This is a genomic window from Cupriavidus mimosae (genome assembly GCF_023952485.1).
Classification (GTDB): Bacteria; Pseudomonadota; Gammaproteobacteria; order Burkholderiales; family Burkholderiaceae; genus Cupriavidus; species Cupriavidus taiwanensis_C.
This window is the reverse complement of sequence record NZ_JALHRY010000005.1, coordinates 166,429-223,915: the sequence shown is the minus strand read 5'-3', so window position 1 is coordinate 223,915 and position 57,487 is coordinate 166,429. Positions and strand designations below refer to the sequence as shown.

The 57,487-nt window shown below is 67.5% G+C and carries 50 protein-coding genes (2 of these 50 running past the window's edge); 15 read left to right on the top strand and 35 right to left on the bottom strand.

The genetic code is table 11. The features are described 5' to 3' along the window. The 8 genes from MKD50_RS11675 to MKD50_RS11640 form a co-directional block, all read right to left on the bottom strand. A protein-coding gene (locus tag MKD50_RS11675) for an amino acid ABC transporter permease (protein ID WP_115705886.1) crosses the window boundary here: on the bottom strand, positions 1-34 show its 5' portion. 695 nt of this gene lie to the left of the window's left edge; only the first 34 of its 729 coding nucleotides appear in the window; it begins with the start codon at positions 32-34; the stop codon falls past the left edge of the window. Positions 35-97: 63 nt separating this feature from the next. Continuing rightward, positions 98-997, bottom strand: a complete 900-nt coding sequence (locus tag MKD50_RS11670; protein WP_111518361.1) for a glutamate/aspartate ABC transporter substrate-binding protein — start codon at positions 995-997, stop codon at positions 98-100. Positions 998-1,263: 266 nt separating this feature from the next. Further along, complete coding sequence (locus tag MKD50_RS11665; protein WP_115705882.1) at positions 1,264-2,571, bottom strand: Glu/Leu/Phe/Val family dehydrogenase; 1,308 nt, start codon at positions 2,569-2,571, stop codon at positions 1,264-1,266. A 118-nt stretch (positions 2,572-2,689) separates the two neighbouring features. Then, a complete protein-coding gene (locus MKD50_RS11660; protein WP_115705880.1) occupies positions 2,690-3,634 on the bottom strand; it encodes a LysR family transcriptional regulator in 945 nt (314 codons plus the stop codon). 44 nt (positions 3,635-3,678) lie between these two features. Then, the gene (locus MKD50_RS11655) at positions 3,679-4,452 is read right to left on the bottom strand and encodes an ABC transporter permease (protein WP_252667257.1); all 774 of its coding nucleotides are present in this window, start codon (positions 4,450-4,452) and stop codon (positions 3,679-3,681) included. A gap of 12 nt (positions 4,453-4,464) precedes the next feature. Further along, on the bottom strand, positions 4,465-5,325 hold the full coding sequence (locus MKD50_RS11650; RefSeq protein ID WP_252667183.1) for an ABC transporter ATP-binding protein: 861 nt from the start codon (positions 5,323-5,325) through the stop codon (positions 4,465-4,467). Further along, complete coding sequence (locus tag MKD50_RS11645) at positions 5,322-6,464, bottom strand: ABC transporter substrate-binding protein (protein WP_172582606.1); 1,143 nt, start codon at positions 6,462-6,464, stop codon at positions 5,322-5,324. Before MKD50_RS11645 ends, MKD50_RS11650 begins: the two co-directional genes overlap by 4 nt. Positions 6,465-6,664: 200 nt before the next feature. Then, positions 6,665-8,563 (bottom strand): ABCB family ABC transporter ATP-binding protein/permease, encoded by a 1,899-nt coding sequence (locus MKD50_RS11640; protein WP_115705874.1) that lies wholly within the window; start codon positions 8,561-8,563, stop codon positions 6,665-6,667. A 113-nt stretch (positions 8,564-8,676) separates the two neighbouring features. Here MKD50_RS11640 and MKD50_RS11635 point away from each other — a divergent pair, with 113 nt between their 5' ends. Continuing rightward, entirely contained in the window at positions 8,677-9,081 is a 405-nt protein-coding gene (locus tag MKD50_RS11635) for an acyl-CoA thioesterase (protein WP_115705872.1), read from the top strand. 223 nt (positions 9,082-9,304) lie between these two features. On the opposite strand, the gene MKD50_RS11630 is transcribed toward MKD50_RS11635, so the two are convergent. From MKD50_RS11630 to clsB, 6 genes are all read right to left on the bottom strand, one after another. After that, positions 9,305-10,081, bottom strand: a complete 777-nt coding sequence (locus MKD50_RS11630; RefSeq protein ID WP_115705870.1) for an enoyl-CoA hydratase — start codon at positions 10,079-10,081, stop codon at positions 9,305-9,307. Between the two features lie 133 nt (positions 10,082-10,214). Continuing rightward, a complete protein-coding gene (locus MKD50_RS11625) occupies positions 10,215-11,414 on the bottom strand; it encodes an acetyl-CoA C-acyltransferase (RefSeq protein ID WP_252667256.1) in 1,200 nt (399 codons plus the stop codon). 21 nt (positions 11,415-11,435) lie between these two features. Beyond that, the gene (locus tag MKD50_RS11620) at positions 11,436-13,892 is read right to left on the bottom strand and encodes a 3-hydroxyacyl-CoA dehydrogenase/enoyl-CoA hydratase family protein (protein WP_252667182.1); all 2,457 of its coding nucleotides are present in this window, start codon (positions 13,890-13,892) and stop codon (positions 11,436-11,438) included. A gap of 226 nt (positions 13,893-14,118) precedes the next feature. After that, positions 14,119-15,906 carry an acyl-CoA dehydrogenase C-terminal domain-containing protein gene (locus MKD50_RS11615; protein ID WP_252667181.1) on the bottom strand — a complete coding sequence of 596 codons (1,788 nt, stop codon included), beginning with the start codon at positions 15,904-15,906 and terminating at the stop codon, positions 14,119-14,121. Positions 15,907-15,982: 76 nt separating this feature from the next. Then, positions 15,983-16,573, bottom strand: coding sequence for a TetR/AcrR family transcriptional regulator (locus MKD50_RS11610; protein WP_115705862.1), 591 nt, complete (start codon positions 16,571-16,573; stop codon positions 15,983-15,985). A 346-nt stretch (positions 16,574-16,919) separates the two neighbouring features. After that, entirely contained in the window at positions 16,920-18,266 is a 1,347-nt protein-coding gene (gene clsB / locus MKD50_RS11605; RefSeq protein WP_252667180.1) for a cardiolipin synthase ClsB, read from the bottom strand. 97 nt (positions 18,267-18,363) lie between these two features. Between clsB and mobB the strand changes: the two genes are divergently transcribed. After that, entirely contained in the window at positions 18,364-18,894 is a 531-nt protein-coding gene (gene mobB, locus MKD50_RS11600) for a molybdopterin-guanine dinucleotide biosynthesis protein B (RefSeq protein WP_115706206.1), read from the top strand. Positions 18,895-18,907: 13 nt separating this feature from the next. Here mobB and MKD50_RS11595 read toward each other — a convergent pair whose 3' ends face one another. The 15 genes from MKD50_RS11595 to MKD50_RS11525 form a co-directional block, all read right to left on the bottom strand. Next, positions 18,908-19,690 carry an endonuclease/exonuclease/phosphatase family protein gene (locus tag MKD50_RS11595; RefSeq protein WP_062796766.1) on the bottom strand — a complete coding sequence of 261 codons (783 nt, stop codon included), beginning with the start codon at positions 19,688-19,690 and terminating at the stop codon, positions 18,908-18,910. Beyond that, positions 19,687-20,205, bottom strand: a complete 519-nt coding sequence (gene nudB / locus MKD50_RS11590) for a dihydroneopterin triphosphate diphosphatase (RefSeq protein WP_252667179.1) — start codon at positions 20,203-20,205, stop codon at positions 19,687-19,689. Before nudB ends, MKD50_RS11595 begins: the two co-directional genes overlap by 4 nt. A gap of 103 nt (positions 20,206-20,308) precedes the next feature. Continuing rightward, positions 20,309-21,220, bottom strand: coding sequence for a hypothetical protein (locus MKD50_RS11585; protein WP_115706205.1), 912 nt, complete (start codon positions 21,218-21,220; stop codon positions 20,309-20,311). 207 nt (positions 21,221-21,427) lie between these two features. Continuing rightward, complete coding sequence (aspS, locus tag MKD50_RS11580) at positions 21,428-23,236, bottom strand: aspartate--tRNA ligase (protein WP_252667178.1); 1,809 nt, start codon at positions 23,234-23,236, stop codon at positions 21,428-21,430. A 65-nt stretch (positions 23,237-23,301) separates the two neighbouring features. After that, entirely contained in the window at positions 23,302-24,024 is a 723-nt protein-coding gene (locus MKD50_RS11575) for a DUF502 domain-containing protein (protein ID WP_240073719.1), read from the bottom strand. Positions 24,025-24,038: 14 nt separating this feature from the next. Continuing rightward, complete coding sequence (locus MKD50_RS11570) at positions 24,039-24,383, bottom strand: FmdB family zinc ribbon protein (RefSeq protein ID WP_115705854.1); 345 nt, start codon at positions 24,381-24,383, stop codon at positions 24,039-24,041. A 164-nt stretch (positions 24,384-24,547) separates the two neighbouring features. After that, positions 24,548-25,984, bottom strand: a complete 1,437-nt coding sequence (locus tag MKD50_RS11565) for a high affinity choline transporter 1 (protein ID WP_115705852.1) — start codon at positions 25,982-25,984, stop codon at positions 24,548-24,550. 290 nt (positions 25,985-26,274) lie between these two features. Next, positions 26,275-26,895: a methyltransferase domain-containing protein gene (locus MKD50_RS11560; protein WP_115705850.1), complete on the bottom strand. Its 621-nt coding sequence runs from the start codon at positions 26,893-26,895 to the stop codon at positions 26,275-26,277. Positions 26,896-26,930: 35 nt separating this feature from the next. Then, on the bottom strand, positions 26,931-28,508 hold the full coding sequence (gene ubiB / locus MKD50_RS11555; RefSeq protein WP_115705849.1) for a ubiquinone biosynthesis regulatory protein kinase UbiB: 1,578 nt from the start codon (positions 28,506-28,508) through the stop codon (positions 26,931-26,933). A gap of 67 nt (positions 28,509-28,575) precedes the next feature. Beyond that, positions 28,576-29,274 (bottom strand): ubiquinone biosynthesis accessory factor UbiJ, encoded by a 699-nt coding sequence (locus MKD50_RS11550; RefSeq protein ID WP_252667177.1) that lies wholly within the window; start codon positions 29,272-29,274, stop codon positions 28,576-28,578. A gap of 127 nt (positions 29,275-29,401) precedes the next feature. Further along, positions 29,402-30,376, bottom strand: coding sequence for a Tim44 domain-containing protein (locus MKD50_RS11545; protein ID WP_252667176.1), 975 nt, complete (start codon positions 30,374-30,376; stop codon positions 29,402-29,404). Between the two features lie 73 nt (positions 30,377-30,449). Next, a complete protein-coding gene (ubiE, locus tag MKD50_RS11540) occupies positions 30,450-31,181 on the bottom strand; it encodes a bifunctional demethylmenaquinone methyltransferase/2-methoxy-6-polyprenyl-1,4-benzoquinol methylase UbiE (RefSeq protein WP_115705845.1) in 732 nt (243 codons plus the stop codon). 31 nt (positions 31,182-31,212) lie between these two features. Beyond that, complete coding sequence (locus MKD50_RS11535; protein ID WP_012351720.1) at positions 31,213-31,629, bottom strand: gamma-butyrobetaine hydroxylase family protein; 417 nt, start codon at positions 31,627-31,629, stop codon at positions 31,213-31,215. A gap of 88 nt (positions 31,630-31,717) precedes the next feature. Next, positions 31,718-33,583 carry an ABC transporter ATP-binding protein/permease gene (locus MKD50_RS11530; protein ID WP_115705843.1) on the bottom strand — a complete coding sequence of 622 codons (1,866 nt, stop codon included), beginning with the start codon at positions 33,581-33,583 and terminating at the stop codon, positions 31,718-31,720. Positions 33,584-33,713: 130 nt separating this feature from the next. Further along, positions 33,714-34,151, bottom strand: a complete 438-nt coding sequence (locus MKD50_RS11525) for an HIT family protein (protein ID WP_115705841.1) — start codon at positions 34,149-34,151, stop codon at positions 33,714-33,716. A gap of 242 nt (positions 34,152-34,393) precedes the next feature. Here MKD50_RS11525 and MKD50_RS11520 point away from each other — a divergent pair, with 242 nt between their 5' ends. Continuing rightward, complete coding sequence (locus MKD50_RS11520) at positions 34,394-35,344, top strand: fimbrial protein (protein ID WP_252667175.1); 951 nt, start codon at positions 34,394-34,396, stop codon at positions 35,342-35,344. Positions 35,345-35,602: 258 nt separating this feature from the next. Here the strand turns inward: MKD50_RS11520 and MKD50_RS11515 are convergent, their stop codons facing one another. Together MKD50_RS11515 and MKD50_RS11510 are read right to left on the bottom strand one after the other, a co-directional pair. Continuing rightward, positions 35,603-39,577 carry a DUF3683 domain-containing protein gene (locus MKD50_RS11515; protein WP_252667174.1) on the bottom strand — a complete coding sequence of 1,325 codons (3,975 nt, stop codon included), beginning with the start codon at positions 39,575-39,577 and terminating at the stop codon, positions 35,603-35,605. Between the two features lie 181 nt (positions 39,578-39,758). Further along, the gene (locus MKD50_RS11510; RefSeq protein WP_240073712.1) at positions 39,759-40,337 is read right to left on the bottom strand and encodes a YqaA family protein; all 579 of its coding nucleotides are present in this window, start codon (positions 40,335-40,337) and stop codon (positions 39,759-39,761) included. Positions 40,338-40,656: 319 nt separating this feature from the next. Here MKD50_RS11510 and MKD50_RS11505 point away from each other — a divergent pair, with 319 nt between their 5' ends. From MKD50_RS11505 to MKD50_RS11470, 8 genes are all read left to right on the top strand, one after another. After that, positions 40,657-41,145, top strand: a complete 489-nt coding sequence (locus MKD50_RS11505; protein WP_252667173.1) for a (2Fe-2S)-binding protein — start codon at positions 40,657-40,659, stop codon at positions 41,143-41,145. 11 nt (positions 41,146-41,156) lie between these two features. Next, positions 41,157-43,538, top strand: a complete 2,382-nt coding sequence (locus tag MKD50_RS11500) for a xanthine dehydrogenase family protein molybdopterin-binding subunit (RefSeq protein ID WP_252667172.1) — start codon at positions 41,157-41,159, stop codon at positions 43,536-43,538. A 26-nt stretch (positions 43,539-43,564) separates the two neighbouring features. Beyond that, positions 43,565-44,365, top strand: a complete 801-nt coding sequence (locus MKD50_RS11495; RefSeq protein ID WP_240073710.1) for an FAD binding domain-containing protein — start codon at positions 43,565-43,567, stop codon at positions 44,363-44,365. A 190-nt stretch (positions 44,366-44,555) separates the two neighbouring features. Continuing rightward, a complete protein-coding gene (locus MKD50_RS11490) occupies positions 44,556-45,452 on the top strand; it encodes an AAA family ATPase (protein ID WP_116378108.1) in 897 nt (298 codons plus the stop codon). A 9-nt stretch (positions 45,453-45,461) separates the two neighbouring features. Beyond that, positions 45,462-46,712 carry a vWA domain-containing protein gene (locus MKD50_RS11485; RefSeq protein ID WP_252667255.1) on the top strand — a complete coding sequence of 417 codons (1,251 nt, stop codon included), beginning with the start codon at positions 45,462-45,464 and terminating at the stop codon, positions 46,710-46,712. Beyond that, positions 46,703-47,269, top strand: coding sequence for an SRPBCC family protein (locus MKD50_RS11480; protein ID WP_115705823.1), 567 nt, complete (start codon positions 46,703-46,705; stop codon positions 47,267-47,269). The genes MKD50_RS11485 and MKD50_RS11480 overlap by 10 nt, the downstream gene beginning before the upstream one ends. Next, positions 47,242-48,279 carry an XdhC family protein gene (locus tag MKD50_RS11475; RefSeq protein WP_115705821.1) on the top strand — a complete coding sequence of 346 codons (1,038 nt, stop codon included), beginning with the start codon at positions 47,242-47,244 and terminating at the stop codon, positions 48,277-48,279. The genes MKD50_RS11480 and MKD50_RS11475 overlap by 28 nt, the downstream gene beginning before the upstream one ends. A 19-nt stretch (positions 48,280-48,298) precedes the next feature. Then, a complete protein-coding gene (locus MKD50_RS11470; RefSeq protein ID WP_252667171.1) occupies positions 48,299-48,904 on the top strand; it encodes a nucleotidyltransferase family protein in 606 nt (201 codons plus the stop codon). A gap of 241 nt (positions 48,905-49,145) precedes the next feature. On the opposite strand, the gene MKD50_RS11465 is transcribed toward MKD50_RS11470, so the two are convergent. The 4 genes from MKD50_RS11465 to otsB form a co-directional block, all read right to left on the bottom strand. Further along, complete coding sequence (locus MKD50_RS11465) at positions 49,146-49,499, bottom strand: 4a-hydroxytetrahydrobiopterin dehydratase (protein ID WP_240073707.1); 354 nt, start codon at positions 49,497-49,499, stop codon at positions 49,146-49,148. 32 nt (positions 49,500-49,531) lie between these two features. Next, a complete protein-coding gene (gene otsA, locus MKD50_RS11460) occupies positions 49,532-50,923 on the bottom strand; it encodes an alpha,alpha-trehalose-phosphate synthase (UDP-forming) (RefSeq protein ID WP_115705815.1) in 1,392 nt (463 codons plus the stop codon). Positions 50,924-51,006: 83 nt separating this feature from the next. Then, entirely contained in the window at positions 51,007-52,872 is a 1,866-nt protein-coding gene (locus MKD50_RS11455) for a glycoside hydrolase family 15 protein (protein WP_240073706.1), read from the bottom strand. Positions 52,873-52,885: 13 nt separating this feature from the next. Continuing rightward, positions 52,886-53,692, bottom strand: coding sequence for a trehalose-phosphatase (gene otsB / locus MKD50_RS11450; protein ID WP_115705811.1), 807 nt, complete (start codon positions 53,690-53,692; stop codon positions 52,886-52,888). 298 nt (positions 53,693-53,990) lie between these two features. Between otsB and ilvA the strand changes: the two genes are divergently transcribed. The 4 genes from ilvA to MKD50_RS11430 all read left to right on the top strand — a co-directional run. Continuing rightward, the gene (gene ilvA / locus MKD50_RS11445; protein ID WP_115706203.1) at positions 53,991-55,529 is read left to right on the top strand and encodes a threonine ammonia-lyase, biosynthetic; all 1,539 of its coding nucleotides are present in this window, start codon (positions 53,991-53,993) and stop codon (positions 55,527-55,529) included. A gap of 16 nt (positions 55,530-55,545) precedes the next feature. Then, positions 55,546-56,379, top strand: a complete 834-nt coding sequence (queF, locus tag MKD50_RS11440; protein WP_111518284.1) for an NADPH-dependent 7-cyano-7-deazaguanine reductase QueF — start codon at positions 55,546-55,548, stop codon at positions 56,377-56,379. Between the two features lie 257 nt (positions 56,380-56,636). Then, on the top strand, positions 56,637-57,374 hold the full coding sequence (locus MKD50_RS11435; RefSeq protein ID WP_252667170.1) for a TetR/AcrR family transcriptional regulator: 738 nt from the start codon (positions 56,637-56,639) through the stop codon (positions 57,372-57,374). Next, positions 57,371-57,487: the 5' portion of an HlyD family secretion protein gene (locus MKD50_RS11430; protein WP_252667169.1), read on the top strand. It continues 873 nt past the right edge of the window; the window shows 117 of its 990 coding nt (coding positions 1-117); its start codon is at positions 57,371-57,373; its stop codon lies off the right edge, out of view. Before MKD50_RS11435 ends, MKD50_RS11430 begins: the two co-directional genes overlap by 4 nt.

Here is a 57,487-nt window from a genome sequence, read left to right as displayed (position 1 = left end):
CGAGGAAAACTCCCCAATGCCAGTTGTAGTTCATGTTGCGTCCTCAAAAAGAAACGGAAGGACGAGCCTTCCGTTTCGCAGTGCTGTCAACGGCAGGTCAGTCCAGCGCCTTGTCGTTAGGCGCCTTGATCAGCGTCTTCATGTCTTCGGACAGCGGGAAGTCCAGGTTCAGGCCCTTGGGCGGAACCGGTTGCATGAACCACTTGGTGTACAGGGTGTTGATCGAGCCGTCCTTCATCATGCCGGAGATGACGTTGTCGGACAGCTTCTTGAACTGCGGGTCGTCCTTGCGGATCATGCAGCCGTAGGACTCGCGCGATTGCGGCTTGCCCACCACGATCCAGTCGGCCGGGTTCTTGGCCTTGGCGCGTTCGCCGTACAGCAGCGCGTCGTCCATCATGAAGGCGACCGCGCGGCCCGACTCCAGCGTCAGGAACGACTGGCCGTGGTCCTTGGTGCTGATGATGTTGACGCCCAGCTTCTGGTCATCGTTCATCTTGCGCAGCAGGCGCTCCGACGTGGTGCCGGCGGTGGTGACGACGTTCTTGCCCTTCAGGTCAGCCCAGTCCTTGATGCCGGCATCCTTCTTCACCATGATGCGCGTGCCGATGATGAAGATGGAGTTGGTGAAGGCAACCTGCTTCTGGCGTTCCAGGTTATTGGTGGTCGAGCCGCACTCGATATCGATGGTGCCGTTCTGCAGCAGCGTGATGCGGTTCTGCGAGGTGATCGGGATTTCCTTGACCTGCAGATTCGGCAGCTTCAGCTGGTCCTTGATGGCTTCCACGATCTTCATGTTGATATCGTAGGAATAGCCGACCTGGCGCACGCCGCCAAGGTTGTAGTTGAACGGAATCGACGATTCACGCACGCCGAGCGTGATGACGCCGGTGTCCTTGATCTTCTTCAGCGTGCCCGTCAGTTGTTCGGCTGCCTGTGCCGTCCCGCACATTACGCCCCCGGCAATCATCAGGGCAGCCAACTTGGCGAAATTCATAACATCTCCTTGACCATGAAGAGAAAGCGGGATTCAAAGAATAAAACCCCCACTGGTGAAACAGTATTGCGCAGCATCCGGCGCAATACAACTGGGTTTTCTCCTAGAACCTCACTTCGGGGCAATCCGTGCGCACCGCGTCCGGATACGACAACGCGGCCTCCGGCGCTTGCCGGAGACCGCGTCGGACGGTCATGAAGCCGGGGTCCGGGGCGATTATCGCGCTGCACCATACGAGTGCCTCGCCCCGGGCCTGCCTGCCCCGATCAGGGGTACAGGCCGCGCATCTCGCGCGCCTGCAGGATCCGCGTACAGGCCACGATGAACGCCGCCGTGCGCAGCGTCACCTTGTTTTCCTGTGCCACTTGCCAGATTGCCCGGAAGGCTTCTTGCATGATCCGTACCAGGCGCTGGTTGATCTCTTCCTCGGTCCAGAAGAAGCTGGAGAAATCCTGCACCCACTCGAAGTAGGACACGGTCACGCCGCCGGCATTGGCGATAACGTCCGGGCAGACCAGGATATTGCGCTCGCGCAGGATGTCATCGGCCTGCGGCGTGGTCGGGCCGTTGGCGCCCTCGATCACCAGCTTTGCCGTGATCTTCGGCGCGTTTTCGGCGGTAATCTGGCCTTCCAGCGCGGCCGGGATCAGGATGTCGCAGTCGACTTCCCAGAACTGCTCGCTACGCAGGACTTCGCCGCGGAAGCCGTCGATGGTGCCGCTGTGCGAGGCGTATTCCATCATCGCCGGCACGTCCAGGCCAGCCGGGTCGAACAGCGTGGTGCGGTGGTCCTGCACCGCCACCACCTTGGCACCGGCCTCATGGAACAGCTTGGCGGCGACGGCGCCGACATTGCCGAAGCCCTGCACCGCCACGCGCGCGCCCTTGACCTCGAGGCCGATATTGCGCGCGGCCTCGGAGCCGACCACGAACACGCCGCGGCCGGTGGCCTCGTGGCGGCCCAGCGAGCCGCCCAGCGAGATCGGCTTGCCGGTCACGACGCCGGTCGCGGTGCTGCCCGAGTTCATCGAATAGGTGTCCATCATCCACGCCATCACCTGTGCGTTGGTGTTGACGTCCGGCGCCGGGATGTCCTTGCTCGGCCCGATGATGATGTTGATTTCGCTGGTGTAGCGGCGCGTCAGGCGTTCCAGCTCGGCCTGCGACAGCGTGCGCGGGTCGACGCGGATGCCGCCCTTGGCACCGCCGTACGGCACGTTGACCGCTGCGTTCTTCACCGACATCCAGGCCGACAGCGCCATCACTTCGGACAGCGTCACGTCCTGGTGGAAGCGCACGCCGCCCTTGCCCGGGCCACGCGACAGGTTGTGCTGCACCCGGTAGCCCTCGAAATGGGCGATGGTGCCGTTGTCGAGCTCGATCGGAACATCGACGATCATCGCGCGCTTGGGGCGCTTCAGGGTCTCGACCCAGCGCGCCAGCGAGCCCAGGTAGGGCGTGACGCGGTCGACTTGCTGCAGGTAGATGCCCCAGGGGCCGAGATTGTCGGCGTTGAGGTAGGACGGAAGTGCGTGCTTTTGGCCAGCAGTGTTGGTCGGTGCTGCGGAAGACATCGGGGTAGGTTCCGGGGTGGAAGATGGGCGCAAGCTTAGGCTTGGCGGCCGCTCGGAATCCAATGCCGTTTGTTCATCGGGTTATGCAAGACACGCATAACGTTGGGAAAAACCATCGCTACGCTGAGGTCAGCGTCCCCCACACCTGGTCCACCAGTTGCCGCTTGCGCCGCGCCCCGGCGCGCCGTTCTCCGCCGTTCTCGCCCGGCTTCTCCCGATACAAGCGGATTTCCATATCGATCGACAGCGGCAGGCCGCGCGCCGACTCGGCCCGCACCAATCGCCCGGCCGCGACGTCGTCGCGTACCGCGCTTTCGGGCAGGAAGGCCATGCCGTGGCCGGACAGCGCCATCACCTTGAGCGCTTCGGCCATATCGGTCTCGTAGCATTTGTCGAGCTTGAGCGCCTCGGCGGTTTCGGCCAGCAGCAGCTCGACCATGCGGCCGAGGAAGGCGTTGGGCGTATAGCTGAGGAACGGCACCGGTTTCTTGTCGGTGCCCGGCAATCGGAACAGGGGCTTGCCGGCGGCATCCGGCACGCTGTAGGGCGAGAGCCGTTCGGTACCAAGCACCAGCATGTCGTACCGGGCCGGATCCAGCTGGATGGCCTGGCGCGCGTGGTGGTAGACCATCACCAGGTCGCAGCCGCCTTCGACCAGCATCAGCACCGCGTCATGGACATTGAGCGCGCGCAGCCGGCACGGCAGCGTGCCGAGCTTGCGCTCCAGCGCCTTGAGCCATTCCGGGAAGAAGGTCAGCGACAGCGTGTGCGGCACCGCGAATTCCAGCACCTGCGCGTTGGCCGAGCGCTGGCCGCGCATCAGTGCGCGGGTCTCGCTGACTTGCGCCAGCATCGCCAGCGCCTGCTCGTAGAAGACCTTGCCGGCCGGGGTAAGGCTGGTGGGATAGCTCGAGCGGTCGATCAGCTCGGTGCCGACCCACGCCTCCAGCGACTGGATCCGGCGCGAGAACGCCGGCTGCGTGACGTGGCGCAGTTCGGCCGAGCGCGAGAAGCTGTGCGTCTCGGCGAGGCTGACGAAGTCTTCAAGCCATTTGATTTCCATGACGCGGATTATCCACCGGCGCGCGGCGCTTCGCCAGCCGCCGCCTAGCTCCGGTGGGCCCAGCCGGTCATGCGCTTCTCGACCACCGCGAACAGCTCGTACATCGCCATCGCCATCACCGCGATCACCACCAACCCGGCAAAGGCCAGCGGCATCTTCATGGCGGAGCCGGCCGACACCAGCGGGTAGCCGATGCCCTCGTTGGCGGCATTCATCTCCGACACCGTGGTGCCGACAAAGGCCAGCGTGATCGCGACTTTCAGCGAGGCGAAGAAATACGGCAGCGCGCGCGGCAGGCCGACCTTGAACAGCACGTCGCGCCGTTTGGCGCCCAGCACGCGCAGCACGTCTTCCAGTTCCGGCTCCAGCGTGGCCAGGCCGGTGGCGATATTGACCATGATCGGGAAGAACGAGATCAGAAACGCGGTCAGGATCGCCGGGCCCGCGCCGAGCCCGAACCACACCACCAGGATCGGCACGAAGGCGGCCTTGGGCAGCGCGTTGAAGGCGGTCATCAGCGGGTAGCTGGCGGCATAAAGCAGCCGCGACGAGCCCATCGCCAGCCCGAGCAACACGCCCACGCCTATGGCCACGGCAAAACCCGCCATGGTGGTCCAGAAGGTGCGCCACGCATGGCCAGCGATTACGTCCGCGTAGTCGACCAGCGCGGTCGCGATCGCGGACGGCGTCGGCAGGATGAAGTCGGAGACATCGAAGGCCATGCACGCGCCCTGCCATAGCAGCAGCACCGCGGCCAGCAGCAGCCACGGCGCCACGCGTTGCACGCGGCGCTCTTGCGCGGAAGTCAAAGTCATCATCATCGTCGGGTCTCAGTGTTGGCGCACATGGCCTATTTTCTCGCGCAGCGTGTGCACCAGTTCGGCGAAGGGCTCGGTATAGGTCAGCTCGAGATCGCGCGGGCGCGGCAGGTCGATCTCCTTGCGCATCACGATGCGGCCGGGGCGCTGGCTCATGACATAGACCGTGTCGGCGAGGAACACCGCCTCGCGCAGGTCGTGCGTGACCAGGATCACGTTGAAGCGCTGCGCCTGCCACAGGTCGCGCAGCACGCACCACAGTTCCTCGCGGGTGAAGGCGTCGAGCGCGCCGAAGGGCTCGTCGAGCAGCAGCATGCGCGGCTGGTGGATCAGCGCGCGGCAGATCGACGCGCGCTGCTGCATGCCGCCGGACAGCTGCCACGGGTATTTGTCCTCGTAGCCGCCCAGGCCAACGGTATGCAGCAGCCGGCGGGCACGGTCGACGTATTCGTCGCGGCGTGCGCGCAGGGTCGAGCGGTAGGGCTCGACGATCTCCAGCGGCAGCATCACGTTGTCGAGCGTGGTGCGCCATGGCAGCAGCGTCGGCGCCTGGAACGCCATGCCCACCTGCTTGAGCGGCCCGCTCACCTTCTGACCGGCAACCTTGACAATGCCGCGCGTGGCGGGTTTCAGCCCGGTCGCCAGCTTCATGAAGGTGGACTTGCCGCAGCCGGACGGGCCGACGATGGCGATGAACTCGCCCGGCGCGGCCTGCAGCGACAGGTCTTCCACCGCGAACTCGCCTTGGCTCGCAAGCGCATCGTCGTAGGCCAGCCACACCCGATTGAAATCGACGAAGGGCTCGACGGGCGCGGTCGCCGCAATCGCCGCAGTTGCAACGGCCGGCTTGGATTCAGCCAGGCGCGCCATCATCGCAGCACATCCAGTTCGGCCGCGCTCGGCAGGTATGCGTCGGTCCACAGCGCATCGGCGTTGATACGACCCTTGGTGCCGAAGGCATCGGCCACCTGCGAGGCCATCAGCGACAGGCGCGGCTTGCTGACACGGCCAAAGCCCTCGGCCCTGGCGTCGGGCGAGCGGACCACGCTGTCCAGCGCCAGCTTCAGCCGGCGCGTTTCCAGCTTCTCGTCGATGATGCCGTCGCGCGCCTTGAGCGCCCGGATGCCCTCTTCCGGGCGGGCGATCACGTCGCGCGCCGACTTGCTGAAGGCGCGCAGGAACGCCTTCACCGCCTCCGGGTTCTTCCTGATGAATTCCTCGGAAGCGATCACGGCGTTGCCGTACAGCTTCACGCCGAACTGCGGGTATGGCAGCACCACGATGTCCTCGTCCTTCAAGCCGCGCGCGTTCAGGTTCAGGATCGACGTGAACGAGAAGCCGGTGATGGCATCCAGATCGCCGCGCACCAGCATGGTCTCGCGCAGCGTCGGGTCCATCGCCTGCCAGTTGAACGACGAGGCCTGCAGGCCATTGGCCCGGGCGAAGATGGGGAAGGCGCGGCGGCCGGCGTCGAATACCGGCGCGCCCAGGCGCTTGCCGGACAGGTCCTTCGGCGCGCGGATGCCCGACTTCTTCAGCGCGAGGATGGCCGCGGGCGTGTTGTTGTAGACCATCATCACGGCCACCGGCTTGTTCTTCGCGTCGGGGTTATTGCCGTAGAACTCCATCACCGACGACATGTCGGCGAAGCCCATGTCATAGGTGCCCGAGGCCACGCGGTTGACCACGTTGCCCGAGCCGTTGCCGGCATCGATCGCGACTTCCAGCTTCTCGGCCTTGTAGTAGCCCTTCTGCTCGCCGAGCAGGAACAGCGCCGCCGGCCCTTCGAAGCGCCAGTCGAGCTGGAACCGGACCTTGGTGGACGCAGCCTGCGCGTGGGCCGCGCCGGCGAATGATGTCGACAGCACCAGGCTGGTGCCGAGCATTGCGCCCAGCTTCAGCAGGCGGCGGCGTGCCGAAGCGCGGGCCAGGCACGCACCGGCATCGCCAGCGCCTTCGGTGGCAGCCGTGAAAACGCCGGGCAACACTTGCGCAGCGCGGGATTTGGGCATGGCATCTCTCCGTGGATGGTGATTTCGGAGGGATCCGTCCGCAAGGGACATGCCAGCGTTGCAAGCTCCATTTCAGGGAGTGCCCGCACGCGATTGTCGAACCAGAAATGGGCGCGGCGATTGCCGCGGCGGCATCGCCGGCAGCGATTGCCGACAATCCGCGCCGCGCCCTGGTGCAAACCGGCGCGGCGGATAGCGGCTCAGGCGTCCTGGGTGGCGTCACCCACGTCGAGCGCGAGCGCCTCGCCGCCGACCGCGTCGCCGCCCCGGGCGGCGGCGCGCGCCTGGATGTCCCACATCTCGGCATAGCGCCCGCCCGCGCGCATCAGCTGCGCATGAGTGCCGCGCTCGACGATGCGGCCGTGGTCCATCACCAGGATCTGGTCGGCGTGGACCACGGTGGAGAGCCGGTGCGCGATCAGCAGCGTGGTGCGGTTCTGCGCCAGCCGCATCAGTTCGGCCTGGATCGCCTGCTCGGTGCGCGAATCCAGCGCCGAGGTGGCCTCGTCGAACACCAGCACCGGCGGGTTCTTCAGCAGCGTGCGCGCGATCGCCACGCGCTGCTTCTCGCCGCCGGACAGCTTCAGGCCGCGCTCGCCCACGGGCGTGTCGTAGCCCTGCGGCAGCTCGCGGATAAAGGCGTCGATCTGCGCCGCCTGCGCCGCGGCGATGACTTCCTCACGGGTCGCGTCGGGACGGCCGTAGGCGATGTTGTAGTAGATGCTGTCGTTGAACAGCACGGTGTCCTGCGGCACGATGCCGATGGCGCGGCGCAGGCTGTCCTGCGTGATGGCGCGGATGTCCTGGCCGTCGATCTCGATGGCGCCGCCGCCGACGTCGTAGAAGCGGAACAGCAGCCGCGCCAGCGTCGACTTGCCCGAACCGCTGTGCCCCACCACCGCGGTGGTGCTGCCCGCCGCAATGGTGAAATCCACGCCGTCCAGGATCAGGCGGTCGGATTCGTAGCTGAAGCGCACGTCGCGGAAACGCACCTGCGCGCCGCCGACCCGCAGCGCCGGCGCGTCCGGCGCGTCGGCCACCTCCTGGTGCGTGCCCAGCAGCACGAACATGCGGTCCATGTCGGTGGTTGCCTGCTTGATCTCGCGGTAGATCACGCCGAGGAAGTTCAGCGGGATATAGAGCTGGATCATCAGCGTGTTGACCAGCACCAGATCGCCCAGCGTCAGCTTGCCGTCGACCACGCCCACCGTGGCGCGCCACAGGATCAGGATCAGGCCGATGGCGATGATGGCCTGCTGGCCGAAGTTCAGGAACGACAGCGAATTCTGCGAGCGGATCGCCGCGGTGCGGTACTTGCGCAGGTTTTCGTCGTAGCGCTGCGCCTCGTAGGCTTCGTTGCCGAAGTACTTGACGGTCTCGAAGTTCAGCAGCGAATCGATCGCCTTCTGGTTGGCGCGCGAATCCAGCTCGTTCATGCGGCGGCGGAAGTGCGTGCGCCATTCCGTCACGACGATGGTGAAGACGATATAACCCACCAGCGCGCAACCGGTGATGGCGGCGAACCAGATGTCGTAGTGCAGGATGAAGAAACCGATCACCAGCGCCATTTCCACCAGCGTGGGCAGGATGCTGTACAGCGAATACGAAATCAGCGACTGGATGCCGCGCGTGCCGCGCTCGATGTCGCGGCTCATGCCGCCGGTCTGGCGGTCCAGATGGAAACGCAGCGACAGCGCATGCAGGTGCCGGAACACCTGCAGCGCAACCTCGCGCACGGCGCTCTGCGTGACCTTGGAAAAGAGGATTTCCCGCAACTCGGTGAACAGCGTCGCGGACAGGCGCAGCATGCCGTAGGCAACGATCAGCCCGACCGGCACCACCAGCAGCGCGCGCGGGTCGCCCGCGGTGATGTTCATGCTGTCGATCAGCCGCTTCATCAGCACCGGCACGCCCAGGTTGGCCACCTTGGCCGCGACCAGGCAGGCGAGCGCCAGCATCACGCGCCACTTGTAGTGCCAGACATACGGCAGCAGGTTGCGCACGGTCTGCCAGTCGCTGCGGGGGGCGCGCTGGCCGGGAAAGAGCTTGACCGAGGCAGTGTCGGGGGCCTGCTCGGCGGTCGTGGAATAGCGGCGCATACGTTAGAATCCGGGCCAATGCGCGATTGTCGCAGAGATCGCGTTGCGCGGCTGGCGAAGGGTTTTTCGTCGCGGCCCGCGCCCCCCCTCCAGAAGTTCACCCGCATACCGTCATGAACGCTCCCCATACTGTCCCCGCCCTGCCCGCCGGCAAGAATCCCGCGCTGCGCGTAGTGCCGATGCCTGCCGACGCCAACGTGCACGGCGATGTGTTCGGCGGCTGGATCATGGCGCAGGTGGATATTGCGGGATCGATCCCGGCGGTCGAGCGCGCGCAAGGCCGCGTCGCGACCGTGGCGGTCAATTCCTTCCTGTTCAAGCACCCGGTCTTCGTCGGCGACCTGGTGAGCTTCTATGCCGAGATCGTCAAGACCGGACGCACCTCGATCACGGTCGAGGTGGAGGTCTATGCGCAGCGCATGCGGCATAGCAATGAGATCGTCAAGGTGACGGAGGCTACGTTGACGTATGTGGCGACGGATGAATCGCGGCAGCCGCGGGTGTTGCCGACGGCGTGAACCGCCAAAGGCCGATCGATTCCCTACTGTTTGCTCCCTCTCCCGCTTGCGGGAGAGGGTTGGGGTGAGGGCGGGCGCTGGCCGAAGCTATCGCGCTGGAAAAAACGTTGGCCCCGCTTTATGTGGCGCCTTGCTAGTCCACCCCTCACCCCGGCCCTCGCCCCATGAGGGGAGAGGGAGAACACCTTGCTTCGGCGAGATCAAGCGGCTTGGGAGCACTCCCTCACGCAAACTTCCTAAAATCCGGCTTCCGCTTCTCAAAAAACGCGCTGAACGCCTCCTTTGCCTCCGGCGCCACCAGCATGCGTCGGAACACCGCGCCCTCGTCGGCCATCTGCTTTTCCACTTCCGCCATTGCCCCCGCCTTCATCAGGCGCTTGGTCTCGCGCAGCGACGATGCCGGCAAGGCCGCCAGCTTGCGTGCCTGTGCCAGCGCGAAGTCATGCAGCTCGGCCACCGGCAGCACCCGCGTCACCAGCCCGATCTCAAGCGCCTCCTGCGCGCTGAAGGCCTCGCCCAGCAGCAGCTTCTCGGCCGCGCGCTGGTAGCCGGCCAGCCGCGGCAGCAGCAGACTGCTTGCGGCCTCCGGGCACAGCCCCAGCTGCACGAACGGCAGCGACAGCTTGGCGGTGTCGGACGCATAGACCAGGTCGCAGTGCAGCAGCAGGGTTGTGCCCACACCCACCGCCGCGCCGCTGACCGCCGCCACCACCGGCTTGCTGGCATGGCTGATCTGGTGCAGGAACTGGAACACCGGGGCCGCTTCGGCGCCCTCGCCCGCGCCGGGCGGGCGCTGCATGAAATCTTCGAGGTCGTTGCCGGCGGTGAAGATTTCGGGCTTGCCGCGCAGCAGGATGGCGCGCACGGCGGTATCGGTGTCGGCCGCGCGCAGCGCGTCGGCCAGCGACTGGTACATCGCCGCGGTGATGGCGTTCTTCTTGTCGATGCGGTCGAATTCGAGCGTCAGGATGCCTTGCTCGATGCTGGTACGGATGCTCATGGTGTCCTCGTCGGTGGGGATTATTCGAAAGGCGGCGGCGATTCGGCAAGGTAGCTGAGCCCGAACGCGCGCGCGCCGACATTCACCCGATGCAGAAGGGCGGGATGGCCCCCGGGCCATCCCGCGGACGCGTTTATACGCGCTCGAAGATGCCTGCGGCGCCCATGCCCGTGCCGACGCACATGGTGACCATGCCGTACTTCAGGTTGTGGCGGCGCAGCGCGTGCACCACCGTGGCCGAGCGGATCGCACCGGTGGCACCGAGCGGGTGGCCAAGCGCGATCGCGCCGCCCATGCGGTTGACCCGGGCGGGATCCAGTTGCAGGTCGCGCATCACCGCCAGCGATTGCGCGGCGAAGGCTTCGTTCAGTTCGATCCAGTCGAGCTGGTCCTGGCTCAGGCCCGCCGCCTTCAGCGCCGCCGGGATCGCTTCCTTGGGGCCGATGCCCATGATCTCGGGCGGCACGCCGCGCACCGCGAACGAGACGAAGCGCGCCAGCGGCACCAGGTTGAACTGCTTCAGGATCTTCTCCGAGACCAGGATCAGCGCGCCGGCGCCGTCGGAGGTCTGCGAGCTGTTGCCGGCGGTGACGCTGCCCTTGTTGGCAAACACCGGGCGCAGCTTGCCCAGCCCCTCGAGCGAGGTATCCGGGCGCGGGCCTTCATCCAGCGCGATGGTGCGGGTCTTCACGCTGACCTGGCCGCTGGCGAGGTCGGGGAAGCGCTCGATGGTCTCGACCGGCGTGATCTCGTCGCGGAACTCGCCGGCCTGCTGCGCGGCGATGGCCTTCTGGTGCGACGCCAGCGAAAACGCGTCCTGGTCCTCGCGGCTGACCTGCCACTGCTGCGCCACCTTCTCGGCGGTCAGGCCCATGCCGTAGGCGATGCCGACGTTCTCGTCGCGGGTGAAGATCTCCGGCGACATCGACGGCGTGTTGCCCATCATCGGCACCATGCTCATCGACTCCACGCCGGCGGCGATCATCACGTCGGACTCGCCCACGCGGATACGGTCGGCGGCCATCGCCACCGCGCTCAGGCCCGAGGCACAGAAGCGGTTGACGGTGATGCCGCCGACGGTGTTCGGCAGCCCCGACAGCAGCGCGCCGATGCGGGCCACGTTCAGGCCCTGCTGCGCCTCCGGGATGGCGCAGCCGACAATGGCGTCTTCGATCAGCTTCGGGTCCAGGTTCGGCACCTGTGCCACCGCAGCCTTCAGGATGGTGGCCAGCAGGTCGTCCGGGCGCGTGTGCTTGAACGCGCCCTTGGGGGCCTTGCCGATCGGCGAGCGGGTGGCCGCAACGATGTATGCGTCTTGCAGTTGTTTCATGATGTCGGTTCCTCGCTTGCCCTGTTAGTTACGCACCGGCTTGCCGGTCTGCAGCATGCCCATGATGCGCTCCTGCGTCTTGCCGGTACCCAGCAGGTCGACGAAAGCCTTGCGCTCGAGCGCCAGCAGCCATTCCTCGCTGACCAGCGCACCGGCGTCGACGTCGCCGCCGCACACCACTTCGGCAATGCGGCTGGCGATCAGGAAATCGTGCGCCGAGATAAAGCCGCCGTCGCGCATGTTGACCAGCGACGCCTTGATGGTGGCCACGCCGGAACGGCCGGCAACCGGGGTCAGCGTCGGCAGCGGCGCGCGGTAGCCGGCGTCGGCCAGCGCGCGCACGGCGTTCTGAGCCACGTGCAGCAGCTCATGCACGTTGAAGACGATCTGATCGGATGGCTGCAGGTAGCCCATCTGGCGCGCTTCGAGCGCCGAGCCCGAGACCTTCGCCATGGCCGCGCTCTGGAAGCGGCTGGTCAGGAACTGCAGGATGTTGGTGCTGCCCGCGGCCTGCGCCGCGCGCGCGGCCGCCAGCGCGGCTTCCTTCAAACCGCCGCCAGCCGGCACCAGGCCCACGCCCACTTCGACCAGGCCGATATAGGTTTCCAGCGCGGCCACACGCGCGGCCGAGTGCAGCATCAGCTCGCAGCCGCCGCCCAGGGCGATGCCCGACGCCGCCGACACCACCGGCACCGCGGCGCACTTCACGCGCATCATGCCGTCCTGGAATTTCTTCACGAATGGCTCGATGCCCTTGGCGCCGCCCATCATGAAGGCGGGCATCGCCGCTTCCAGGTTGGCGCCGGCCGAGAACGGGCCGCCCGGCGCGCCCAGCTGCAGCGAGGTCGGCTGCCACACCACCAGGCCCTTGTAGCCGGCCTCGGCCAGGTCGATGGCGCGGGTCAGGCCGTCGATCACGTCGGGCCCGATGGTGTTCATCTTGCTCTTGAACGAGACCACCAGCACGTCGTCCTGGCCTTCGCTGACCCAGATGCGCACGGCGTCGTGTTCCTCGACGGTGCGGCCCGCCTTGCGCGGATCGACCGCTTCGCTGCCCTTCAGCGCGGCACGGAACACCTGGCGCTGGTACACCGGCAAGGTGCTGCGCGCGACGAACGACTGCGTCGCCGGCGACCACGAACCTTCGGCGGCATGCACGCCCTGGCGCTCGGCGACGGGGCCTTCAAAGACCCATGCCGGCAGCGGCGCGGCCGAGAGCGCCTTGCCGCTTTCCACATCTTCCTTGACCCACTCGGCCACCTGCTTCCAGCCGGCCGACTGCCAGTCCTCGAACGGACCGGAGTTCCAGCCGAAGCCCCAGCGGATCGCCAGGTCGATATCGGCGGCGGAACCGGCGATCTGCTCCAGGTACACGGCGATGTAGTGGAACACGTCGCGGAACACCGCCCACAGGAACTGCGCCTGCGGGTTGGTCGACTCGCGCAGCAGCCTGATGCGCTCGGCCGGCTCCTTCTTCAGCATGCGCACGACGATCTCGTCGGCCTTCTTGCCCGACTCGACATACTGGCCGGTGCTGGCGTCGAGCACCTTGATCGCCTTGCCTTCCTTCTTGTAGAAGCCGGCGCCGGTCTTCTGCCCGAGCGCGCCCGCGTCGACCAGGCCCTTGAGCACGGCCGGGGTCTGGTAGACCGATGCGAACGGGTCATCGTGCAGGTTGTCCTGCATGGTCTTGATCACATGCGCCATGGTGTCCAGGCCGACCACGTCCGCGGTGCGGAAGGTGGCGGACTTGGCGCGGCCCAGCTTGGAACCGGTCAGGTCGTCGACCACGTCGAACGGGATGCCGAACTTCTCGGCCTCGGCGAACACCGCCAGGATCGAGAAGATGCCGACGCGGTTGGCGATGAAGTTGGGCGTGTCCTTGGCGCGCACCACGCCCTTGCCGAGCGTGGTGGTCAGGAAGCCTTCCAGCTGGTCGAGGATCTGCGGCTGCGTGGTCGCGGTCGGGATCAGCTCGACCAGGTGCATGTAGCGCGGCGGATTGAAGAAGTGGACCCCGCAGAAGCGCGACTTCAGGTCATCACCAAACCCATCGGACAGCGCGTTGATCGACAGGCCCGAGGTATTGGTGGCGAAGATGGCATGCGCGGCCAGGTGCGGCGCGACCTTCTTGTACAGGTCGTGCTTCCAGTCCATGCGCTCGGCGATCGCCTCGATCACCAGGTCGCACTCTTTCAGCAGCGCGATATCGTCCTCGTAGTTGGCCGCCCGGATCAGGCCGGCCTCGTCCTTCAGGCCCAGCGGCGCGGGCGAGAGCTTCTTCAGGTTGTCGATGGCGCGCAGGGCGATGCCGTTCTTCGCGACCGGGGAAGCGGACGGGGCCCCTCCCCCGTCCTTGTCCTTGGCGGGAAGGTCGAACAGCACCACGGGCACGCGCGCGTTGATCAGGTGGGCGGCAATCTGCGCGCCCATGACGCCGGCACCCAGCACGGCGACTTTCTTGACGATGAAATTGGACATGCTCGCTCCTGGATTAGTGAGCGTTGAGGTGAGAGTTTTTGCGCGAGAGCGCTTCCATTGCCAGCGGCCTGCTCCCCTCTCCCATTTATGGGAGAGGGGTTGGGGGAGAGGGCAGGCGCTTCGACGAAGTGCCTTGGTATATCGACCTCCGGCCCTCTCCCCCGGCCCTCTCCCGCGAGCGGGAGAGGGGAGCAAACCGGCGGCAACGGAAGCCGCCTCCGGCAGATCAGAACAGATCCGCGTCCAGCGCCATCAGCGACGCCGAACCCGCGCGCGCCTTGCGGATCTCGCCGGCCGTTTCCGGCAGCAGCTTGGCAAAGTAGAAGCGCGCCGTGGCCAGCTTGGCGGTGTAGAACTTGTCGCCGCTGCCCTGCTTCTCCAGCGCGACCTTGGCCATGCGGGCCCAGAAGTACGCGAACACCAGGTGGCCCACCACGCGCAGGTACGGCACCGCGGCGGCGCCGACTTCGTCGGCGTTGCCCATCGCCTTCATGCCGATTTCCATGGTCAGCTTCTGCACCTTGTCGCCCAGGTCGGCCAGCGGGTTGACGAACTCCTGCATGGCTTCATTGGTGCCTTCGGCCTCGACGAATTCCTGCACGATCTTGCCGAAGACCTTCATCCTGGCGCCCATGTCGCCCAGGATCTTGCGGCCCAGCAGGTCCAGCGCCTGGATCGTGTTGGTGCCTTCGTAGATCATGTTGATGCGGGCGTCGCGCACGTATTGCTCCATGCCCCATTCGGAGATGTAGCCGTGGCCGCCGAACACCTGCATGCCCTCGTTGGTGGCGGTGAAGGCGTTGTCGGTCAGGAACGCCTTGATCACCGGCGTCAGCAGCGCGACCAGGTCGCCGGCCTGCTTGCGCACGGCCTCGTCCGGGTGCGACAGCTCGCGGTCGATCTGCAGCGCGGTCCAGTAGCTGAAGGCGCGGCCGCCTTCGGCGTAGGCACGCTGGGTCAGCAGCATGCGGCGCACGTCCGGGTGCACGATGATCGGATCGGCGGCCTTCTCGGGCGCCTTGGGGCCGGTCAGCGCGCGCATCTGCAGGCGGTCCTTGGCGTAGGCGACCGAGTTCTGGTACGCCACCTCGGTCAGGCCCAAGCCCTGCGCGCCCACACCCAGACGCGCGGCGTTCATCATCACGAACATGGCGTTCAGGCCCTTGTTGGGCTCGCCCACCATCCAGCCGCGCGCGCAGTCCAGGTTCATCACGCAGGTGGCGTTGCCGTGGATGCCCATCTTGTGTTCGATCGAGCCGCACTTGATGCCGTTGCGCTCGCCCGGGTTGCCGCTGGCATCCGGGATGAACTTGGGCACCACGAACAGCGAGATACCCTTGGTGCCGCCCGGCGCGTCCGGCAGGCGCGCCAGCACCAGGTGGATGATGTTCTCGGCCAGGTCGTGCTCGCCGGCGGAGATGAAGATCTTGGTGCCGGTGATCAGGTAGGAGCCGTCTGCCTGCGGCTCGGCCTTGCTGCGCAGGATGCCCAGGTCGGTGCCGCAATGCGGCTCGGTCAGGCACATGGTGCCGGTCCACACGCCGGACACCAGCTTGGGCAGGTAGGCCTGCTGCAGCTCGGGCGTGCCGTGTGCATGCAGAGCCTCATAGGCCCCGTGCGACAGGCCCGGGTACATGGTCCAGGCCTGGTTGGCCGAGTTGAGCATCTCGTAGACCACGTTGTTGACCACGATCGGCAGGCCCTGGCCGCCGAAGGCCGGATCGCACGCCAGCGCCGGCCAGCCGGCCTCGACATACTGCTGGTAGGCTTCCTTGAAGCCGGTGGGCGCCTTGACCACGCCGTCGCCGACATAGGTGCAGCCTTCGCGGTCGCCCACCTGGTTGAGCGGGAACACCACGTCCGAGCAGAACTTGCCGGCTTCCTCGATGACCTGGTTGATGGTGTCCGCGTCGATGTCCGCGTGCGGCGGCATCGCCTTGAGTTCGGCTTCGGCGCCGAGCAGTTCATGGAGCACGAACTGCATGTCGCGCAACGGTGCGGTGTACTGGCCCATCAGAGACTCCTTGGAGTTGTGCGATGCCGCCACGCCGCCCGCCTCGCTTGACGCGATCCGGTCCGACCCGACGGCCTCAGGTACGGTAAGACTGAATCAGTTTGTTGAGCGCGACCATGGCAAGCTCGGCGCTGTCGGGCAGGCGCAGGAAACGGGCGTCATGATGCAAGCCTAGTTCAAGGCTGTACATCTCGAACAGCATCAGGCGCGGATCGCAGTCCGCGCGCAGGTGCCCCTCTTCCTTGGCCTGGTCGATGGCGCGATTCAGCGCTGCCCGCCAGATGGTGACGCTCTTGACCAGTTCGTCACGCACCAGGCTGCCGGAGCGGTCGTCATACTCCACGGCGCCGCTGATGTAGATGCATCCCGTCGTCACTTCCTGGATGCGCTTCTCCATCCAGCGCCGCACCATCGACCACAGCCGGGGCAGGCCGCGCGGCTCCTGCAGTGAGGGATAGAACACCTCCTGCTCGAACCGGCGGTGATACTCCCGCACCACCTCTACCTGCAGGTCCTCGCGCGAACCGAAATGCGCGAACACGCCGCTCTTGCTCATCTGCATGCGTTCCGCGAGCAGGCCGATGGTCAGACCTTCGAGCCCGTCGCGGGACGACAATTCCAGTGCGGCATCCAGAATCGCCACGCGCGTCATCTCGCCCTTGCGCATGGGCGAGGGCGACGAGGCGGCGGATTCGAGACGGGCTGACTGGTGTCGCATGTTTTTTCTCCGTTCTGCGGCGCCTGCTGCGGCGCCGCGTATGACCCTGACGTTGCATTCATTGCTTGCGGGCGGCCGGCGGATTTGCCGGTGCATACCGCGAATGCACGCAGTCTAAGCCAAAAAAGAACGGTCGTTCAGATTATTCTGGCGCGGCACCTGCCCATCAAGCTTTTAATTAGACCGCTGTTTCTAAACGGACTGCAATGCAGCATGTCCGCCAGCCGCAGTGCTGCCATCGGTTTCAGCGTTGGCGTTGCCGCATGGCAGCAAACGCACGAGCCCGTGCGACGTTTTAGTAGCGGCCGGTAACGCCGGCGATGATCACGCCCAGCCGCAGCAGCATGTAGGCCGCCCAGTTGGCCAGGCGGTGCAGCGGCGAGCGCCGCGCATGCACGTCGGCCAGAACGCGGACGCTGCGGTGCGCAATGGCCCGCTCCAGCGCTTCGCGCAGTTCAGCGGCGAAGGCCGCATCATAAACGGCAACGTTGGCTTCGCGCGCGAGCAGCAGGCTGAACGGGTCCATGTTGCTGGAACCGACCGTGGCCCAGGCCTCGTCGACCACGCCGACCTTGGCGTGCAGGAAGCTCTCGGCGTACTCGTAGATCTCGACGCCGGCCTCGAGCAGCGAGGCATAGAGCGCATGGGTGGCGTAGTGCTGCACCCGGTATTCGACCATGCCTTGCAGCAGCAGCCGCACGCGCACGCCGCGCTCGCGGCAGGCCAGCAAGGCGCGCCGCATCTTGTGGCCGGGCAGGAAGTAGGCGTTGGCCAGGATCACGTCGTGGCGCGCGGCGCCCAGCGCGCGCAGGTATTCGCGCTCGATGGTGCGGCGGTTGCGCAGGTTGTCGCGCAGCAGCAGCGCGGCGCGGATGCCGCCGGTCACCTCCGGGCGCGGCGGCAGGTCGGTCACCAGCGGGTAGTCGGCGACCGCCGCGGCACGCTCGCTGCCGCGCGCCTCGCGCAGCGACAGCCGCCACCACAGCCGCTCCGACGACAGCGCGATGCGGTCCACCAGCGGCCCGCTGACCTGCACCGCGAAGTCATAGCGCGGCCCCAGGTTGGCGCCTTCGAAGGGACCGTGGTTGTGGTCGTCGATGATATTGATGCCGCCGACAAAGGCGACATGGCGGTCGATCACGGCGACTTTGCGGTGCAGCCGGCGCAGGTGGCGCCGCGCCAGGCGGAAGCCGCGCAAGGCGCGGTAGACGCGCAGGCGCACGCCGCCCGCGCGCAGCCGCTCGGCCAGCTCGGCGGGCATGTCGCCGGCGCCGAAGCCGTCCACCGTCACGCGTACCGCGACCCCGCGCGCGGCGGCACGGATCAGCGCGTCGGCGACGGCACGGCCAACCTCGTCGTCGGCATAGATGTAGGTTTCCAGAATGACCTGGAACGCGGCCTGGTCGATCGCGGCGATCAGCGCCGGAAAGAAGTCCTGGCCGCCGTGCAGCAACCGAACGGTATTGCCGGTGGTGGGCTTGCCTCGACGCCAGGCCCAGCGCAGCATGTGGTGGCGATAGGTCGGCTCGCCGGAGGTGGCGGTGTCGTGCACCGGGGCGCCCTCGGCCTGGGCGGAGTGGGAGATCCGTGACATGCCGTGATTATCGGACAGTTTGCCGCGGGCAAGGCGCCGCCTGCACATTTGCGCGCGGAACTCTGCTATCGTCGATGCCGATGCTCGCCCCGCCGGTACCGCCGGTGGGTGCAGGCAAACTCCCGACGCCCCTACGGAAACCATGGTGAAGGTATTCGGCATTACCGGTTCGTCCGGCAGCGGCAAGACCACGCTGCTGGACCAGCTCATCCCCTGCTTTGTCGGCGCCGGCCTGCGCGTGGCCGGCGTCAAGCATACCCACCACGGCTTCGACCCCGATACGCCCGGCAAGGATTCGTGGCGCATGCGCGCGGCCGGCTGCGCCAACGTCGTGCTGGTCGGCGCGCGCCACCTGACGCTGATGCGCCATTACCCCGAAGCGATGCCGTCGCCCGAGCTCGACGATGCGCTCGCGGTGCTGCCGCCCGACACCGACCTGGTGCTGGTGGAAGGGTACAAGCGCAGCGATTTCCCCAAGCTGGAGGTGTTCCGCCCCGCGCTGGGCCGTGCACCGCTATGGGACGAGGTGCCGGGCGTGGTGGCCGTGGCGAGCGATGACCCTGTTGCGGTCGCGGCCATGACCACGCTGCCAGTGCTGGATCTGAACGATGCGCAGGCGGTGTTCGCCTTTATCCGCGACTATCCCCTGCCCGGCCGCGACGGCGGCGCGGGCTGACCCCGAGGCTGCCTCAGGCGGCCTTGTCCGCGGGCGCGTCCCGCTCCACCATTTCGCCGAGCGGATGGCCCAGTTCCGCCACCAGCGGTACGTGGTCGGAGCGTTGCGCCCAGTCGCGCCCGGTCAGCGCGTGGGCGCGTTCGATCTCGTAGCCGCGCACATAGATACGGTCGAGCTGCCACCACGGCATATGGCTGGGGAAGGTATGCAGCCGCGCCCCACGCGCATGCGAGGCCTCGACCGCGCCCAGCGTATTGCAGATCTGCGCGTCGAGCCGGTGGTTCCAGTCGTTGAAGTCGCCGGCGATCACCAGCGGCACGCCCGCCGGCACCACGTTCTGCACGCGCTCCACCAGGGCCTCGGCCTGGCGCGCACGGCTGCGCGCAAACAGGCCGAAATGCACGCAGATCAGGTGGGTCTCGACGCCGTGCACGTCCGCCACCGCGTGCAGCAACCCGCGCTGCTCGAAGCGGTGGTCGGAAATATCGAGGTTCTCTGACATCAGGATCGGATGGCGCGACAGGATCGCGTTGCCGTGATGGCCGTAGTCGTAGACCGCATTGCGGCCGTAGACCGAATGCGGATAGGCGTCGGTGGCGAGGTAGTTGAGCTGGGTGTGTTCCGGGTCGAACAGCGCCGCGGCCACCAGCCGGTCATTGCGGTCCTGCACTTCCTGCAGGAAGACGATGTCCGCGTCCATCGCATGCAGGCCGGCACGCACGTTCTGGATGCGCGGGCGCCGCGCGATGCCGGTCACTCCCTTGTGGATGTTGTAGGTGACCACGCGCAGCTTCATGGCTGCCCTCCGACGGCGGCGTGGCGGCTGGCATCGCTGTCCGTCGCGTCCACTGCGCCCGGCGCGACGACACCGGCGGCGCGCCACGCCAGCTGGCGGATGGCGTCGGCATTGCTGCTGGAGAAGCATTGCTGCGCCGCCTGTTGCCACGGCAGCCACTTGTATTGCAGGTGTTCGCGTGGCGCCAGCGTCACCGGCAGCGCCTCGGCCACGCGCAGCCCGAACCAGTGCTCGGTATTGCGCGTCACCCCTTCGGCGTAGCGGTGGCGCCACTGCGGGTAGATGTCGTACTGGATGGCGTGGCCCCAGTCGGTGAGCTGGTGCTCGCCGGCGATGATGCCGGTTTCCTCCGCGACTTCACGCGCGGCGGTCAGGGGCAGGGCTTCGTCCAGGGTGTCGAGGCTGCCGGTGACGGACTGCCAGAAACCGGGGCGATCCGCGCGTTCCAGCAGCAAGACTTGAAGATCTGGCGTGTAAATCACCACCAGCACGGATTCCGGGATCTTGTATGACATGGGTCTGGACCAAAGGACAAACCCAAGGATAGCGCAGGCGCGCGCGCTTGCCACGGGAAAGCGCCGCGGCGCCTGTGCGCGGGCGCCGCAGCTTCCGGCCGGATCAGGCGGCGCTGCGCGCGCCGTGCATGCCGTGCGGAGCCAGGTAGGGCTCGGTGCTGCCGTGGCGCTGCCAGGTGTCGAACACCTGCGGCGATTCGCCATGGCCCCAGGCCGCGCGCAGTTGCTCCATCAGCGGCGCCAACGCGTGGCGGTAGCGCCTGGAGGCGGCATGCGCGTGGGTGGCCAGGGCCTCGGCGCGCTGCCGCGCTTCGCCCTGCAGCCGCGTGCGTTCCTGCGCAATTTCCTTCTCGCGCTGGCCCAGCGTGTTGTACTTCTGGATCAGGAAGCGCTGGTAATCGCCGCCATCCATGCCCTGCGCCGCCTGCGCGTTGACCTGCTCGAAGCGCAGCACGATGCTGCCGGTTTCCTGCTCGATATGGGCGGCCTCGGTGTCCAGCGCCTGCATCGCCTCCTGCACACGCTGGGCGTCGCGGCGCAGCGCCTGCACCTGCGCCGCCTCGTCCTCGAATACGCGCTGCGCATCGAGGTAGGCCTGCACCACCGGTTGCGGCGCTACCACCAGCAGTGGATCGGCGCCGTCGGCTCGCTGGCCGGCAAGCAGGGAATCGTCGGCCAGGCGCAGGTTGCCCAGCTCGTCCAGCCAGCGCCCGCGCGTCATCACCACGCCGACGGTATCCAGCGCCAGCCGGCGCAGGGCCTCGGCGCGCTGCATCTCGACCGGCTCGGCCGCCGCCTGGGGCGACGCCGCCTGCACCGCATGGGCGATATCCGGCACGCACGCGGCCACCGTGGTTGCCACCGATTCGGACATCGCCTGCGCCGCGCGGCGCTGGGCGCGGCGCAGCTCGAAACGGGCCAGCAGCATCATGATCAGTCCGGCCGCCAGCCAGGTCAGGATGGTTTCCTGGTGGGCCAGCAGGAACTGACGGATCAGTTCGGTATCCAGGTTCAGGTTCACGAATTTCCTCCCGAGTGCCGGGGACCTTCATGACAGGGCCCCTCGGCAAATTGCGTGTCAAAGGAAGGAGACCGGCCCGCCGCCGCCTTCGTTCCGACCGGTAACAAATCGAAACCAATGCGCCGGGCGCCGGCATTGCGCATAAAGAAAAAAAGCCGCGCAATCGCGCGGCTTTCTTGCAGATCGAACCCCGGAAACCGGTCAGGCGTTGGGCTTGGGCTCGGCGGTGCGCAGGCGGATATGCAGTTCGCGCAGCTGCTTCTCGTCGACCGAGCTCGGCGCCTGCGTCAGCAGGTCCTGGGCGCGCTGGGTCTTGGGGAAGGCAATCACGTCGCGGATCGAGTCGGCGCCGGCCATCATCGTGACGATGCGGTCCAGGCCGAAGGCCAGGCCGCCGTGCGGGGGCGCGCCATACTGCAGCGCGTCGAGCAGGTAGCCGAACTTGGCACGCGCTTCCTCGTCGTTGATCTTGAGCGCGCGGAACACCTTGCTCTGGATGTCCGAGCGATAGATACGGACCGAGCCGCCGCCCATTTCCCAGCCGTTCAGCACCATGTCGTAGGCCTTGGCCACGCACTTGCCCGGATCGGTCTCGAGGTATTCCAGGTGCTCGTCCTTGGGGCTGGTGAACGGATGGTGCATCGCCACCCAGCGCGCGTCTTCCTCGTCGTACTCGAACATCGGGAAGTCCACCACCCACAGCGGCTTCCAGGCGTCCTCGAACAGGCCATTGGCCTTGCCGAAGTCCGAGTGGCCGATCTTCAGGCGCAGCGCGCCGATCGAGTCGTTGACCACCTTGGCCTTGTCGGCGCCGAAGAAGATGATGTCGCCGTCCTGCGCGCCGGTGCGCTTCAGGATCTCGGCAATGGCGGCGTCGTGCAGGTTCTTGACGATCGGCGACTGCAGGCCGTCGCGCCCCTTGGCCACTTCGTTGACCTTGATCCAGGCCAGGCCCTTGGCGCCGTAGATGCCGACGAACTGGGTGTAGGCATCGATCTCGCCGCGCGAGATGGCGCCGCCGCCCGGCACGCGCAGGCCGACCACGCGGCCGTTGTCGCTGTTGGCCGGACCCGAGAACACCTTGAAGTCGACGTCCTTCATCACCTCGGTCAGCTCGGTGAATTCCAGCTTGACGCGCAGGTCAGGCTTGTCCGAGCCGAAGCGGGCCATGGCCTCGCGGAACTCCATCACCGGGAACCTGGCGTCGAGGTCGACGTCGATGGCGTTCTTGAACACCGTGCGCATCATGTCCTCGAACAGGTCGCGGATTTCCTGCTCGGTCAGGAACGAGGTCTCGCAGTCGATCTGCGTGAATTCGGGCTGGCGGTCGGCGCGCAGGTCTTCGTCGCGGAAGCACTTGGTGATCTGGTAGTAACGGTCGAAGCCCGACACCATCAGCATCTGCTTGAAGATCTGCGGCGATTGCGGCAGCGCGAAGAAGTGGCCCGGGTTCACCCGCGACGGCACCAGGTAGTCGCGCGCGCCTTCAGGCGTGCTCTTGCCCAGCATCGGGGTCTCGATGTCGATGAAGCCCTGTGCATCCAGGAACTTGCGCACTTCCATCGCCACCTTGTAGCGCAGGCGCAGGTTGTACTGCATCTGCGGGCGGCGCAGGTCGAGCACGCGGTGCGTCAGGCGCGTGGTTTCCGACAGGTTGTCGTCGTCGAGCTGGAACGGCGGCGTGACCGACGGGTTCAGCACGGTCAGCTCGTGGCACAGCACCTCGATCTTGCCCGAGGTCAGGTTGGCGTTCTCGGTGCCGGCCGGGCGCGGGCGCACCTTGCCGGTGATGCGGATGCAGAACTCGTTGCGGATCTCTTCCGCGGCCTTGAACATCTCGGGGCGATCCGGGTCGCACACCACCTGCACCAGGCCCTCGCGGTCGCGCAGGTCGATGAAGATCACGCCGCCATGGTCGCGGCGGCGCTGGACCCAGCCGGTCAGGGCCACTTCCTGGCCCGAGAATTGTTCGGTCACCAGACCGCAGTAGTGAGTACGCATGGAGGACATAAGGAGATTCCCGGTAAAACGCGGCTGCCCGATTGCATCGCGCAGCCCGTGATCAGTTTGGAGGCTCAAGGATCGGTCGTCTGGACCGGCTCCTCGCTGGTGGACCTGCCGGCCGCACTCGCCGCACCGGACGGAGCTGCCGGCCGGGGCGCAGTGCCGTTCTTGCGCGGCAATTCCGCCGGTGCCACCACGCCCATCGAGACGATGTACTTGAGCGCGGCGTCGACGGTCATGTCGAGTTCGATGGTGTCGGCCTTGGGCATCATCAGGAAGAAGCCCGAGGTCGGATTGGGTGTGGTCGGCACGTAGACGCTGACGTATTCGCCCTGCAGGTGGTTCTGCACGTCGCCGCCGGGGCGGCCGGTCAGGAAGGCGATGGTCCACGAGCCCTCGCGCGGGTATTGCACCAGCAGCGCCTTGCGGAAGGCATTGCCCGACGACGACAGCAGCGTGTCCGAGACCTGCTTGACGCTGGTGTAGATCGGCCCCACCACCGGGATATGGCCCAGCAGCGCTTCCCACCAGCGCACCAGCCGCTGGCCGATGAAGTTATGCGCGAGCAGCCCGACCAGCAGGATGAACAGCAGCGTCAGGATCGCGCCCAGGCCGGTCACGCGCTTGCCGAACATCAGCCGATCCGGCCGCCAGGCTTCCGGCAGCAGTGCCAGGCTCTGGTCCATCGTACCGATGATCAGGCTCAGCACCCACAGCGTGATGCCCAGCGGCACCAGTACCAGCAGCCCGGTCAGGAACCAGGTTTTCAGGGCGGAAGTCTTCTTGGCTACCACGGGGCGGGTCCGGCTCAGTGGCAGGCGCAGGCGCTGCCGCAACCGCCGGCGGCCGGCGCCGAGGTAGCCGCCGCGGTGCCGCTCGACGACGATTCAGCCGCCGCCGGCGCGCTGGCCGCAGCCGCAGTGCCGCCAGTTGCGCCGCTTGCAGCAGGCGCGCCGGCGCCGCCGCTGCCACCGCGGAAGTCGGTCACGTACCAGCCCGAGCCCTTGAGCTGGAAGCCGGCAGCGGTCAGCTGCTTCTTGAACGCGCCGGCGGCGCCGCAGGACGGGCAGTCCGTCAGCGGAGCATCGCTCATTTTCTGCAGCACATCGCGCCCGTGGCCGCAGGCGTCGCAACGGTAGGCATAGATCGGCATGGTGTTATTTCGCGAGAGAACTTGGGAATCGGTACCAGGGCGGACATCGCCGCGCGCCGGGGCGGCTGCGGGAATATCCCGCGCGGCGATGCAAAGCCTTGAATTATAAACCGTTCCGGGGCTGCCTGATCGTCGGAAATAAGGGGGTGGGCGCCCCCGCACGGTCAGGCAATATGGACTTCCTTGACCGGCGCGTGATCTGCAATCCACTGCGGCAGCAGCGAGCCGACCACCATACCGCTGATGGAGAACAGCAGGCCGACCATCTGCGGCGGCACCACCGCATCGGCAAAGGCGATCTCGCAAGTCAGCCAGGACGACAGCCCCAGCAGGATCGCCGCCAGCCCGCCCTGGCGGGTGGCGTGCTTCCAGAACATGCCGAAGGCCAGCGGCACGAACGACGACACCAGCGTGACCTTGTAGGCATTTTCGACCATATGGAAGATCGACAGGTGCGAGTTCAGCGCGAACAGCGTCACCAGCGTGGTGAACACCAGCACCACGGTCTGCATCACGCGCAGGAACTGCTTGTCGTCGAGATGGCGGAAGTACGGCCGCAGGATGTTCTCGGCAAAGGTCACCGACGGCGCCAGCAGCGTCGCCGAGGCGCAGCTCTTGATCGCCGACAGCAGCGCGCCGAAGAACATCACCTGGGCGAACATCGGCGCGTGCTGCAGGATCAGCTGCGGCAGGATCAGCTGCGAGTCGGTGTCGATGTACTTGGCCACCATGCCCGGGTCGATCAGCGTGGCGGAATACGCCAGGAACATCGGGATAAAGGCGAAGCAGAAATACAGCACGCCGCCCAGCACCGAGGCGCGGCCGGCGATCAGCTCGGTGCGCGACGAGGTCACCCGCTGGAACACGTCCTGCTGCGGGATCGACCCTAGCATCATGGTGAACAGCGCCGCGGCGAAGCCGATGATCTGCACGAAATCGAGCGACGGCAGGAATTCGAACTTGCCCGCCGCGGCCGCATGCGACACCACCGCCGTGACGCCACCGGCCTGGCCGCTGACCTCATAGCCGATATACATCATGCCGATCACGATAATGATCATCTGGATGAAGTCGGTGATCGCCACCGACCACATGCCGCCGAACAGCGTATAGACCAGCACGCTGGCGGCGCCGATCATCATGCCGGCCTCCTGCGACAGCGCGCCGTCCGACACGGTATAGAACACCAGCCCCAGCGCCTTGATCTGCGCCGCCACCCAGCCCAGGTACGAGACCACGATGCACAGCGTGGTCAGGACCTCGGCCAGCCGCCCGTAGCGGTTGTGGTAGTAGTCGCCGATGGTCAGCAGGTTCATCCGGTACAGCGGCCGGGCGAAGAACAGGCCAACCAGGATCAGGCACAGCGACGACCCGAACGGGTCGGACACCACGCCCGACAGGCCTTCCTTCAGGAACACGGCAGGGATGCCCAGTACCGTCTCCGAGCCGAACCAGGTGGCGAAGACGGTGGCGGTGACAATATGGAACGGCAGGCTGCGCCCGGCGACGGCGAAATCGGTGGTGTTGCGCACGCGCAGCGCCGCCCACAGGCCGATGCCGACCGAGATTACCCAGTAGATGATGACAAACCAGATCAGCATGCCGCTGCCCTATGCAGAAGGTGCCCTTGTGGCGAGAAACCGAATGCCGGGCGGCCGGGCGCAGGCGCGCGCGGTAGCCCGGAGTCCAATTCATCGGTCGGGGCCGCATGTCGGGGTGCCTGGCGCTGTCCCGACGAGGCGGGCAACGCGGCGGGGGCCCGCGGTCGTAGCCGAATCAAAACGCGGATTATAGCGACGCAGACCGGCACGGGCGAAAAAAATTCCCCGCTGGCGCGAATGCGCCACGCGGGGCACCGCCTGCGCCACAGGGCGGCCGGCCGGGGGCGGCTTCAGGCGCTGCGCCGGCGCCATACCTGCCAGCGCTCCTGCCCCTGGAACACCGGCAGCGGCGCGGCCGAGGGGCGGTCCTCGATGCGCTCGAAGGCCGGCCCGAGCAGCGCATCGAGCTCCGCTTCCGGCATCGCGAACGGCGGTCCGCCGCGGTTCTCGCCCAGGTAGAAGTAGCCCGCCAGCAGCCCGCCCGGCGGCAGCAGCTCGGCCACGCGAGCGCCATAGGCCGCGCGCAGCGCCGGCGGCAGCGCGCACAGGAAGGCGCGCTCGTAGATCAGCTCGCACGCCGGCTGCGGCGTGAAGGCGAAGAAATCGCCCTGCTGCACCACCGCCCCGGCCGGCCCTAGCGCGCGCCGCGCCGACGCCACCGCCTGCGCAGAGAAGTCGATCGCCGTCACCGGCCAGCCGCGCTCGAACAGCCACGCCGCCTCCCAGCCGTTGCCGCAGCCGGGCACCAGCGTGGGACACGGCTGGCGGCCTTCGACAAAGCGGCGGAATTCCTCGGGCACGCCGCCCAGGTCCCAGGGCGTGAAGCCTTCCTTGAAGCGCTCGTCCCAGAACGCCGGGTCGCCGGCGTTGCGCGTGGTAAAGCCGGGCACCGGCCTGGTGGTATCGCCCATGGGTCTGTCTCCGTCCTTTGTGGGTTGGCCTGCGCCTACCAGTAACCGGCCCAGCCCAGCACGTGCGTGAGCACGATGCCGGCGACGAAGCCGCCCACCAGCAGCACCGCGGTGCCGAGCAGCCGGTTGGTGCGGCGCTGCTCCAGCACCAGCATGGCCAGCAGCTTGTCCTGCTCGCCGTTGCTGGTGAGCGCGCGCCGCTCCAGGAACTGGTGCGCCAGGCGCGGGAAGTCGGGCAGCATCTTGGCCCACTGCGGCGCCTCCACCTTGATCCGCTCCCACGCGCCCTGCCAGCCCACCTGCTCGTGCATCCAGCGCTCCAGGAACGGCTTGGCGGTCTTCCACAGGTCCAGGTCCGGATCGAGCTGGCGGCCCAGCCCTTCGATATTGAGCAGCGTCTTCTGCAGCAGCACCAGCTGCGGCTGGATCTCGACGTTGAAGCGGCGCGAGGTCTGGAACAGCCGCATCAGCACCATGCCCAGCGAGATTTCCTTGAGCGGCTTGTCGAAGTACGGCTCGCAGCAGGCGCGCACCGCGCTTTCCAGTTCTTCCACGCGAGTCTCGGGCGGGACCCAGCCGGATTCCACGTGCAGCAGCGCCACGCGGTGGTAGTCGCGGCGGAAGAAGGCGATGAAGTTCTGCGCCAGGTAGTTCTTGTCGAATTCCGACAACGCGCCGACGATGCCGAAGTCCAGCGCGATATAGCGGCCGAAAGTCTCGGGCTGCACCGACACCAGGATATTGCCCGGGTGCATGTCGGCATGGAAAAAGCCGTCGCGGAATACCTGGGTGAAGAAGATCTCGACGCCCTCCTCCGCGAGCTGGTGCATGTCGACGCCGGCGGCCTTGAGCGACTCGGTGCGCGAGATCGGGATGCCGTGCATGCGCTCCATCACGAACACCGTGCTGCTGCACCAGTCCCAGAACACCTCGGGCACCAGCAGCAGGTTGGTGTCGGCAAAGTTGCGGCGCAGCTGGCTGGCATTGGCCGCCTCGATCATCAGGTCGAGTTCGTCGTGCAGGTATTTGTCGAACTCGGCCACCACTTCGCGCGGCTTCAGGCGCTTGCCGTCGGCCCAGAAGCGCTCCAGCCAGGTGGCCATGTCGCGCATCAGCGCCAGGTCGCTGTCGATCACCGGCAGCATGCCGGGGCGCAGCACCTTCACCGCGACCTCGCGCCCGTGGCTGGGGCCGCCCTTGAGCGTGGCGAAGTGGACCTGCGCAATCGAGGCGCTCGCCACCGGCTGGTGTTCGAAGGTCTCGAACAGCTGCTCCAGCGGCCGCCCGAGCGAGCGCTCGATGATCCTGACCGCCACCGCCGAATCGAACGGCGGCACCTGGTCCTGCAGCTTGGCCAGCTCGTCGGCAATGTCCGGCGGCATCAGGTCGCGCCGGGTCGACAGCACCTGGCCGAACTTGACGAAGATCGGCCCCAGCCGCGTCAGCGCCAGCCGCAGCCGCACGCCGCGCGGCACATCGAGCTTGCGCCCGATGGTGATGACCCGTACCAGGAAGCGGATCCTGCGGCTGCTGAAGCCAGAGAGCACCAGCTCGTCCAGGCCGTAGTAGAGGATGACGAAAAGGATCTTGCCAAGGCGCAGGAGGCGGGTCATTCGGGAGTCTTCACGGGGCCGGGCAGGCAGTCGGTGGATGGTCGGAAGGAAGCGCGGCTGGGCCGGCTCAGCGGTGCGGCGACGGCAGCTTGCCGGACGGGCCGGACGGGCCGGGCGCGGGCGGCGTGCCGCCGCGCTCGAGCCGGTCCAGTCGCTCCAGCCGCTTCTCCAGCCGCGCCAGGCGGTCGCGCAGCCGGCCCACGTCGGCGCCGAAATCGTCCAGCGCGGCGTGGCGCACCAGCGTCGGCTGTTCGTCGAGCAGGTAGTCGGTGACGTTGTCCAGCAGCGCCCGGCCCACGCGCGTGGCCTGCTCATGGACCTGGCGCGCGCCATCGACCACGCGCTGCGCCACGCTGTCGCTGACCGGCCCGCCCAGGATGCCGCGCAGCGCGCGCGACAAGTCCTCGGCGGCATCCCAGCGCAGATTGCGCGCCAGCGTCGAAACCGTGTTGGCCAGCTCGGCGTCGCCCTCGATGCGCACATGGCGCATGGCGGCGGCCTGGCCGCCTTCGGCCACGTCGGCGGCCACCAGCGGCCACTGCTGCACCGGCACGCGCAGCGTCACCGCGGGCGCCTCGGCCGCCGGCGCCAGTTCCGTGCAGCCGTGTTCGGTCACCTTCAGCGACAGCTCGAAGGCGGCGGCATCGAAACGAATCACGCGTCCGGCAAACGGCGCCAGCTGGTTGCGGGCCCACGGCTCCTGCTCGAGCAGGTGGTTCAGTGCCGAGATGGCGGGCGTGGCCAGGGCGGAAGGCAGAGTATTCATGACAGCGCGGTGGGCGGGCAGGCGGCGACGCGCGGGACCGGCGTCGCAAACAAAAAGGCCCACGCTTTCGCGTGGGCCTCCATTCTAAGCTACTCCCCCCGGCGCATCACCGCCGCGGGGTGCGGCATCAGGACTCTTGCTGGATCCCGGCCAGCAGCCAGCCGCCGCTGCCGGAAACCGGCTTGGCCAGGTTCCAGACCTCGCCGAACGGCTGCGCCGCCTCGCCCGCCTTCTCGCGGATCATGCCCGAGAAACGCACGCTGGCCAGGTGCTGGGCCGGCGACGACTCGATGCCGAGCAGCTGGGCTTCGAGCGTGACCACGTCGGTCTTGTTGACCTCGGCGCCGCGCTCGGAGAGGTCCATCTTGATCTCGGCGAACATTTCCGGCGTGGTGAACTCGCGGATATCGTCCAGGTTGCCGGCATCCCATGCGGCCTGCAGGCGCACGAAGTGGACCTTGGCGTTGCGCAGGAAGGATTCGGCGTCGAAGTCGGCCGGCACGCCCCACGGCTGCTGCGCCACGGCCCCGGCTGCGGCCGGCGCTGCCGATGCCGGCAGGACCGGGCTGCCCGAGACGTTGCCCGACGGCACCGGCGTCGGCTCGCCGCGGAACATCGGCTCGGCGTTGCGGCCCAGGTTGGGGGCATGGCCGGCACCGGCATAGGCCGGCTGCGCGGTGCGCTTGCTGCCGCCGCGGAACTTGCGGATCAGCCAGATCGCGGCGAAGGCCACCAGCGCGATCAGGATCAGGTTGGACAGGAAGGTCAGCGCCGCGCCGCCCAGGCCGAAGTGCGACAGCAGCCAGCCAATGCCCAGGCCGGCGGCGATGCCGCCCAGGATGCCGCCCCAGTTGCGCTTGGGTGCCGCGGCCGCGGCCGCGCCGGCCGCTCCGGCGGTGGCCGGTGCCGCCTGCTGTGCGGGTTGCTGCGCCTGTTGCGTGGGCGAGGTGGGCTGGGTCTGCTGGCGCTGGGTCACGGACTCGGACTGCTTGCCGATGCTGCGCGAGCCGCCCATGCGCTTGGCCTCGGCGTCGAACGCCATGCCGACGGCCAGTGCCGTGACCAGCGACCCCACCAGGAATTTTCCACGAATTGACGACATATGCTGTTATCCCCTGTCAGTTTCGCCCATATACGGGCGAGCATGGCGATTTCAAGTGTTCTTTCAAGTGTTCTTAATACTTGCGCCCGACGTGGAGCGCCACCACTCCGGCCGTCAGATTGAAGTATTCGACATTCTCCAGGCCTGCATGTTCCATTAAGCGTACAAGCGAAACCTGGTCTGGATGCATTCTGATCGATTCCGCGAGATAACGATAGCTCGGGGCATCCCCTGCCACGCGCTCGCCGAGCCACGGCAGCACCTTGAAAGAATAGACGTCGTAGGCCTTCTCCAGCGGTTTCCAGACCTTGGAGAACTCCAGCACCATGACCTTGCCGCCCGGCTTGACCACGCGGCGCATCTCGGCCAGCGCGGCATCCTTGTGCGTCATGTTGCGCAGGCCGAAGGCGACCGTGACCAGGTCGAAGTAGTTGTCGGGGAACGGAATCTTCTCGGCGTCGCACAGCGCCACCGGCGTGACGATGCCTTTGTTGAGCAGCCGGTCCCGGCCCACGCGCAGCATCGACTCGTTGATGTCGGTAAGCCAGACCTGCCCGGTGGGGCCTGCCTGTTTCGCGAACGCCTTGGCCAGGTCACCGGTGCCGCCGGCGATGTCCAACACCTTGTGGCCAGGGCGCACCCCGGCCTGCGCGATGGTGAACATCTTCCACAGCCGGTGCATGCCGCCCGACATCAGGTCGTTCATCACGTCGTACTTGCTGGCCACCGAATGGAACACGCCGGCAACCTTGCCGGCCTTTTCCGTTTCGTCGACCTTTTCGAACCCGAAGTGGGTTTCACTCATCTTTCAAGACTCCAGGATTGTCGGGGGCGGCTCAGTGATGGCCGCAGGCGTGCCCGCCACCCGCGGCGGGCATCGGGGTGTCGCGGTCCGCGCCGGCGGCTTCCAGGCGCTGCAGGTAGTCCTGCCACAACGCATCCTGGTTGTCTCCCAGGCGGTACAGCAGGTCCCACGAATAGATGCCGGTGTCGTGGCCGTCGGAGAAGCGGATCTGGATGGCGTAGTTGCCGACCGGCTCGACCGCGTCGACCCCGACCTCGCGCTTGCCGGTCTGCAGCACCTCCTGTCCAGGGCCATGGCCCTGGACTTCGGCGGAGGGCGAATACACGCGCAGCAGTTCGAACGGCAGCCGGAAGCTGCGGCCATTGTCGAAGCCGATCTCGAGCACGCGCGATTGCGTGTGCACCGTCAGCGCGGTGGGATGGGGGGTGTCTTTTTCCAGGCCTGCCATGATGATCGCGGCCCGCTGAGGGGCGCCGGTGAGGGTGATTGCCGCATGATGCCGCCGTGGCCGCGCCGGCTGCCGCGGCAGCCCTGCATCACGCTTCGCATACGACCCGATAGCTTACCCCAGGCTCGCCGGCTTGCGCAGCCCGGGCCGCTTCGGCGTCCTGCGGCACGTAGCGCAGCCTGCGCTGGTGGAAGGCCGCCACGGTGCTGCGGTGCGCAATGCTGACAATGGCCGTTTGCGGCAACTGCTCCACCATCAGCTGGTACATGGCGCGCTCGGTGTCCTCGTCCAGCGCGCTGGTGGCTTCGTCGAGGAACAGGTAGTCCGGCTGCTGCAGCAGTGCGCGCGCAAAGGCCAGGCGCTGCTGTTCGCCCGGCGACAGCCGCAGCGACCAATTGTCGAACACGTCGAGCTGGTCCGCCAGCGCCGCCAGCCGGGTCTGGCGCAGCGCTGCCTGCAGCACGTCCTTGCCGTGTTCGGTGCCGGCGTCCGGGTAGGCAAGCGCATCGGCCAGCGTGCCGATCGGCAGGTAGCTGCGCTGCGGCAGGAACAGCCGGCGTGCGCCTTCCGGCATGGTCACCGTGCCGCTGCCGTACGGCCAGATCCCGGCGAGCGCGCGGAACAGCACGCTCTTGCCGCAGCCCGACGGGCCGCTTACCAGCCAGCGCTCGCCCGGCGCCACCGCCAGCGAGAACGGCGCCACCAGCGGCCGCTTGCCCACCGCCGCGCCGCGCGCTGCGCGCACCGGCAAGGCCAGCGCCAGGCTGTCGATGGCGATGCCGTGCTGCGGCTGGCCGTGGTACGCCACCTCGATATCGCGGCTGCCGTCCTGCGACGCCTCCTGCCGCTCGGCCACGCGGATCGCTTCCTGGAAGTCGATCAGGCGGTTCGCCGCCGCCTTCCAGCCCACCAGCGTGGCGTAGCTGTCAACGAACCACGACAGCGCGCCCTGCACCTGGCCGAACGCGGAACTGGTCTGCATCAGACCGCCCAGCGTCATCTTGCCGGCGAAGTAGCGCGGCGCGGCCACCAGGATCGGGAAGATGATGGCGAACTGCGCATAGCCGGAACTGACGAATGTGAGCCGCCGCGTATAGCGCATCAGCTGGTTCCAGTTGGCGCGGATGCGGTCGAAGCGCGCGCGCAGGCCGGCCTGCTCGGTTGGCTCGCCGCGGTACAGCGCCACCGGCTCGCTGTTCTCGCGCAGGCGCACCAGCGTGAAACGGAAGTCGGCCTCGTACTGTTCCTGCTGGAAGTTCAGCCCGATCAGCGGGCGGCCGACCACATGCGCCACCAGCGAGCCGATCACCGCATAGCCGGCCGCGAACCACACCATATAGCCCGGGATGGTCCACTCAGTGCCGCCCAGCGCGAAGCTGATCGGCCCGGACACGGTCCACAGGATGCCGACGAAGGACAGCAGCGTCACCACCGAGTTGAGCAGCCCCAGCGACAGCGACAGCGCGCCGTCGGTGAACAGGCGCAGGTCATCGGCGATCCGCTGGTCGGGGTTGTCGGTGGCGTGGGTCTGTTCGATGCGGTAGTAGGCCTGGTGCCCGAGCCAGTGCCCCATGAAGCGGCCGGTCATCCAGGTGCGCCAGCGCATCTGCAGCATCATGGTGTAGTACTGGCGCGAAATCGCCGCGACGATAAAGAACGCCGCGATCCACGAGAAGCGCAGCAGCAGCACCTTGAACGAGGCATAGTCGCGCTGCTCCAGCGCGTTGTAGAACACGCGGTTCCATTCGTTGAGCAGCACGTTGATATAGACGATGCCCAGGTTGAGCACCACCACCAGCGCCAGCAACCCCAGCCCGGCGAGGCGGTCTTCGGATTTCCAGTAGGGCCTGATCAGCGCCCAGGTCGCGGCCATGCGCAGCCGGCTCTGGATCTTGAGGGCCCGGGCGGGAACGGCCGGGCCCGGTACGGTGACGGATGTCGGGGTCGAGGACATAGCGGCAGCTTTCTGGCCCGGCAGCACGATCGCTGGCCGGGCCTGTTGTTCTGGTGCCGCGGCGCAGGCGCGACCGCGGCGGCATCAGCATTCAGACGGTGGCTGGCCGGCGCGGGTTCCGCGCCCGGCTTCAGGCGTCGTCGGCCTCGACCAGCGCCAGCGCCGTACGCAGCGCCGGCAGCCGGCTGGCCAGCTCCTGCACACGCACGGCATCCGCCGCGCGCTGCGGCGCGGCCCAGATCGCCTCGGGGAAATGCGTGTCCCAGCGATAGCGCGGAATGATGTGCCAGTGCAGGTGGGGCACCATGTTGCCAAACGCCGCCAGGTTGACCTTGTCGGGTGCCATCACCTCGCGCACCACGCGCTCGACGCGCGCCACCAGCCGCATCAGCCAGGCCTGGTCGCCCTCGTCCAGGTCGCTCAGCTCGGCCACGTGGTCGTTCCAGACGATGCGGCAGAAGCCGGGAAAACGGTCATGCTCGACCAGGATCAGGCGGGCGCGGTCGCCCATCCAGACCAGTTCGCCGCCGTCGGAGCGGCATAGGGCGCAGTCGGGTACTCCGCTCATGAGGTGATTTTATCCATGGATGCTTGCTGTTCGCGACGAGGCTCGCTGCCGTTTCCGCATGTGCAATAAACGTGCTGAGAATACCGTTTTCAGGTTTGGCTTATTGTTTCCCTTCTCTGCCGCTGGAATAGTCATTGCCTCCAGGCAACAATCAAATAGTAGTCATGACCAGCTGCGTGACCCGCAAACAGCCAAGTCGATGCATCGCCGCCCTCAGACTTTGCGCGCTCCTGCTCTGGAGTATGAGCCTTGCTTCCCCGGCGGCCGCCGACTGCATCGTCTCAAGCGGCAATCCCGGCACTGCAACCATCTCGCTGCCGGCAACAATCAGTGTAGCGCGCGACACGCCGGCGGGAACCGTTCTCTACGACAGCAACTGGGTTCCGGCCGGCCCGGTAAATATTTTGTGCAATGGCACGTTCCAGTACACCTGGGGCTATGCGAGCCCGATGCAGCTGGTGCCCGGCTACAGCAACGTATACCAGACGACGGTCCCCGGCATCGGCATCAAGGGGGGTTGGGCAAACTGGATGTCCGGCACGCCCGGCATCGACAGCGCGCCGCTGGCCTCGCCGCCGGTATCACAAGCCATTACCAACCAGGCATGGACCCCATACGGCCCGATGAGCCGCTACCGCGTGCAAATGGTGGTCACGGGTCCGGTGATGCCGGGTACCGTTACGCTGCCACCCCTGCTGGCGCAAGCCAGCTATGGCTCGCTGACCGTTGCCCAACTGATGATAAGCGGCAATACGCAGATCATCGCCCCGGCCTGCACCGTGCAGACCCCTTCCTTGACCGTCAACATGCCGCAGCTCAGCGCCTCCGCCTTCCAGGCCACGGGCTCGACAGCCGGTCAGACCGCATTCAAGCTGTTGCTCAACTGCTCCGGTCCGACTGCCATCGCCATGACTCTCACCGATGCCACGCAGCCCGGCAACACCGGCAGCAACCTGTCGCTGGCAAGCGGGTCGAGTGCCGGTGGGGTGGCCTACCAAATCCTCTACAACGGCACGCCGATGAGTTTCGGGCCCGCGTCGGCGGTAGCCGGCAACCTCCACCAGTTCAATGTCGGCACCGTGACCGGCGCCAGCGACATGCACGTTCCGCTGACTGCGCGCTACATCCGTACAGGCACCGTGACGCCGGGCACGGCCAATGCCGCCGCGACGTTCACCATGAGCTATCAATAACGGCGCAGAAGCGCCGTACAACAGCGCCCCGATGCGGAAAATGCCGTTCAGTTAACCACCGTCGTTCCCGCGAAAGCGGGAACCCAGTGACTTTCAAAGACGCTGGATTCCCGCCTGCGCGGGAATGACGGTAGTGATTGATCCCTTAACTGAACGGCATTTCCCGCAGCAGCACGCTCTCCCTCCCGCGGGCACTCGCCTTCGGGACATACTCGGGAGCCAGTTCTCGCGTAGCCGACGACTGGCTCCCCTTGCACTTCAGACCAGCACCCTCTCAATGCCGCCGGCATTGGCCTTCTGCACGTACTCGGGAAGCCAGTTCTCTCCCAGCAGGTGCTTGGCCATCTCGATCACGATGTAATCCGCCTGCACCGACGCATCTTCCTTGTAGCGCGACAGGCCCTGCAGGCACGACGGGCAGCTGGTCAGGATCTTGACGTCGCCGGTAAAGCCATCGGCGCGCAGCTTGTCGGCGCCCCTGGTCATTTCCTCTTCCTTGCGGAAGCGGACCTGCGTCGAGATATCCGGGCGCGTCACCGCCAGCGTGCCCGACTCGCCGCAGCAGCGCTCGTTCTTCTCGATCTTGCCCAGGCCGGCGTTGCCGCCCATCAGGTCGTTGACCAGCTTGGTCGGATCGACGGTCTTGATCGGGGTGTGGCAGGGATCGTGGTACATGTAGCGCGTACCGGTCACGCCTTCCAGCTTGACGCCCTTCTCCAGCAGGTATTCGTGGATGTCGATGATGCGGCAGCCCGGGAAGATCTTGTCGAATTCATAGCCGGCGAGCTGGTCGTAGCAGGTGCCGCAGCTGACCACCACGGTCTTGATGTCGAGGTAGTTCAGCGTGTTGGCCACGCGGTGGAACAGCACGCGGTTGTCGGTGACGATCTTCTCGGCCTTGTCGTACTGGCCGTTGCCCCGCTGCGGATAGCCGCAGCACAGGTAGCCCGGCGGCAGCACGGTCTGCACGCCGACGTGCCACAGCATCGCCTGCGTGGCCAGCCCCACCTGCGAGAACAGCCGCTCCGAGCCGCAACCCGGGAAGTAGAACACCGCTTCCGACTCCGGCGTGGTCGCCTTGGGGTCGCGGATGATCGGCACGATCTCGTTGTCTTCGATGTCGAGCAGCGCGCGCGCGGTCTTCTTGGGCAGGTTGCCCGGCATCTTCTTGTTGATGAAGTGGATCACCTGCTCGCGCACCGGCGGCTTGCCGACGGTGGCGGGCGGATGCGCGGTCTGCTTCTTCGCCAGCTTCTTCAGCACCTCGTTGCCCAGGCGCTGCGCCTTGTAGCCCCAGTCGATCATGACCTTGCGGGTCAGGTTGATGGTCTCGGGGTTGGTGGCGTTGAGGAAGAACATCGACGCCGCGGTGCCTGGGTTGAACTTCTTCTGCCCCATCTTGCGCAGCAGGTTGCGCATGTTCATCGACACGTCGCCGAAGTCGATCTTGACCGGGCACGGCGTCACGCACTTGTGGCACACGGTGCAGTGATCGGCCACGTCGGAGAACTCGTCCCAGTGCTTGACCGAGATGCCGCGGCGGGTCTGCTCCTCGTACAGGAAGGCCTCGACCAGCAGCGAGGTCGCCAGGATCTTGTTGCGCGGACTGTACAGCAGGTTGGCGCGCGGCACGTGGGTGGCGCACACCGGCTTGCACTTGCCGCAGCGCAGGCAGTCCTTGACGCTCTCGGCGATGGCGCCGATGTCGCTCTGCTGCATGATGATCGACTCGTGCCCCATCAGCCCGAACGACGGCGTGTAGGCATTGCGCAGGTCGGCACCGGGCAGCAGCTTGCCCTTGTTGAAGCGGCCCTGCGGGTCGACCTTCTGCTTGTAGGCGCGGAAGTCGCCGATCTCTTCCTCGGTCAAAAACTCCAGCTTGGTGATGCCGATGCCGTGCTCGCCCGAAATCACGCCGTCGAGCGAACGCGCCAGGTCCATGATGCGGGCCACCGCGCGGTGCGCGTCCTGCAGCATGTCGTAGTCGTCGGAGTTGACCGGGATGTTGGTGTGCACGTTGCCATCGCCGGCGTGCATGTGCAGCGCGACGAAGACACGGCCGCGCAGCACCTGCTTGTGGATCTTCTGGGCTTCGTCCAGGATCGGCTTGAATTCGCCGCCGTTGAAGATCTTGCGCAGTTCGGCGCGGATTTCGGTCTTCCACGAGACGCGGATGGTGCGGTCCTGCAGCAGGTGGAACACGGTGGCGTCCGGCTGCTGTTGCAGCCGCGCCTCGAACTCCTGCCCCAGCAGGCCCAGCCCGTGGCCGATCAGCGAGGCCCTGGCCTGCGCCAGCGGCGTGTCCAGATGGCCTTGCAGGTAGCGCCAGCGCGCGCGGATCTCGCGCAGCAGCGTCAGCGCGTGCTGCACGCGGTCTTCCAGCAGCTCGGCGCTGGGGATCTCGTTGGCGTCGTCGCTGCGGCCCAGCGGCAGGTTGCCGCGCGCGAAGAACGCTTCCAGCGTGTCGACCAGCTGCAGCTTGCTCTTGATCGACAGCTCGATATTGATGCGCTCGATGCCGTCGGTGTACTCGCCCATGCGGTTGAGCGGGATCACCACGTCTTCGTTGATCTTGAAGGCGTTGGTGTGCTTCGCAATCGCGGCGGTACGCGAGCGGTCCAGCCAGAACTTCTTGCGCGCCTCGGGGCTGACGGCGATAAAGCCTTCGCCGCTCTTGCCGTTGGCCATGCGGATCACTTCCGAGGTGGCGCGCGCCACGGCGTCTTCATCGTCGCCGACGATATCGCCGATCAGCACCATCTTCGGGAAGGCGTTGCGCTTGCTCTTGGTGGCGTAGCCGACCGCGCGCAGGTAGCGCTCGTCCAGGTGCTCCAGGCCGGCCAGGATGGCGCCGCCGGGCTTGCGCGTCTCGGCATCGAGGAAGTCCTTGATCTCGACGATGCTGGGGATGGCGTCGCGCGCCTGGCCGAAGAACTCCAGGCACACGGTGCGGATGAACTTCGGCATGCGGTGCAGGATCCAGCGCGCGCTGGTGATGATGCCGTCGCAGCCTTCCTTCTGCACGCCGGGCAGGCCGGCCAGGAACTTGTCGGTGACGTCCTTGCCCAGGCCTTCCTTGCGGAACTTGCGGCCCTCGATGGCGAGCGTCTCGGTGCGCAGCACCTTTTCGCCCGGGGCGCGGTTGCCGTCCGACCACTTCAGCTCGAAGGTGGCCACCGGCACGTCGTGGATCTTGCCCAGGTTGTGGTCCAGCCGGGTGATTTCCAGCCAGTTGCCTTCCGGGTCCACCATGCGCCACCAGGCCAGGTTGTCGAGCGCGGTGCCCCACAGCACGGCCTTCTTGCCGCCGGCGTTCATGGCGACGTTGCCGCCGATGCACGAGGCGTCGATCGAGGTCGGGTCGACCGCGAACACCAGGCCGGCGCGGTCCGCAGCGTCAGCCACGCGGCGCGTCACCACGCCGGCGCCGGCGAAGATGGTCGCGACCTTGTGCGACACGCCCGGCAGGTCGGTCTGCTCGACCGGACCCAGCTGCTCCAGCTTCTCGGTATTGATCACCGCGCTCATCGGCGTCAGCGGCACGGCGCCGCCGGTGTAGCCGGTGCCGCCCCCGCGCGGGATGATGGTCAGGCCGAGCTCGAAGCAGCCCTTGACCAGGCCGGCGATCTCTTCCTCGGTATCCGGCGTCAGCACCACGAACGGGTATTCCACGCGCCAGTCGGTGGCGTCGGTCACGTGCGACACGCGCGACAGGCCATCGAACTTGATGTTGTCCTTCTGCGTGACGCGGCCCAGCACGCGCTGCGCGCGCTTGCGCAGGTCGTAGGCGGCGGCGAATTCGTTCTTGAAGTCCTCGATCGCCTGCTTGGCGAAGGCGACCAGCTGCTCCACGCGATGCGAGCGGTCCTCGGCGGCGGGCTCGGCGTGCTCGGCACGGTCGGCGGCGCGGCGCTTCTCGATCTCGTTCAGGCGGTGGTGCAGCGCGCTGACCAGCATCTGGCGGCGCTTGGGATTTTCCAGCAGGTCGTCCTGCAGGTAGGGATTGCGGCGCACCACCCAGATATCGCCCAGCACCTCGTACAGCATGCGCGCCGAGCGGCCGGTGCGGCGCTCGCTGCGCAGCTCGTCCAGGATGCGCCAGGCCTCTTCGCCCAGCAGGCGGATGACAATCTCGCGGTCCGAGAAGGACGTGTAGTTATAGGGAATTTCACGCAGGCGCGGCGGGGCGTCCTGCGCGGCGAGCTTGGCGTCGAGCACGAGTGGGGCGTTCATGGGGGGACCGCTTCCTGCTGCGCACGGGGACAGTGCGCGAATCGTTCAGTAAAGGGCGATTGTACTGCAAGCCCTGCTTTCGCCGCACCGCAGCATGACGGAATCCTTGTCGGAACAAGGGATTAGCGCTGTCTGGCGAGCCGGATCCGCCCGCAAAATCGGCGTCGGCGCCGCCCGGCAATCAGAACCAGGCCTTTACCGTGTGCGCAATGTTCTGCCAGAAAGTGTCCGGGATCCACATCAGGCTGGCCGTCATGACCAGGTAGCGCAAGAACTTGCCGACCGCCATCCAGGCCAGGCTGGGCCAGAACGACAGGCGCAGCCACCCGGCCAAAGTGCACAGTGGATCACCAACCCCGGGCAGCCACGACAGCAGCAGCGTGGGCGGACCCAGCCGGCGCATCCAGCGGAAGTAGCGGGCATCGAGCTTGGGCTTGGGCGGCTTGCGCGCGTGAGCGCGGTGCTCCAGGTGTTCGGCCTCGTGCTCGCGCGCGCGGCGCCGCTTGTGGTAGCGCACCAGTGCCAGCTTGGCCGCGTAGCCCAGCCACCAGTCGATCGCGCCGCCAACGGTATTGCCGGCGGTGGCCACCAGGACCGCCGGCCAGAACATCTGCGGATTGAGCTTGACGTAGCCGAACACGGCGGGTTCGGAGCCCAGCGGCAGCAAGGTGGCCGACACCAGGCTGACCATGAAGATCGCGGGCAGGCCTACCTTGGGCAAGGCAATGGTTTCAAACAGCCAGTCGAAGAAGGCTTCCATGTATGAGGACAGGACCGGTGGCGCGGCTCATTCTAGCGGGCCGTGCCCCAAACGGGGCGCGGGCAAACCACATGGCACCTGTGCGGGATTTGTGATTAACTGTTAGAGCCTGTCGCGGCCAAACGTTCGCCGGCCGTGCCGATGCGCCGGACGCAAGGTTCGCTGGCGCACCAACAGCAGTTGCAGCGGCAGCACCAATATCACGAATTAGCCGTCCTATAGCCGTCTTAAGCGGCAGTACCGCGTCGTGGCCAGTCCCGCGCTTTGCCTTGGGGATCTGGGTATTGGTCATGCGCGTCCACCCCACATGGAGACAAGCATGGCGATTCCGATCCGCCTGACGGTCAACGGCAAGCCCGTTGACGCGCAGGTAGAACCCAACACCCTACTGGTCCAGTTCCTGCGCGAACAGCTGCGCCTGACCGGCACCCACGTCGGCTGCGACACCGCGCAATGCGGCGCCTGCACGGTCCACCTGGACGGCCGGGCGGTCAAGTCGTGCAACATCCTGGCGCTGCAGGCGGACGGCGCCACCGTGACCACCATCGAAGGGCTGGCCGGGGACAAGGTCGGCAACGGCCTGCACCCGATGCAGGAAGCGTTCCGCGAATGCCACGGGCTGCAATGCGGCTTCTGCACGCCGGGCATGGTGATGAGCGCGACCGCACTGGTCCAGGAACATCCCGACGCCGACGCCGCCACCATCCGCAAGCACCTGGAAGGCAACCTGTGCCGCTGCACCGGTTACCACAACATCGTGCGCGCGGTGCAACAGGGCCAGGCGGGCATGCAGGCCAGCGCTGAATAAGGGAGACCGCCATGAACGCACCCGAGAACCAGCGCCTGGTGGGCGCCTCCGTCAAGCGCAAGGAAGACTATCGCTACCTGACCGGCAACGGCCAGTACACCGACGACATCGTGCTGCCGCAGCAGAGCTACGGGTACTTCCTGCGCTCGCCGTATGCGCACGCGCGCATCCGTTCGATCGACAAGACCGAGGCACTGGCCGCGCCCGGCGTGATCGCCGTGCTGACCGGCGACGACCTCGCCGCCGACAAGGTGGGCGGCCTGCCGTGCGGCTGGCTGATCCACAGCATCGACGGCACGCCGATGAAAGAGCCGCCGCACCCGGTGATCGCCCACGGCAAGGTGCGCCACGTGGGCGACCAGGTGGCGCTGGTGATCGCCGAGACGCTGCAGCAGGCGCGCGACGCCGCCGAGAAGATCGAGGTCGACTACGAAGAACTGCCCGCCGTGGTCCGCGCCGCCGATGCCGCGTCGGCGCCGACGCTGGTGCATGACGACGTGCCGGCCAACACCTGCTACACCTGGGGCCACGGCGACAAGGCCGCCACCGACGCCGCCTTCGCCAGCGCCGCGCACGTAACCACGCTGGAGATCGTCAACAACCGGCTGATCCCCAACGCGATCGAGCCACGAGCGGTCAACGCCAGCTATACGCGCCAGGACGACAGCTACACCGTCTACGTCGCCAACCAGAACCCGCACGTCGAACGCCTGCTGATGGGCGCGTTCGTGCTGGGGCTGCCGGAATCGCGGCTGCGCATCATCGCGCCCGACGTCGGCGGCGGCTTCGGCTCCAAGATCTTCCTGTATCCGGAAGACGTGGCGCTGACGTGGGCATCGAAGAAGGTCGGCCGCCCGGTCAAGTGGACCGCGGACCGTAGCGAATCCTTCCTGACCGACGCGCATGGCCGCGACCATGTCACCAGGGCCGAGCTGGCGCTCGACGCCGACGGCAAGTTCCTGGCCATGCGGGTGCATACGGTCGCCAACATGGGCGCCTACCTGTCGACCTTTGCCAGCAGCGTGCCGACCATTCTCTATGCGACGCTGCTGGCCGGCCAGTACGCCACCCCGGCGATCTATGCGGAGGTCAAGGCGGTGTTCACCAACACCGCGCCGGTCGATGCCTACCGCGGCGCGGGGCGGCCCGAAGCGACCTTCGTGGTCGAACGCCTGGTCGAAACCGCCGCGCGCGAGCTGAACATCGATCCGGCCGAACTGCGCCGCAAGAACTTCATCCGCCAGTTCCCGTACGCAACCCCGGTGGGCCTGACCTACGACACCGGCGACTATGAGCCGTGCCTGGCGCGCGCGCAAGAGCTGGCCGACGTCAAGGGCTTCCCGGCGCGGCGCGACGAGGCGAAGCAGCGCGGCAAGCTGCGCGGCCTCGGTTATTCCTGCTACATCGAGGCCTGCGGGCTGGCGCCTTCCAACATCGCCGGCGCGCTTGGCGCACGTGCCGGCCTGTTCGAGGTGGGCGAGATCCGCGTGCACCCGACCGGCACGGTGACGGTCTTCACCGGCTCGCACAGCCATGGCCAGGGGCACGAAACCACTTTCGCGCAAGTGGTGGCCGACCGCCTCGGGCTGCAGCTCGACCAGGTCGAGATCGTGCACGGCGACACCGGGCGCGTGCCGTTCGGCATGGGCACCTACGGCTCGCGCTCGCTGGCGGTGGGCGGCTCCGCCATCGTCAAGGCGCTCGACAAGATCGAGGCCAAGGCCAAGAAGATCGCCGCGCACCTGCTGGAGGCGTCGGACAGCGACATCGAGTTCAGCAACGGCGTGTTCCGCGTGGCCGGCACCGACCGCACCAAGACCTTCGGCGAAGTCGCGCTGAGCGCCTACGTGCCGCACAACTACCCGCTCGACAAGCTCGAGCCGGGCCTGAACGAAAACGCCTTCTACGACCCGACCAACTTCACCTACCCGTCGGGCGCCTATGTGTGCGAGGTGGAGGTCGACCCCGACACCGGCGCGTCGCAGGTGGTCAAGTTCACCGCGGTCGACGACTTCGGCAACATCATCAACCCGATGATCGTCGAGGGCCAGGTGCATGGCGGCATCGGCCAGGGGCTGGGCCAGGCCATGCTGGAGCAGTGCGTCTACGACCACGACAGCGGCCAGCTGCTGACCGGCTCGTACATGGACTACGCCATGCCGCGCGCCGGCGACCTGCCCGACTTCACCGTCGAGACCGCCAGCGGCACGCCCTGCACGCACAACCCGCTGGGAGTGAAGGGCTGCGGCGAGGCCGGCGCGATCGGCTCGCCGCCGGCATTCATCAACGCGCTGGTCGATGCGCTGTCGCCGCTGGGCGTGAAGGATGTGCAGATGCCCGCCACGCCGCATCGCGTGTGGCAGGCGATCCAGGCCGCGCAACCCCAACCCTGAGCCACCGCACCGCAAAGGAAACCGACATGTACGCATTCAACTTTGAACGCGCCGCGGATGCCAAGGCGGCGGTGGCCAAGCTCAAGGCCGATCCCGACGCCAAGTTCCTCGGCGGCGGCCAGAGCCTGCTGGCGGCGATGAAGCTGCGGCTGGCATCGCCGTCGACGCTGGTCGACGTCGCGCGCATTCCCGGCATGGCCGAGATCCGCGTCGAAGGCAAGGAGATCGTCATCGGTGCCGCCGCGCGCCATGCCGACGTGGAAGCCAACGCCGAGGTGCGCCAGCGCATCCCGGCGCTGGCGGCGCTGGCCGGCGGCATCGGCGACCGGCAGGTGCGCGCGATGGGCACCATCGGCGGCGCGCTGGCCAATGACGATCCCGCTGCGGACTACCCCGCCGGCGTGCTGGGACTGGGCGCGACCGTGGTCACCGACCGCCGCAGCATCGCGGCCGACGACTTCTTCAAGGGCCTCTATGAGACCGCGCTGGAAGCCGACGAGCTGATTACCGCGGTACGCTTCCCGATACCGGACCAGGCCGCCTACGCCAAGTTTGCCAACCCGGCGTCGCGTTTCGCGCTGGTCGGCGTGCTGGTGGCGCGCACCGGCAACGCGGTGCGCGTCGCGGTCACCGGCGCGGCCGACAGCGTGTTCCGGTGCCAGCCGCTGGAGCAGGCGCTGTCGGCAAACTTCACCGCGCAGGCGGCGCGCGGAGTGAAGGTCGACGCCGGGACGCTGAATACTGACCTGCATGCTTCGGCAGAGTACCGGGCGCATCTGATTCCGGTGCTGGCGGCAAGGGCGGTGGAGGCGGCGGTGAAGGGGTAGCGTTTCTCCACTGCCGCATGTTGTCTCCCCTCTCCCGCCTGGCGGGAGAGGGGTTGGGGGAGAGGGCCGGCGCTTGAATCAGGCGTTGTCGCGGGCGAACCTCCTGCCCTCCCCCCCGCCCCTCTCCCGCAAGCGGGAGAGGGGAGCAAACCGACGGCGCGCTGGTTGCGTCGGCACACACGATCGCTTCATGCTCCCCACCTCCATCGACCAAACCCTCGCCCAGCTCGAGCACCAGCAATATTTCGCCGACCGCGAAACCGCCACGGTGCTCTACCTGGCCCTGCGCATGCAGCGCCCGCTGTTCCTCGAAGGCGAGCCCGGCGTCGGCAAGACGGCACTGGCGCAAGCCATGGCGGGCGTGCTCGGCACGCGCCTGCTGCGGCTGCAGTGCTATGAGGGACTTGACGCCGCCAGCGCGCTGTATGAATGGGACTACCCGCGCCAGATCATGGCGCTGCGCCTGGCCGAGGCCCGCGGCGAGCGGCCCGAGGCGCAATCGCTGTACCACGACGACTACCTGCTCAAGCGCCCGCTGCTGGAGTCGCTGCTGCCCGATCCCGCCGCACCGGGCGTGCCGCGCGTGCTGCTGATCGACGAGATCGACCGCGCCGACGAGCCATTCGAAGCCTTCCTGCTCGAGGTGCTGTCCGAATTCCAGGTGTCGATTCCCGAGATCGGCGTGATCCGCGCCGAGCGCCCGCCGCTGATCGTGATCACCTCCAACCGCACGCGCGAGGTCCACGACGCGCTCAAGCGCCGCTGCCTGTACCAGTGGGTTGGCTATCCCGACCGCGACCGCGAATTGCAGATCGTCGCCGCGCGCGCGCCCGAGGCCGCGGCCGCGCTGCAGGCGCAGGCGATCGACTTCGTGCACCGGCTGCGCGGCATCGACCTGTTCAAGGCGCCCGGCATCGCCGAGGCCATCGACTGGTGCCGCGCGCTGGCGGCGCTGGGTGTAACCGAGCTTGACCCGCAATCGGTGCGCGACACGCTGGGCGTGCTGCTCAAATACCAGGACGACCTGGCGCGCGTCGACGGCCCCACAGTGGCGGAACTGCTGGCGGGCGCCGCGCCGGGAGGCTGAGCCGTGCCCATGCTGCACGCCGCGGCGCGCAGCGGCGGTCCGCATGCAGGACTGCCGGTGCTGGCGCGCAACGTCACCCACTTCATGCGGCTGCTGCGCGACGGCGGCTTCGCCCTGTCGCCGGCGCACGCGGTCGATGCGCTGGCGGCGCTGCGGCTGGTCGATATCGGCCAGCGCGACGAGGTGCGCGCCGCGCTGGCGGCGCTGGTGCTGTCCGGCCCCGACCAGCGCCCGCTGTTCGATGCTGCCTTCGACCTGTTCTGGCGCGACCCCGACTGGGAAGGCAAGCTGCGCGCGCTGCTGCTGCCGCGCGTCGACGCGGGCACGCCGCCGCCGAAGCGCAGCAACCGGCTGGCCGATGCGCTGGCCGCGCGCCAGCCCGATATGCCCGCGCGCCCGGCGCAGACCGAGGCGGAACGCATCCACGTGCCGCTGACCTTCTCCGACCAGGAACGCCTGGCGCAGCGCGATTTCGAAACCCTGACCGCGCAGGAATGGCGCGCGCTGCAGCATCTGGTGCGCACCCGCCGCACTCACCTTGCGCTGCAGCGCACGCGCCGGCTGCGCGCCGCCACCTGCGGCACCCACGCCGACCTGCGCGCCAGCGCGCGCCTGGCGGTGCGCCAGCACGGCGAGTGGCTGCGCTGGAAATTCCGCAAGCATGCCGAGCGCAAGCCGCCGCTGGTGCTGCTGCTCGATATCTCGGGCTCGATGAGCCAGTACTCGCGCGCGGTGCTGTACTTCTGCCATGCGCTGATGCAGTCGCGCGAGCGGCTGTCGGTGTTCCTGTTCGGTACGCGGCTGACCAATATCACCCGCTCGCTGCGCGAGCGCGACCCCGACGAAGCCGTCGCCGTGATTACAAGCCAGGTGCGCGACTGGGCCGGCGGCACCCGCATCGGCGCCGCGCTGGCGAGCTTCAACCGCCACTGGGCGCGCCGCACGCTGTCCGGCCGCGCCACGGTGCTGCTGGTCACCGACGGCCTCGACCACGAACATATCGACCTGCTCGGCGACGAAATGGCTCGCTTGCGCCGCTTTGCCCATCGCATCGTCTGGCTCAACCCGCTGCTGCGCTACCCTGGATTCGCGCCGCAGGCGCGCGGCGTGCAGGCGATCCTGCCGCATGTCGATGCGCTGCGCCCCGCGCACAACCTGGATAGCCTGCTGGCGCTCGAATCCCTGCTGTCCGACCAGGGCGGGCCCGCGCGGGCCGGCGCCCCCAACCCGCCAAGAAAGGAAACCCCGCCATGGAAATGAACCAGAGCCAGCGCCTGCCGGTCCCGCAGCAGGTAGCATGGGAAGCGCTCAACGACACCGAACTGCTCAAGCAATGCATCCCCGGATGTGAGAGTATCGAGCCCGACGGCGAACATGCCTACCTGCTGGCCATGACAGCCGCGGTGGGCCCGGTCAAGGCGCGCTTCAAGGGCCGCATGGCGCTGGAAGACATCCAGGCGCCCGACAGCTACACCATCCGCTTCGACGGCCAGGGTGGCGCGGCGGGCTTCGGCAAGGGCAGTGCCCGGGTCCGGCTGGAACCAGACGGCGATGAAACTGTCCTGACCTATACCGTCAACGCCCAGGTGGGGGGCAAGATCGCCCAGATCGGCTCGCGGCTGGTGGACGCCGCGGCACGCAAGATGGCTGACACCTTCTTTGCGCGCTTTACCGAGGCCGTCACCCCTGACGCCACAGACAGCACGCCAGCGGCCGAGGGCGCCCCCGCCGCAGCCGCCGGCGACAACTCCGATAACGAACCGACAGAACAAGCGAAGCGGAAACGATCATGGACAGCGTGGATCTCGAAGTCCTGAAGAACAGCGTGCAGTGGCAGCAGCAAGGCCACCGCGTGCTGCTGGTGACGGTAGTGCGGACCTGGGGCTCGTCGCCCCGGCCCGAGGGTGCGATGCTGGCCGTGCGCGACGACGGCCTGGTGGTGGGCTCGGTCTCGGGCGGCTGCATCGAGGACGACATCATTGACCGCGTGCGCCGGCAAGGCATTACCTCGGACCGTCCCGAAGCGATCAAGTACGGCATCAGCGCCGAGGAGGCGCACCGCTTTGGCCTGCCGTGCGGCGGCACCATCGAGCTGGTCGCCGAGCCGCTCAAGCCGGCCAGCGGCATTGCCGAACTGCTCGATGCCGTGGAGAACGGCCGCCTGGTCGCGCGCACGCTGGACATGGCCACGGGCGTGGCCACGCTGGGCCCGGCCAATGCCACCGACGGGCTGGCGTTCGACGGCAAGACCCTGCTCACCATCCACGGCCCGCGCTACCGCATGCTGGTGATCGGCGCCGGGCAGTTGTCCAAGTACCTGTGCCAGATCGCTGTCGGCCTCGGCTTCCAGGTCACCGTGTGCGACCCGCGCGAGGAATACACCGAGACCTGGGACATCCCCGGCGTCACCATGGTACGCACCATGCCGGACGACACCGTCACCGACATGAAGCTGGACGAGCGCTGCGCGGTGATCGCGCTGACGCACGACCCCAAGCTGGACGACCTGGCGCTGATGGAAGCGCTGCGCACGCGCGCCTTCTATGTGGGCGCGCTGGGGTCGCGCCGCAACAACCAGGCGCGCCGCGAACGGCTCAAGGAGTTCGACCTGACCGAGCTGCAGCTGGCACGGCTGCACGGCCCGGTGGGCATCTATATCGGCAGCCGCACGCCGCCGGAGATCGCGATCTCGATCCTGGCCGAGGTGATCGCGGCCAAGAACCATGTGTCGCTGCCCGACATCCTGCAGGTGGAAGGCGCCAAGGCCGCGCGCGAAATGGCTGCCAGCACCGGCAGCAGCTGCGACGTGGCGCCCGATCCTGCCTGACGACCCCGCGAGTGCCGCCATGACCGCCGCCCCCAACGCTCCCCTGCTCCGCACCGACCTGCCCACCGGCATCCTGCTGGCCGCGGGCTTCGGCCGCCGCTTCGATGCCGCCGGCCAGCGCAACAAGCTGCTCGAGCTGCTCCCCGGCGGACGCTCCGTCGCCTGGCGCAGCGCCCGCACGCTGGCCGCGGCGCTGCCCGAATCGATTGCCGTGATCCGCCCCGGCAACCCGGCGCTGGCGGAAGAACTGCGCCGCGGCGGCTGCCGCGTGCTGGAAGCGCCCGAGGCCGAAGCCGGCATGGGCGCGGCGCTGCGTGCCGCCGTGGCGGCAACGCCCGAAGCGCGCGGCTGGGTCGTGGCGCTGGCCGACATGCCTTGGCTGCCGATGGAACTGATCCGCGCGGTGGCGCTGACCATCACCACACCCGACACCATCGCCGCGCCATGGCGCAACGGGCAACGCGGCCATCCGGTGGGCTTTGGCGCGGCCTGGCGCGACGCCCTGCTGGCGCTGGACGGCGACGAAGGCGCGCGCGCGCTGCTGAAGGACAAGCCGGTGACGCGGATCCTGACCGAGGACGAGGGCGCGTTCCGGGATATCGATACGCCGGCGGATCTGCGCTGAAGCTGAGGCACCCTCGCATTCCGCCGGTGTGCTCCCCTCTCCCGCGCGCGGGAGAGGGTTGGGGTGAGGGCGGGCGGTGGCAATAGCGATGGCCTTCACTTCGTTGATGCTCCCACCCTCACCCCAACCCTCTCCCGCAAGCGGGAGAGGGAGTACACAAGGGGGAGGTTAGAGGGCTACAGGCAGCGCCGCCGCTGCGTGTTTTCGAACGGCAACGCTGCGAGCCACGCCGCAAGCCGCCTCAGCCGCCGCCCTGCTGCGCCTCCGCCATCTCGCTCGTCTTCACCGCCATGATGAAATCATTGCGGTGCAGGCCCTTGATCTTCTTGGTGCGCCAAGACACCGTCGCATGTCCCCAGCCGAAGCTGATCTCGGGATGATGCCCCTGCGCCTCGGCCAGCTGGCCGACGCCGCTCACGAACGCCAGCGCCTGCGCGAAATTGCCGAAGCTGAAACGCCGCTCGAGCCGCGTCGCGCCATCGGCCAGTTCCCAGCCGGGCGCCTGCTGCAGCAGGGCCTCGGCCTCGTCGGGCGTCAGCGGTGGCACGCCGCCGCGGCAAGGCGTGCAGGATTGCGTTGCCAGGTTTTCGCTCATGGTCTTGCTCCCCGACCGCAAGGCGCCCTGCCTTATGCGCCTTCGGTCTCGGTCAGTGCGCGCAGGTACTCTTGGCTCCACCAGTGCACATCCTGCGCGCGGATGCGCTCCAGCAGTTTCTGGTGGCGCTGCTGGCGCTCGGCCAGCGGCATGTGCAGCGCCTGCTGGATCGCCTGCGCGGTGGCGCGCGTGTCGTAGGGATTGACCAGCAGCGCCTCGCGCAGCTGCTCGGCCGCGCCGGCAAAGCGCGACAGCACCAGCACGCCCGGATCCTCCGGGTCCTGCGCGGCGATGAATTCCTTGGCCACCAGGTTCATGCCGTCGCGCAGCGGCGTCACCAGCGCCACGCGGCTGGCGCGGCACAGCCCGGGCAGCCGCTTGCGCGCGGTGGTGCGATGGATATAGCGCACCGGCATCCAGTCGAGCTCCCCGAACTCGCCGTTGATCGAGCCGCTCAGCTGCTCCATCTCGCGGCGCAGGTCGACGTAGGCGTCGACCGATTCGCGCGAGGGCGCGGCGATCTGCACCAGCGTTGCGCTCGAGCGGTTCTCGGGGTACTCGGCCAGCAGCCGGTAGAACGCCTTGAGCCGCTGCGGCAGGCCCTTGGAATAGTCGAGCCGGTCGATGCCCAGCAGCAGCCGGCGGCGCGCATATTGCGCGCACATCATCTCGTAGGTTTCCTGCGCTTCCTCGCCGCGGCCCAGTTCCATGAACTCGTCGACGTCGATGCCGATCGGGAACGCCTGCGCCCGCACCGTGCGGTGGAAGGCGCGGTAGCGATGCTCGCCCATCGGCTCGGCCTGCGCTTCGGCCTGCACGTAGCGCGAGAAATGCTCGACGTCGGCATGGCTCTGGAAGCCGAGCAGGTCGTAGGCGAACAGCGCGCGCATCAGCCACTCGTGCTGCGGGATCGCGGCCAGGATCAGCGGCGGTGGCAGCGGCACGTGCAGGAAGAAGCCGATCTTCTGCCCGCAGCCGATCGCGCGCAGCTCGGACGCCAGCGGGATCAGGTGGTAGTCGTGGATCCAGATGATGTCGTCGGGCTGCAGCAGCGGTGCCAGCTTGCGCGCGAACAGCTGGTTCACGCGCCGGTAGCCGTTGAGGAAGTTGGAATCGAAATCCGCCAGGTCGAGCCGGTAGTGGAACACCGGCCACAGCACGCCGTTGCTGTAGCCCAGGTAGTAGGCGTCGTGGTCCTCGCGGCTCAGGTCGACGGTGGCCAGCGTGACGTTGCCGGCCTGCTGCAGGTGCAGGTCGCCTTCGCCGGGGGTGCCACCCTGGGCGGTTTCCAGCGCCTTGCCGCTCCAGCCGAACCACAGGCCGCCGGTCTGCCGCAGGGCCTCGGACAGCGCGACGGCCAGGCCGCCCGCGGCGACGTTGCGTGGATCTGCGACCCGGTTGGATACCGCTACAAGTCTTGGCATAGATGTTTTTCTTCAGTTCCTTGTTCTTGGTGCCGGCACTGCGTGCCGTGCGCGGATGCCGCCCCCCACTCATTCATCGCCGCTCAGATCACCGTATCCCACGGCGCCGACAGCCGCATGGCGCCATTGATCAGCCCGACCATCGAATAGGTCTGCGGGAAATTGCCCCACATCTCGCCGGTCACCGGATGGGTATCCTCGGACAGCAGTCCGAGCGGGTTGCGCGCGGCCAGCATGGCCTCGAAGATTTCGCGCGCCTGCTCGCGGCGGCCGATGCGCGCGAGCGCGTCGATGCGCCAGAAGGTACAGATATTGAAGGCGGTCTCAGGCTTGCCGAAATCGTCCGGGGCCTCGTAGCGGCGCATGTAGGGGCCATCGCACAGCGAGGTCTCAAGCGCCTTGACGGTGGCGATGAAGCGCGGGTCGCGCGGGTCGATGAAATTGACCTCGGCCATCAGCAGCACGCTGGCGTCGAGCTCGCGGCCACCGAAGCTTTCGGCGAAGGCCTGGCGCGACTCGCTCCACGACTCGGCCAGGATGCGTTCCTTCATGTGGTTGGCGTGGCCGTGCCAGTAGGCGGCGCGCTCGGGCAGCACCAGCTTCTCGGCCACCTTGGCGAGCCGGTCGCAGGCGGCCCAGCTCATCAGCGCCGACGAGGTATGCACGCGCGCCCGCGTGCGCAGCTCCCACATGCCGGCGTCGGGGGTGCCGAACACCCGCACCGCCTGCTCGCCGACCGCTTCGAGGCGGCCGAACTCAGCCGCGCCGCCGCGATGCAGCAGCCGGTGGTCATGGAAGGCCTGCGCCGCGCCCAGCACCACGTTGCCATAGACGTCGTGCTGGAAGTGCTCCTGCGCCTGGTTGCCGACCCGCACCGGTCCCATGCCGCGATAGCCGGGCAGGTGGTCGAGCATGCTTTCGGGCAGCTCGCGCTCCAGGCCGATGCCGTACAGCGGCTGGATATGGCCGTCCTGCGACTGCATCACCACGTTGGACAGCCAGCGCAGGTAGTCCTCCATGGTGCCGACCTCGGACAGGCTGTTGAGCGCGCGCACCACGAAGAAGGCATCGCGCAGCCAGCAGAAGCGGTAGTCCCAGTTGCGGCCGCTGCCCGGCGCTTCCGGAATGCTGGTGGTCATGGCCGCGACGATCGCGCCGGTCTCTTCGTACAGCGACATCTTCAGCGTGATCGCGGCGCGGATTACCGCGTCCTGCCATTCGCGCGGCACCGCCAGGCGGCGGCTCCACAGGCGCCAGTAAGCGGTGGTTTCCTGCTCGAAATCGCGCGCGGTCTCTTCGACGCCGTGCGCCAGGGTCTCGTCCGGGCCCAGGATGAAGTTATGCCCGCGCGTGACCAGGAACGGCGTGTGCGACAGCACGTAGGCAAGCGGCGCGTCGGTGGTCATGCGCAGCGTCATGTCGTCGCCGATGTAGCGCACGTGGCTGCTGCCGCGCGTGATCTGCGGCGCCTTGCGGCCCCATTCGAAGCGCGGCGCCACCACCACGCGCACGCGCGGCGCGCCGCGCACCGGGCGGATGCGGCGCACCAGCGTGGTCGGTCGGAAATAGCGCCCGAGCCGGAAAAAGCGCGGGGCGAAATCGGTGATCTCCAGGCAGTTGCCGTGGATGTCCGTCAGCCGCGTGCGCAGCACCGCGGTATTGGGCTCGTACCACTGCCGCGACGAATGGAAGTCCTCGATCTCGATCGAAAAATGGCCGGCGTTCTCGCTCGGGTCCAGCAGCGCATTGAACACCGGGTCGCCGTCGAAGCGCGGCAGGCAAGACCAGACGATGCGTCCACGGCAATCGACCAGCGCCGAGATGGCGCAGTTGCCGATCATGCCAAGCGACAGCGACGGGTTGGCGAAGCGCGTACCGCCGTCGACGGTTCGGTTCACGCCTTCGGTGGGCGGCTTGCCCAGCTCGGCCGGGCTGCTCGGGTTGGTCACGGCAGGTTCTCCGTTACGATGTCGTGGGGCGCCGGCCCGGGCCTGGTCCGGCCTCGTGGGGCACGGCGCGCGGTGCGCCGGCGCTTGCGGATGACGCCAGCGCACGCGCCGAGCGGTGCAGCCAGCTGCGCAGCGCGGCCGGACCGGGCACGCTCACCGCGGCGACGGTCTCGCGCTGGCCCACCAGCACGCCCAGCCCGCCCAGCTTGCGCACCGCGGCAAAGCCGGGCTCATCGGTCATGTCGTCGCCGGCAAAGAGCGGCACGCGCTCGGCAAACGGCGCGGCCTTCATGAAGGCCGCTATGGCATCGCCCTTGTCGACGCCGGCCGGCTTGATCTCGACCACCATCTTGCCCGGCAGCGCTTCCAGGCCGACGGCATGGCGCAATACGTCAGTGACCGCGGCATCGACGATGCCGGCCAGCTCGGGCGCCTGCCGGTAGTGGATCGCGACCGCGACGGACTTGCGCTCCAGCCGCAGCGCCGGGTAGGCGCGCACCAGCGCTTCCAGGTGGGGAATCAGCGGTTCGAGCCCGGGGGCGTGGGTCTTGGACACCATGCCGCCGTCGGTGCGGAATTCGGCGCCGTGGATGCCGGCCGCGGGCAATTGCAGCGGCTGCAGGAAGTGGTCGAGTTCGAGGATCGGCCGCCCGGAGATGACGGCCAGCGCGCCGTCCAGACGCTGGTACAGCGTGCGCAGGGTGCCGACCAGTTCTGGTTCGACCTGCACCAGTTCGGGCCGCGGGGCCAGGTCGGCCAGCGTGCCGTCGAAGTCGAGAAACAGGGCGGTATTGGGTTCGATTAGCGGTAGCTGTGGCATCGCGTGACACCGTAACACGTCGTTTTGACCGGCGTCCACCGGGCGCCGTCCTACATGGCGCAAGCGCAACCCGGGGCCGATGCAAGTCCGGTGCCGGCCCGACCGGCCGCCCGCAACATGCCTCGAGTGAATGCCGATCCACTCCGCCGGCGCGGCTCCCGCGACGCGGCCACCAGGCGGCGGCTGCACCGCCCCGGCCGGGTGCGCCAGGCCGGCATCCTTTATCATTGACGGTTTCCGCCAGAATTTCCCGGCTTTTTTTGCGCGCCAATGGCGCGCGCCGGCCAGCCCCGAGACCATGACCCGCCAGTCCGCCGCCCGACCCGATTACCTGAAGAAGATCCTGACCGCCAAGGTCTATGACGTGGCGCAGGAGACCGAACTGACCTACGCGCACCAGCTGTCGGCCCGCACCGGCAACTCGGTCTGGTTCAAGCGCGAGGATACCCAGCCGGTCTTCTCCTTCAAGCTGCGCGGCGCGTACAACAAGATGGCCTCGCTGTCGCCGGAAGAGCTCAAGCGCGGCGTGATCGCCGCATCGGCCGGCAACCACGCCCAGGGCGTGGCGCTGGCCGCGGCCCGGCTGCAATGCAAGGCCATCATCGCGATGCCGGTGACCACGCCGCAGGTGAAGATCGACGCCGTGCGCGAGCGCGGCGGCCAGTGGGTCGAGATCATGCTGCACGGCGAGTCCTACAGCGACGCCTACAACCACGCCGCGGTGCTGGAGAAGAAGCACAAGCTGACCTTCATCCACCCGTTCGACGACCCCGAGGTGATCGCCGGCCAGGGCACCATCGCCATGGAAATCCTGCGCCAGCACCCCGGCCCGATCCATGCCGTGTTCGTCGCCATCGGCGGCGGCGGGCTGATCTCCGGCGTCGCCGCGTACATCAAGGCGGTGCGCCCCGAGATCAAGGTCATCGGCGTGCAGACCGTCGATTCGGACGCGATGAAGCGCTCGGTCGATGCCGGCAAGCGCATCGAACTGAAGGAAGTGGGCCTGTTCTCGGACGGCACCGCGGTGAAGCTGGTCGGCAAGGAGACCTTCCGCGTCACGCGCGAACTGGTCGACGACATCATCCTGTGCGATACCGACGCGATCTGCGCGGGCGTGAAGGACGTGTTCCAGGACACCCGCAGCATTCTCGAGCCGGCCGGCGCGCTGGCGGTGGCCGGCCTGAAGGCGTACGCCGAGCGCGAGAAGCTCAAGGGCCAGCACCTGGTGGCGATCGCCTGCGGCGCCAACATGAACTTCGACCGCCTGCGCTTCGTCGCCGAACGCGCCGAGGTGGGCGAGGCCCGCGAAGGCGTGTTCGCGGTGACCATCCCGGAAGAGCGCGGCAGCTTCAAGCGCTTCTGCGAGCTGGTGGGGACGCGCAACGTGACCGAGTTCAATTACCGCATCGCCGACACCAGCATGGCGCATATCTTCGTCGGCGTGCAGATCGCCAGCCGCGCCGAGAACGACAAGATCGCCGCCAGCTTCCGCAAGCATGGCTTCGACACGCTCGACCTGTCCAATGACGAGCTCGCCAAGCAGCATATCCGCTACATGGTGGGCGGCCGCTCGGCGCTGGCGCACGACGAGTTGCTGTACCGCTTCGAGTTCCCGGAGCGCCCGGGCGCGCTGATGAAGTTCCTGTCGAGCATGAGCCCGAACTGGAACATCAGCCTGTTCCACTACCGCAACCAGGGCGCCGACACTTCCAACATCCTGGTCGGCATCCAGGTGCCCAAGAACGAGAAGCGCGCCTTCCGCGCCTTCCTTTCGACGCTGGGTTACGTACACTGGGACGAGACCGACAACCCGGTGTACAAGCTGTTCCTGTCCTGATCCCGCCGAGCGCCCCATGAGCCTCCCCGAACACTCGCCGCTGGGCAAGCCCTCGGCCTACAAGACCGAGTACGACGCCACCCTGCTGTTCCCGATCCCGCGCCAGCCCAAGCGCACCGAGATCGGCCTGCCCGAGGGCAGGCCGGTGCCGTTCTTCGGCGTCGACATCTGGAACGCGTACGAGCTGTCGTGGCTGAACCTGAAGGGTAAGCCGCAGGTGGCGCTGGCCACCTTCATCATCCCTTCGGATACGCCCAACATCATCGAGTCCAAGTCGTTCAAGCTCTACCTGAACTCGTTCAACCAGACCCGGATCGCTTCGCCGGAAGCGCTGCAGCAACTGCTGCACCACGACCTGTCCGAAGCCACTGGCGGCACAGTGCAGGTGCGGCTGGTGACCGAAGCAGACCTCGGCACGCAGAAGATGGGCGAACTCGACGGCCTGCTGCTCGACCGCCTCGACATCGAGGTGGACCGCTACGAGCCCGCGCCGGAACTGCTCAGCGCCGACCAGGAAGAAACGCCGGTGGAAGAAACGCTGGTGTCGCACCTGCTCAAGTCCAACTGCCTGGTCACCGGCCAGCCGGACTGGGGCAGCGTGCAGATCCGCTACGTGGGCGCGCCGATCAACCAGGAAGGCCTGCTCAAGTACCTGATCTCGTTCCGCAACCACAACGAGTTCCACGAGCAATGCGTCGAGCGCATCTTCATGGACGTGATGCGCCAGTGCAAGCCGGTCAAGCTGGCGGTGTATGCGCGCTATACGCGACGCGGGGGCCTGGACATCAATCCGTTCCGCACCAACTTCAATACGGCGTGGCCGGATAACAAGAGGAATGCTCGGCAGTAGGCCGGCGTTGCCTCTTCGGTAATTCGCGACGGCAGGTTCTCTGCCGCGCCTGTTTTCACCCCTTTCCTGCCTGGGAGAGGGTACCCGTCTTGCGCCGCGTGCGGCGGCAACGTTGCTTGCCGACCGTCCCCAAATCCCCCCAAAAAGCACATAGCCGCTGCGGACGGCCTGGCGCGCGTCCAAGTTGTAACCGCCCTTGAATTAATTAACGCAAAAATTAATATTAGCTGAACACCCGTTCCGCCGAGCCAGCCGCCATGCCCCGCAAACCCGCTTCTCCCAAGCCCCCCAGGCGCAGCCCGGGCCGACCGGCGGCGGGCCAGCCCGGCCAGCGCGAGCGCATTCTCGACGCGGCCACCGAGCTGTTTTCGCGGCAGGGCGTGGCCGGCACGCCGGTCAAGGCCATCGCGGCGCTGGCGGGCGTTACCCCGGCACTGGTGCACTACTACTTCAGCGACCGCGACCTGTTGCTCGATGTCGTGATCGAAGAGAAGGTGCAGCCGCTGGTGGCCCAGTTCTTTGCTGGCAGCCAGCCCGGCGAGGAGCCGCTGGCAATGCTGGTCGGCATCGCCACCCGACTGATCCGCGCCGTCGCCGACGCCCCCTGGTTTCCGGGCCTGTGGATCCGCGAAGTGGCCAGCGACGACGGCGCGCTGCGCGAGCGCGTGCTCAAGCGCTTTGCGCTCGAACGTGCCGGCGCGCTGATGGCGCCGCTGGCGGCAGCCATTGGGCGTGGGCAGCTCAACCCCGGCCTGGAACCGGCGCTGGTGGTGCCGTCGCTGATCGGACTGACGCTGCTGCCGCTGGCCACCACGCATATCTGGCGCCGGCTGCCCGGCGCGGAAGCGGTCGATACCGATGCCCTGGTGCGCCATGTCACGGCGCTGCTGAGGCATGGGCTGTCCGCGGCGCCGGCAACCGCGCAGCCGAAGACGCCCGCAGACGCCGCCAAACGGAAGGGCCGCACGGCCCGGCATTCTCCGGAGTCCGCATGAACTACGCTGCTTCCATCCATCGTCCGCGCCTGCGCACAGCGTTGCGCACCACTGCCTTGCTCGGCGCCGCGCTGCTTGCCGCCGCTTGCGGCAACGCACGCACCGATAGCTGG

Bases quoted from the DNA above. Each gene is read 5' to 3' on its own strand.
- MKD50_RS11670 (WP_111518361.1), bottom strand. From the start codon at position 997: ATGAATTTCGCCAAGTTGGCTGCCCTGATGATTGCCGGGGGCGTAATG.
- MKD50_RS11665 (WP_115705882.1), bottom strand. From the start codon at position 2,571: ATGTCTTCCGCAGCACCGACCAACACTGCTGGCCAAAAGCACGCACTT.
- MKD50_RS11660 (WP_115705880.1), bottom strand. From the start codon at position 3,634: ATGGAAATCAAATGGCTTGAAGACTTCGTCAGCCTCGCCGAGACGCAC.
- MKD50_RS11655 (WP_252667257.1), bottom strand. From the start codon at position 4,452: ATGATGACTTTGACTTCCGCGCAAGAGCGCCGCGTGCAACGCGTGGCG.
- MKD50_RS11650 (WP_252667183.1), bottom strand. From the start codon at position 5,325: ATGATGGCGCGCCTGGCTGAATCCAAGCCGGCCGTTGCAACTGCGGCG.
- MKD50_RS11645 (WP_172582606.1), bottom strand. From the start codon at position 6,464: ATGCCCAAATCCCGCGCTGCGCAAGTGTTGCCCGGCGTTTTCACGGCT.
- MKD50_RS11640 (WP_115705874.1), bottom strand. From the start codon at position 8,563: ATGCGCCGCTATTCCACGACCGCCGAGCAGGCCCCCGACACTGCCTCG.
- MKD50_RS11635 (WP_115705872.1), top strand. From the start codon at position 8,677: ATGAACGCTCCCCATACTGTCCCCGCCCTGCCCGCCGGCAAGAATCCC.
- MKD50_RS11630 (WP_115705870.1), bottom strand. From the start codon at position 10,081: ATGAGCATCCGTACCAGCATCGAGCAAGGCATCCTGACGCTCGAATTC.
- MKD50_RS11620 (WP_252667182.1), bottom strand. From the start codon at position 13,892: ATGTCCAATTTCATCGTCAAGAAAGTCGCCGTGCTGGGTGCCGGCGTC.
- MKD50_RS11615 (WP_252667181.1), bottom strand. From the start codon at position 15,906: ATGGGCCAGTACACCGCACCGTTGCGCGACATGCAGTTCGTGCTCCAT.
- MKD50_RS11610 (WP_115705862.1), bottom strand. From the start codon at position 16,573: ATGCGCAAGGGCGAGATGACGCGCGTGGCGATTCTGGATGCCGCACTG.
- clsB (WP_252667180.1), bottom strand. From the start codon at position 18,266: ATGTGCAGGCGGCGCCTTGCCCGCGGCAAACTGTCCGATAATCACGGC.
- MKD50_RS11595 (WP_062796766.1), bottom strand. From the start codon at position 19,690: ATGAAGCTGCGCGTGGTCACCTACAACATCCACAAGGGAGTGACCGGC.
- nudB (WP_252667179.1), bottom strand. From the start codon at position 20,205: ATGTCATACAAGATCCCGGAATCCGTGCTGGTGGTGATTTACACGCCA.
- aspS (WP_252667178.1), bottom strand. From the start codon at position 23,236: ATGTCCTCCATGCGTACTCACTACTGCGGTCTGGTGACCGAACAATTC.
- MKD50_RS11570 (WP_115705854.1), bottom strand. From the start codon at position 24,383: ATGCCGATCTATGCCTACCGTTGCGACGCCTGCGGCCACGGGCGCGAT.
- MKD50_RS11565 (WP_115705852.1), bottom strand. From the start codon at position 25,984: ATGCTGATCTGGTTTGTCATCATCTACTGGGTAATCTCGGTCGGCATC.
- MKD50_RS11560 (WP_115705850.1), bottom strand. From the start codon at position 26,895: ATGGGCGATACCACCAGGCCGGTGCCCGGCTTTACCACGCGCAACGCC.
- ubiB (WP_115705849.1), bottom strand. From the start codon at position 28,508: ATGACCCGCCTCCTGCGCCTTGGCAAGATCCTTTTCGTCATCCTCTAC.
- MKD50_RS11550 (WP_252667177.1), bottom strand. From the start codon at position 29,274: ATGAATACTCTGCCTTCCGCCCTGGCCACGCCCGCCATCTCGGCACTG.
- MKD50_RS11545 (WP_252667176.1), bottom strand. From the start codon at position 30,376: ATGTCGTCAATTCGTGGAAAATTCCTGGTGGGGTCGCTGGTCACGGCA.
- ubiE (WP_115705845.1), bottom strand. From the start codon at position 31,181: ATGAGTGAAACCCACTTCGGGTTCGAAAAGGTCGACGAAACGGAAAAG.
- MKD50_RS11535 (WP_012351720.1), bottom strand. From the start codon at position 31,629: ATGGCAGGCCTGGAAAAAGACACCCCCCATCCCACCGCGCTGACGGTG.
- MKD50_RS11530 (WP_115705843.1), bottom strand. From the start codon at position 33,583: ATGTCCTCGACCCCGACATCCGTCACCGTACCGGGCCCGGCCGTTCCC.
- MKD50_RS11525 (WP_115705841.1), bottom strand. From the start codon at position 34,151: ATGAGCGGAGTACCCGACTGCGCCCTATGCCGCTCCGACGGCGGCGAA.
- MKD50_RS11520 (WP_252667175.1), top strand. From the start codon at position 34,394: ATGAGCCTTGCTTCCCCGGCGGCCGCCGACTGCATCGTCTCAAGCGGC.
- MKD50_RS11515 (WP_252667174.1), bottom strand. From the start codon at position 39,577: ATGAACGCCCCACTCGTGCTCGACGCCAAGCTCGCCGCGCAGGACGCC.
- MKD50_RS11510 (WP_240073712.1), bottom strand. From the start codon at position 40,337: ATGGAAGCCTTCTTCGACTGGCTGTTTGAAACCATTGCCTTGCCCAAG.
- MKD50_RS11505 (WP_252667173.1), top strand. From the start codon at position 40,657: ATGGCGATTCCGATCCGCCTGACGGTCAACGGCAAGCCCGTTGACGCG.
- MKD50_RS11500 (WP_252667172.1), top strand. From the start codon at position 41,157: ATGAACGCACCCGAGAACCAGCGCCTGGTGGGCGCCTCCGTCAAGCGC.
- MKD50_RS11495 (WP_240073710.1), top strand. From the start codon at position 43,565: ATGTACGCATTCAACTTTGAACGCGCCGCGGATGCCAAGGCGGCGGTG.
- MKD50_RS11490 (WP_116378108.1), top strand. From the start codon at position 44,556: ATGCTCCCCACCTCCATCGACCAAACCCTCGCCCAGCTCGAGCACCAG.
- MKD50_RS11485 (WP_252667255.1), top strand. From the start codon at position 45,462: ATGCTGCACGCCGCGGCGCGCAGCGGCGGTCCGCATGCAGGACTGCCG.
- MKD50_RS11480 (WP_115705823.1), top strand. From the start codon at position 46,703: ATGGAAATGAACCAGAGCCAGCGCCTGCCGGTCCCGCAGCAGGTAGCA.
- MKD50_RS11475 (WP_115705821.1), top strand. From the start codon at position 47,242: ATGGACAGCGTGGATCTCGAAGTCCTGAAGAACAGCGTGCAGTGGCAG.
- MKD50_RS11470 (WP_252667171.1), top strand. From the start codon at position 48,299: ATGACCGCCGCCCCCAACGCTCCCCTGCTCCGCACCGACCTGCCCACC.
- MKD50_RS11465 (WP_240073707.1), bottom strand. From the start codon at position 49,499: ATGAGCGAAAACCTGGCAACGCAATCCTGCACGCCTTGCCGCGGCGGC.
- otsA (WP_115705815.1), bottom strand. From the start codon at position 50,923: ATGCCAAGACTTGTAGCGGTATCCAACCGGGTCGCAGATCCACGCAAC.
- otsB (WP_115705811.1), bottom strand. From the start codon at position 53,692: ATGCCACAGCTACCGCTAATCGAACCCAATACCGCCCTGTTTCTCGAC.
- ilvA (WP_115706203.1), top strand. From the start codon at position 53,991: ATGACCCGCCAGTCCGCCGCCCGACCCGATTACCTGAAGAAGATCCTG.
- queF (WP_111518284.1), top strand. From the start codon at position 55,546: ATGAGCCTCCCCGAACACTCGCCGCTGGGCAAGCCCTCGGCCTACAAG.
- MKD50_RS11435 (WP_252667170.1), top strand. From the start codon at position 56,637: ATGCCCCGCAAACCCGCTTCTCCCAAGCCCCCCAGGCGCAGCCCGGGC.